Source organism: Bartonella sp. AP7XZML (assembly GCF_042195745.1).
Taxonomy (GTDB): domain Bacteria; phylum Pseudomonadota; class Alphaproteobacteria; order Rhizobiales; family Rhizobiaceae; genus Bartonella.
Genome location: NZ_JBHIOT010000062.1, coordinates 1 through 56,412 on the forward strand (window position 1 = coordinate 1; position 56,412 = coordinate 56,412).

At 37.0% G+C, this 56,412-nt stretch carries 45 protein-coding genes, 3 tRNA genes and 2 pseudogenes; 9 read left to right on the forward strand and 41 right to left on the reverse strand.

Annotation, left to right across the window (positions count from 1 at the left end; genetic code table 11):
* The 3 genes and pseudogenes from ACFILT_RS04435 to ACFILT_RS04445 all read right to left on the reverse strand — a co-directional run.
* Nucleotides 1–80, reverse strand: a pseudogene (locus ACFILT_RS04435) (elongation factor Tu); the annotation flags it as partial.
* Between the two features lie 181 nt (nucleotides 81–261).
* Nucleotides 262–335: transfer RNA gene (locus ACFILT_RS04440), tRNA-Gly, on the reverse strand.
* A gap of 31 nt (nucleotides 336–366) precedes the next feature.
* Nucleotides 367–450 (reverse strand) — tRNA-Tyr (locus ACFILT_RS04445).
* Between the two features lie 205 nt (nucleotides 451–655).
* Here ACFILT_RS04445 and ACFILT_RS04450 point away from each other — a divergent pair.
* Nucleotides 656–1,486, forward strand: coding sequence for a TrmH family RNA methyltransferase (locus ACFILT_RS04450; protein ID WP_375612889.1), 831 nt, complete (start codon nucleotides 656–658; stop codon nucleotides 1,484–1,486).
* Here the strand turns inward: ACFILT_RS04450 and ACFILT_RS04455 are convergent.
* The 6 genes from ACFILT_RS04455 to ACFILT_RS04480 all read right to left on the reverse strand — a co-directional run bounded on the left by ACFILT_RS04455 (nucleotide 1,483) and on the right by ACFILT_RS04480 (nucleotide 7,461).
* Nucleotides 1,483–2,214 (reverse strand): rhomboid family intramembrane serine protease, encoded by a 732-nt coding sequence (locus ACFILT_RS04455; protein ID WP_375612890.1) that lies wholly within the window; start codon nucleotides 2,212–2,214, stop codon nucleotides 1,483–1,485. The genes ACFILT_RS04450 and ACFILT_RS04455 overlap by 4 nt on opposite strands.
* 876 nt (nucleotides 2,215–3,090) lie before the next feature.
* Nucleotides 3,091–3,516, reverse strand: a complete 426-nt coding sequence (locus tag ACFILT_RS04460; RefSeq protein WP_375613043.1) for a DUF2155 domain-containing protein — start codon at nucleotides 3,514–3,516, stop codon at nucleotides 3,091–3,093.
* Nucleotides 3,517–3,605: 89 nt separating this feature from the next.
* Nucleotides 3,606–4,004, reverse strand: a complete 399-nt coding sequence (locus ACFILT_RS04465; RefSeq protein ID WP_375679136.1) for an NADH:ubiquinone oxidoreductase subunit NDUFA12 — start codon at nucleotides 4,002–4,004, stop codon at nucleotides 3,606–3,608.
* Between the two features lie 181 nt (nucleotides 4,005–4,185).
* The gene (gene gatB / locus ACFILT_RS04470; RefSeq protein WP_375628991.1) at nucleotides 4,186–5,685 is read right to left on the reverse strand and encodes an Asp-tRNA(Asn)/Glu-tRNA(Gln) amidotransferase subunit GatB; all 1,500 of its coding nucleotides are present in this window, start codon (nucleotides 5,683–5,685) and stop codon (nucleotides 4,186–4,188) included.
* Nucleotides 5,686–5,815: 130 nt separating this feature from the next.
* Complete coding sequence (gene tig, locus ACFILT_RS04475; protein WP_375679654.1) at nucleotides 5,816–7,243, reverse strand: trigger factor; 1,428 nt, start codon at nucleotides 7,241–7,243, stop codon at nucleotides 5,816–5,818.
* A 135-nt stretch (nucleotides 7,244–7,378) separates the two neighbouring features.
* Nucleotides 7,379–7,461: transfer RNA gene (locus ACFILT_RS04480), tRNA-Leu, on the reverse strand.
* Nucleotides 7,462–7,595: 134 nt separating this feature from the next.
* Here ACFILT_RS04480 and trmFO point away from each other — a divergent pair.
* Nucleotides 7,596–8,987 (forward strand): methylenetetrahydrofolate--tRNA-(uracil(54)-C(5))-methyltransferase (FADH(2)-oxidizing) TrmFO, encoded by a 1,392-nt coding sequence (trmFO, locus tag ACFILT_RS04485; protein ID WP_375679655.1) that lies wholly within the window; start codon nucleotides 7,596–7,598, stop codon nucleotides 8,985–8,987.
* Between the two features lie 1,077 nt (nucleotides 8,988–10,064).
* Here the strand turns inward: trmFO and ACFILT_RS04490 are convergent.
* From ACFILT_RS04490 to ACFILT_RS04525, 8 genes and pseudogenes are all read right to left on the reverse strand, one after another.
* A complete protein-coding gene (locus ACFILT_RS04490) occupies nucleotides 10,065–10,343 on the reverse strand; it encodes an HU family DNA-binding protein (protein ID WP_375611283.1) in 279 nt (92 codons plus the stop codon).
* Nucleotides 10,344–10,572: 229 nt separating this feature from the next.
* Complete coding sequence (gene lon / locus ACFILT_RS04495; protein ID WP_375679134.1) at nucleotides 10,573–12,999, reverse strand: endopeptidase La; 2,427 nt, start codon at nucleotides 12,997–12,999, stop codon at nucleotides 10,573–10,575.
* A gap of 183 nt (nucleotides 13,000–13,182) precedes the next feature.
* Complete coding sequence (clpX, locus tag ACFILT_RS04500) at nucleotides 13,183–14,457, reverse strand: ATP-dependent Clp protease ATP-binding subunit ClpX (protein ID WP_273723371.1); 1,275 nt, start codon at nucleotides 14,455–14,457, stop codon at nucleotides 13,183–13,185.
* Nucleotides 14,458–14,640: 183 nt separating this feature from the next.
* Nucleotides 14,641–15,273, reverse strand: a complete 633-nt coding sequence (gene clpP / locus ACFILT_RS04505; protein ID WP_375611281.1) for an ATP-dependent Clp endopeptidase proteolytic subunit ClpP — start codon at nucleotides 15,271–15,273, stop codon at nucleotides 14,641–14,643.
* Nucleotides 15,274–15,420: 147 nt separating this feature from the next.
* Nucleotides 15,421–16,224, reverse strand: a pseudogene (locus ACFILT_RS04510) (hypothetical protein).
* Between the two features lie 10 nt (nucleotides 16,225–16,234).
* A complete protein-coding gene (gene trkA / locus ACFILT_RS04515) occupies nucleotides 16,235–17,611 on the reverse strand; it encodes a Trk system potassium transporter TrkA (protein WP_375679656.1) in 1,377 nt (458 codons plus the stop codon).
* 4 nt (nucleotides 17,612–17,615) lie between these two features.
* On the reverse strand, nucleotides 17,616–18,974 hold the full coding sequence (locus ACFILT_RS04520) for a sigma-54-dependent transcriptional regulator (RefSeq protein ID WP_375617700.1): 1,359 nt from the start codon (nucleotides 18,972–18,974) through the stop codon (nucleotides 17,616–17,618).
* A 1-nt stretch (nucleotide 18,975) separates the two neighbouring features.
* Nucleotides 18,976–21,243 (reverse strand): ATP-binding protein, encoded by a 2,268-nt coding sequence (locus ACFILT_RS04525; protein WP_375631782.1) that lies wholly within the window; start codon nucleotides 21,241–21,243, stop codon nucleotides 18,976–18,978.
* A gap of 172 nt (nucleotides 21,244–21,415) precedes the next feature.
* On the opposite strand from ACFILT_RS04525, the gene rirA reads away from it, so the two are divergent.
* The 3 genes from rirA to ACFILT_RS04540 are packed head-to-tail and all read left to right on the forward strand — an operon-like array spanning nucleotide 21,416 to nucleotide 23,559.
* Nucleotides 21,416–21,859 (forward strand): iron-responsive transcriptional regulator RirA, encoded by a 444-nt coding sequence (gene rirA / locus ACFILT_RS04530; protein ID WP_375611276.1) that lies wholly within the window; start codon nucleotides 21,416–21,418, stop codon nucleotides 21,857–21,859.
* 24 nt (nucleotides 21,860–21,883) lie between these two features.
* Entirely contained in the window at nucleotides 21,884–23,074 is a 1,191-nt protein-coding gene (locus ACFILT_RS04535) for a bifunctional 2-C-methyl-D-erythritol 4-phosphate cytidylyltransferase/2-C-methyl-D-erythritol 2,4-cyclodiphosphate synthase (RefSeq protein WP_375679137.1), read from the forward strand.
* Nucleotides 23,071–23,559, forward strand: a complete 489-nt coding sequence (locus ACFILT_RS04540) for a CinA family protein (RefSeq protein ID WP_375679133.1) — start codon at nucleotides 23,071–23,073, stop codon at nucleotides 23,557–23,559. The genes ACFILT_RS04535 and ACFILT_RS04540 overlap by 4 nt, the downstream gene beginning before the upstream one ends.
* Nucleotides 23,560–24,158: 599 nt before the next feature.
* On the opposite strand, the gene ACFILT_RS04545 is transcribed toward ACFILT_RS04540, so the two are convergent.
* The 14 genes from ACFILT_RS04545 to tpiA all read right to left on the reverse strand — a co-directional run bounded on the left by ACFILT_RS04545 (nucleotide 24,159) and on the right by tpiA (nucleotide 38,082).
* Complete coding sequence (locus ACFILT_RS04545; RefSeq protein WP_375679657.1) at nucleotides 24,159–24,620, reverse strand: type II toxin-antitoxin system RatA family toxin; 462 nt, start codon at nucleotides 24,618–24,620, stop codon at nucleotides 24,159–24,161.
* A 2-nt stretch (nucleotides 24,621–24,622) separates the two neighbouring features.
* Nucleotides 24,623–25,585: a lipoyl synthase gene (lipA, locus tag ACFILT_RS04550; RefSeq protein ID WP_375611273.1), complete on the reverse strand. Its 963-nt coding sequence runs from the start codon at nucleotides 25,583–25,585 to the stop codon at nucleotides 24,623–24,625.
* A 67-nt stretch (nucleotides 25,586–25,652) separates the two neighbouring features.
* Nucleotides 25,653–27,113 carry a dihydrolipoyl dehydrogenase gene (gene lpdA / locus ACFILT_RS04555; protein ID WP_375679658.1) on the reverse strand — a complete coding sequence of 487 codons (1,461 nt, stop codon included), beginning with the start codon at nucleotides 27,111–27,113 and terminating at the stop codon, nucleotides 25,653–25,655.
* A 223-nt stretch (nucleotides 27,114–27,336) separates the two neighbouring features.
* Nucleotides 27,337–28,680, reverse strand: coding sequence for a pyruvate dehydrogenase complex dihydrolipoamide acetyltransferase (locus ACFILT_RS04560; RefSeq protein WP_375679131.1), 1,344 nt, complete (start codon nucleotides 28,678–28,680; stop codon nucleotides 27,337–27,339).
* Nucleotides 28,681–28,694: 14 nt separating this feature from the next.
* Nucleotides 28,695–30,062 carry a pyruvate dehydrogenase complex E1 component subunit beta gene (locus ACFILT_RS04565; RefSeq protein WP_375679130.1) on the reverse strand — a complete coding sequence of 456 codons (1,368 nt, stop codon included), beginning with the start codon at nucleotides 30,060–30,062 and terminating at the stop codon, nucleotides 28,695–28,697.
* 16 nt (nucleotides 30,063–30,078) lie between these two features.
* Nucleotides 30,079–31,119, reverse strand: coding sequence for a pyruvate dehydrogenase (acetyl-transferring) E1 component subunit alpha (gene pdhA, locus ACFILT_RS04570; RefSeq protein WP_375617693.1), 1,041 nt, complete (start codon nucleotides 31,117–31,119; stop codon nucleotides 30,079–30,081).
* A 135-nt stretch (nucleotides 31,120–31,254) separates the two neighbouring features.
* Complete coding sequence (locus ACFILT_RS04575; RefSeq protein WP_375617692.1) at nucleotides 31,255–31,566, reverse strand: septum formation initiator family protein; 312 nt, start codon at nucleotides 31,564–31,566, stop codon at nucleotides 31,255–31,257.
* A gap of 229 nt (nucleotides 31,567–31,795) precedes the next feature.
* Entirely contained in the window at nucleotides 31,796–31,921 is a 126-nt protein-coding gene (locus tag ACFILT_RS04580; RefSeq protein ID WP_375679664.1) for a hypothetical protein, read from the reverse strand.
* A gap of 371 nt (nucleotides 31,922–32,292) precedes the next feature.
* The gene (locus tag ACFILT_RS04585; protein WP_375679659.1) at nucleotides 32,293–32,700 is read right to left on the reverse strand and encodes an NINE protein; all 408 of its coding nucleotides are present in this window, start codon (nucleotides 32,698–32,700) and stop codon (nucleotides 32,293–32,295) included.
* A 111-nt stretch (nucleotides 32,701–32,811) separates the two neighbouring features.
* Complete coding sequence (gene eno / locus ACFILT_RS04590; protein WP_375679129.1) at nucleotides 32,812–34,083, reverse strand: phosphopyruvate hydratase; 1,272 nt, start codon at nucleotides 34,081–34,083, stop codon at nucleotides 32,812–32,814.
* Nucleotides 34,084–34,152: 69 nt separating this feature from the next.
* Entirely contained in the window at nucleotides 34,153–34,989 is an 837-nt protein-coding gene (gene kdsA, locus ACFILT_RS04595; protein WP_375679128.1) for a 3-deoxy-8-phosphooctulonate synthase, read from the reverse strand.
* Between the two features lie 35 nt (nucleotides 34,990–35,024).
* The gene (locus ACFILT_RS04600; protein ID WP_375679660.1) at nucleotides 35,025–36,653 is read right to left on the reverse strand and encodes a CTP synthase; all 1,629 of its coding nucleotides are present in this window, start codon (nucleotides 36,651–36,653) and stop codon (nucleotides 35,025–35,027) included.
* 129 nt (nucleotides 36,654–36,782) lie between these two features.
* A complete protein-coding gene (gene secG / locus ACFILT_RS04605; protein ID WP_375679127.1) occupies nucleotides 36,783–37,235 on the reverse strand; it encodes a preprotein translocase subunit SecG in 453 nt (150 codons plus the stop codon).
* A gap of 82 nt (nucleotides 37,236–37,317) precedes the next feature.
* Entirely contained in the window at nucleotides 37,318–38,082 is a 765-nt protein-coding gene (gene tpiA / locus ACFILT_RS04610) for a triose-phosphate isomerase (RefSeq protein WP_375612907.1), read from the reverse strand.
* Nucleotides 38,083–38,236: 154 nt separating this feature from the next.
* Between tpiA and ACFILT_RS04615 the strand changes: the two genes are divergently transcribed.
* A complete protein-coding gene (locus ACFILT_RS04615) occupies nucleotides 38,237–40,126 on the forward strand; it encodes a peptidyl-prolyl cis-trans isomerase (RefSeq protein ID WP_375679125.1) in 1,890 nt (629 codons plus the stop codon).
* Between the two features lie 913 nt (nucleotides 40,127–41,039).
* Here the strand turns inward: ACFILT_RS04615 and ACFILT_RS04620 are convergent.
* From ACFILT_RS04620 to tatA, 9 genes are all read right to left on the reverse strand, one after another.
* On the reverse strand, nucleotides 41,040–41,900 hold the full coding sequence (locus ACFILT_RS04620; RefSeq protein ID WP_375643083.1) for a phytoene/squalene synthase family protein: 861 nt from the start codon (nucleotides 41,898–41,900) through the stop codon (nucleotides 41,040–41,042).
* 880 nt (nucleotides 41,901–42,780) lie between these two features.
* Nucleotides 42,781–43,167, reverse strand: a complete 387-nt coding sequence (locus ACFILT_RS04625) for an Mth938-like domain-containing protein (protein WP_375643084.1) — start codon at nucleotides 43,165–43,167, stop codon at nucleotides 42,781–42,783.
* Nucleotides 43,168–43,629: 462 nt separating this feature from the next.
* Nucleotides 43,630–44,082, reverse strand: a complete 453-nt coding sequence (gene yajC / locus ACFILT_RS04630; protein ID WP_375679124.1) for a preprotein translocase subunit YajC — start codon at nucleotides 44,080–44,082, stop codon at nucleotides 43,630–43,632.
* A 685-nt stretch (nucleotides 44,083–44,767) separates the two neighbouring features.
* Nucleotides 44,768–45,949: a peptidoglycan DD-metalloendopeptidase family protein gene (locus ACFILT_RS04635; RefSeq protein WP_375679661.1), complete on the reverse strand. Its 1,182-nt coding sequence runs from the start codon at nucleotides 45,947–45,949 to the stop codon at nucleotides 44,768–44,770.
* A gap of 155 nt (nucleotides 45,950–46,104) precedes the next feature.
* Nucleotides 46,105–46,764 (reverse strand): protein-L-isoaspartate(D-aspartate) O-methyltransferase, encoded by a 660-nt coding sequence (locus ACFILT_RS04640; protein ID WP_273791164.1) that lies wholly within the window; start codon nucleotides 46,762–46,764, stop codon nucleotides 46,105–46,107.
* 133 nt (nucleotides 46,765–46,897) lie between these two features.
* Nucleotides 46,898–48,175 carry a serine--tRNA ligase gene (gene serS / locus ACFILT_RS04645; protein WP_375679121.1) on the reverse strand — a complete coding sequence of 426 codons (1,278 nt, stop codon included), beginning with the start codon at nucleotides 48,173–48,175 and terminating at the stop codon, nucleotides 46,898–46,900.
* Between the two features lie 61 nt (nucleotides 48,176–48,236).
* The gene (gene tatC / locus ACFILT_RS04650; RefSeq protein ID WP_375679120.1) at nucleotides 48,237–49,019 is read right to left on the reverse strand and encodes a twin-arginine translocase subunit TatC; all 783 of its coding nucleotides are present in this window, start codon (nucleotides 49,017–49,019) and stop codon (nucleotides 48,237–48,239) included.
* Complete coding sequence (locus ACFILT_RS04655; RefSeq protein WP_375679662.1) at nucleotides 49,016–49,420, reverse strand: twin-arginine translocase subunit TatB; 405 nt, start codon at nucleotides 49,418–49,420, stop codon at nucleotides 49,016–49,018. Before ACFILT_RS04655 ends, tatC begins: the two co-directional genes overlap by 4 nt.
* Nucleotides 49,421–49,475: 55 nt before the next feature.
* A complete protein-coding gene (gene tatA, locus ACFILT_RS04660; protein ID WP_375612915.1) occupies nucleotides 49,476–49,778 on the reverse strand; it encodes a twin-arginine translocase TatA/TatE family subunit in 303 nt (100 codons plus the stop codon).
* A 1,641-nt stretch (nucleotides 49,779–51,419) separates the two neighbouring features.
* Between tatA and ACFILT_RS04665 the strand changes: the two genes are divergently transcribed.
* The 3 genes from ACFILT_RS04665 (at nucleotide 51,420) to pgsA (ending at nucleotide 55,309) form a co-directional block, all read left to right on the forward strand.
* Entirely contained in the window at nucleotides 51,420–52,283 is an 864-nt protein-coding gene (locus ACFILT_RS04665) for a 23S rRNA (adenine(2030)-N(6))-methyltransferase RlmJ (protein WP_375679118.1), read from the forward strand.
* A 392-nt stretch (nucleotides 52,284–52,675) separates the two neighbouring features.
* Nucleotides 52,676–54,655 carry an excinuclease ABC subunit UvrC gene (uvrC, locus tag ACFILT_RS04670; protein ID WP_375679117.1) on the forward strand — a complete coding sequence of 660 codons (1,980 nt, stop codon included), beginning with the start codon at nucleotides 52,676–52,678 and terminating at the stop codon, nucleotides 54,653–54,655.
* 72 nt (nucleotides 54,656–54,727) lie between these two features.
* On the forward strand, nucleotides 54,728–55,309 hold the full coding sequence (gene pgsA / locus ACFILT_RS04675) for a CDP-diacylglycerol--glycerol-3-phosphate 3-phosphatidyltransferase (RefSeq protein WP_375679663.1): 582 nt from the start codon (nucleotides 54,728–54,730) through the stop codon (nucleotides 55,307–55,309).
* Between the two features lie 334 nt (nucleotides 55,310–55,643).
* On the opposite strand, the gene ndk is transcribed toward pgsA, so the two are convergent.
* Entirely contained in the window at nucleotides 55,644–56,066 is a 423-nt protein-coding gene (ndk, locus tag ACFILT_RS04680) for a nucleoside-diphosphate kinase (RefSeq protein ID WP_375612918.1), read from the reverse strand.
* Nucleotides 56,067–56,412: the final 346 nt, after the last annotated feature.

Consider the following 56,412-nt stretch of genomic DNA (forward strand, 5'->3'; position numbering starts at 1 on the left):
GAGGTCTTCCCATGATCAACGTGACCAATCGTACCAATATTAACATGCGGTTTTGTTCGTTCAAACTTGCTCTTCGCCATTGCTATTAATCTCTTGTTTTATTCCCTATTTTTATTAGCACCTAGGGACAATTCTGCAAAACTTAAGTCTGACCAGACTGTAAACAGCCCAATCACCACAACTCTTAGACGGAAAACCCCACCAAATCTATAAATGGAATATCCTCCACCATACCTATTTGCCCAATCATCAACAACCATTTGGAGCGGGTAGCGGGAATCGAACCCGCATATTCAGCTTGGAAGGCTGCTGCTCTACCATTGAGCTATACCCGCATGACCCACGTACTAACTCTCCTTCGATGAATGGTGGAGGGGGTTGGATTCGAACCAACGTAGCATACGCAACGGATTTACAGTCCGCCCCCTTTAACCACTCGGGCACCCCTCCATTCCACCGATAAAGTCGCGCAATGAGACATCACGACAACCATCTTGAATACCCATTCAATTCAATCTGATTGCGAAGTGGTTATGACGATTACTATTGTATCTGTCAACAGAATAAATACAATTCTGTACAAATTTCCTGCTCATAATTTTAAATCATAGATTTTTTCTCTCTATTTTTCTTATTAACACGTTATAAAGAAGCTATGAAAGAAAAAACATCACAAAATTCTCATTATGCTCGTTTGCGTCGCCGATATCGCGATACAAAAGGCTCTCCTTCTCGATCTTTTACACACCCAAAGAAGAAAGCTGCTTCTTTACAGCAAGAGATCATCCATCTTTATGGCATTCATTCTGTTCAGGCTGCTTTAGAAAACCCAAAAAGAATTTTAAAATGTCTTTACGTTACACAAAATGCCTTAAAACGATTAAATATATCCGAATCAGATTATCCTTGCTCTGTTACATTATGCACCCCCAAATATCTTGATTCGCTTGTTGGAAGTGAGGCTGTTCATCAAGGTATTGTTTTGGAAACTCTCCCCCTCAAACCATGCAAACTGTCGGAACTAACCAATACTGATCTGGTCATTGTCATGGATCAAATTACCGATCCACATAATGTTGGCGCTATTATGCGCTCTGCAGTTGCATTGAAAGCTAAAGCACTTATTACAACTTGCCGTCACTCTCCCCACGAAAGCGGTGTTCTTGCGAAAGCGGCATCTGGAGCTCTGGAAATGATTCATTATATTACCGTACGAAACCTTGCTGAAGCTCTTCAAGAACTTCATCAAACAGGTTTTACAAGCTTTGGTCTCGATTCAGAAGGTGACCAACCTCTAGAAACAGCATTAACAGGGAATAAAATTGCTCTTGTTTTAGGAGCAGAAGGTAAAGGTTTACGTAAAAAAACACGCGAAACCGTTTGCGCTTTAACACGCCTTGACATGCCTGGAAATATTAAATCATTAAATGTTTCAAATGCAGCAACAATAGCTCTTTATGTGGCACATCAATATCTTAGATTCTAGTTTTTAATTTTTTGTGAAACATCAAAAAAACCAACCAACAAAAAACCCGCAAAAAACCCGCCAATATGAGCTTCCCATGCTATTGAGATGCCATTTTCTTCAAACAAAATAGAAGAAATACCTATGATCAAATCAGTCGTCAGCCATACACTCATATAAACAAGAACCCCCTTAGAACACAGAGCTTTTTTGACAGATAATAAAGGTCCTAAAAGTTTTTCGTTCTGCGCATTGACAGCTAGATTACCACTAGGAAAACCGTAACGTGCAATAGCACCCATCATTCCAGATACGGCACCTGACGCCCCAATAAGTGATATGGTACTTTCTTGATGAAATGTAAAATAAGTCAAAACAGAAATAACTGCCGTTAACACCCAAAAAATTAAAAAACGTAAAACACCAAAATGCCTTGCTAAAGGAGAGCCGAAAACCAAAAGCCAAACCATATTAAGAGCAACATGTTTAAAACTACTATGCATAAATGAATAACTCACCATGGTATAACAAAATGCTACAGGATCCCTCTTAAACAATGCTGGTATAAATGAAAAAAGCTCAAGACTTTCAACATAAACCTGATGAGAAAAAAAATACTGAGAAATGCAATAAAGACAAAAACAAAATGCTATCAAAACAACTATAATAAATGGAACATTCAATAAGGGTTCTTTAGGTTGTTTTGGCAATCGGGAAACATCATTATGTTGGTGACTAGAAACTTTCATTGTATAAAATCTCGTATTTTTTAGAAAATGGGTTATACTTTATACAAAATAAATATACCATTCCCAGTGATGCAGAATCTTCTCAACGCCTCTTCGAAACCCCTTTTTAAATTTTCAATAGCTCTACATGAAAACACGTGTATTTTATACAAAAGATTTTAAAAAGCATGGATATCAAGAATATGATTTACAAACTTAGTGGTATCCCGCTTACTTAAATGTGAAGTTACCATGCAATACACAAGAACTTACGAATAGACAAACTCACTTATGAAGTGGTGTATAATAAAAATATATAAACATTATTTTCTTACTAGAAATATATTGATTATTGCATTTTTTAACCAAGCTATACTTCGATTGATAAACTTTAAAGAATCTTAAATCTCAATTTTTCCATTAATATGGCCTGCATTGCTTCTATGCTTTGAACGAAAAACGACATCTCTATGAGAAAAAATACCAATACAGCGTTCTCTAGATATAATAATTAGTGTTTCATGATAAATTACTTACTTGATAATCTGTTTCCCTCATACATGCAAAAGCGTCAGTTCATCTCTTTAACAAATATAAACAAGCCTTTCATTTCAACCTTTAACAGATATAATTCAAGAACTGTCTCTTATGAAACACTTAAAAAATATGTTGATTCTAATGATGCATCTTTGAATTTAAACAGTTCATGACGGAATTTTTTATTCCTTTTTTAGACAGTGTTATTGACACATCCGCCACTTGTAACGCGCAAGAGAATAGTTTGGATTATTCAATATAAAAAAAATTAAATGAGGTAATCATAGGAATTTGCTATTAAGTTGTAAAATGATAAAGGACCATTATAAATCAATGTATTATAAATAGATAACACACTAATTATTGAAGAGGAAGATCTTGAGCATTCTGCTTGCAATCCTTTAACCACACATCATAAATAGGATGCTCAACAGCGTTCAAACCAGGACTATCTGCAAACATCCATCCCGTAAAAATACGCCGTACTTTTTTATCTAATGTTACTTCATTGACTTCAACAAAACCAGTTGTACGCGTGGGTTCATCTTTAGAGCTCGTATAACACGCACGTGGTGTTACCTGTAATGCACCGTACTGATAAATTTTACCAAGAGTAACTTCAAAACGTGTTGTCCGTCCCGTGATTTTGTCAAGACCTGCAAAAACAGCAATTCCATTGCTAATACGCTCAGCCCGCACCCCATTATTTAAGGATAAAAACACTAAAATTCCCATTAAAAAAATATATATAAAATGCCTCACCCCTAACAATAAAAAAAATCTCATCATATCAAAATCAATCGCACCTTAAAAAATAATTCTTTTCATAACATAGAGTCAAATAAGACAAAAATACACACGCACATTAAAACATGTTATTTTTTAGGTGACCACGCATCATAATCTTCATGCACACAAGAACGCTCTCCATTGGAGGTGATAGCTCCCTTTGGTCGATAGCCCTCACTTGTTCCTGTCATATTTGCAACATGAGACTTTTCCCATTCATAAGGATGATAATCCTCTTGTGTTGGTGGACACTCACAGCGATGATGAATCCAGCCATGCCAACCTGGTGGAATAGTAGAGGCCTCAGAATAGTCTTTATAGATAACCCAACGGTGCGGATAACCATCCTTATGAAATCCTCCTTCATAATATATATTTCCAAACTGATCTTCCCCTATCCGCTTACCTTTGCGCCATGTGAAAAAACGCGTACCAATGGTATTACCATTCCACCATGTGAAGATTTGCTTAAAAAAACGAGCCATCTGCTATTCCATTCATTTAGTGCGCTCATGAAATTAATCGTTGGAATAAAATTATTAACGATTGAAATTATCGAAAAAGTTACTAGTAAATTCAACTACAATTCCAATTGATAGGTTAACGTGCTATCCTTTAATTTCAAGAAGATATCATATGTATGGCTTCTTCTCCACCCCATAAAATTTAATCTATGCCAAGTTTCATCTTAACCAATTCATTAACAGCTTGGGGATTTGCCTTACCACCTGTTACTTTCATTACCTGTCCAACAAACCAACCAGCTAAAGCAGGTTTGTGCTTTGCTTGCGCAACTTTATCAGAATTATTGGCAACGATCTCATCAACAGCTCTTTCAATAGCCTTTGTATCCGTTACCTGCTTCATATTTCGTTCTTCTACAATTTGGCGTGCATCTCCCCCCTCATTCCAAATAATCTCAAAAAGATCTTTGGCAATTTTTCCAGAAATAACTCCTTCTTTTATAAGATCAATAATGCTTCCCAATTGATTTGGCGATACTGGTGACTCTTCAATCTCACGATTATCTTTATTTAAAGCCCCTAAAAGGTCGTTAATCACCCAATTGGCAACTATTTTTCCATCACGCCCACGCGCTACCTCTTCAAAATAATCAGCAATAGCCTTTTCTGTCACAAGAATGGAAGCATCATACACTGTCAATCCCATTTCCTTAATAAAACGTGCTTTTATAGCGTCAGGCAATTCTGGTAAGTCTGCTGCCAAAGCATCCACAAATGCTTGATCAAATTCTAATGGTAAAAGATCAGGGTCAGGAAAATAACGATAGTCATGCGCTTCTTCCTTTGAGCGCATAGAACGCGTTTCACCTTTAGCGGCATCAAAAAGCCGAGTCTCTTGATCTATGACGCCTCCATCTTCTAAAATTGCGATCTGACGACGCGCTTCATATTCAATTGCTTGACCAATAAAGCGAATAGAATTAACATTTTTAATTTCACAGCGCGTTCCAAAATCTTCACCAGGACGACGAACAGATACATTGACATCTGCACGCATAGAACCTTCATCCATATTGCCATCGCAAGTGCCCAAATAACGAACAATCGTACGCAATTTTGTCATATAGGCTTTGGCTTCATCTGATGAGCGCATATCAGGCTTGGAAACAATTTCCATAAGAGCAACACCAGAACGATTAAGATCTACAAAAGACATCGTTGGATGTTGATCGTGCATCGATTTTCCAGCATCCTGTTCAAGATGCAACCTCTCAATTCCCACTTCAATATCCTCAAATTGGCCATTCGAATCTGGACCAACAGATATAATAATCTTTCCCTCTCCTACAATGGGATAGCGAAATTGAGAAATCTGATACCCCTGCGGTAAATCTGGATAAAAATAGTTTTTGCGATCAAAAACAGATTTTAAATTAATATGCGCCTTTAATCCTAACCCCGTTCGAACCGCTTGACGAACACATTCTTGATTAAGAACAGGCAACATACCTGGCATGGCTGCATCAATAAGTGATACATGATTGTTCGGCTCTGCACCAAATTTGGTTGATGCTCCTGAAAAAAGTTTCGAATTTGATATGATTTGCGCATGAACTTCCATGCCAATGATGACTTCCCAATCACCTGTAACTCCAGAAATAAAACGCTTAGAATCAGGAGTACGCGTATCAATGATGCTCATTGCCAATCCACTACCAATATTTTAAAATTCACTCATGGCTTATCTAAAACCATTCTCTCAGTGCAATCCTAGGATATAAATCTTACAATACAAGCCCGATTTTATCGGGCTTGTATTGTTTGCATAAATATTAAGCTTTTTTAGGAGCCTTTTTCTTAGCTGGTTTTTTCTCTGTAGACGTTTCTTTCACTTCAGACTTTTTCTTTGCCTGCTTTTCTTCAGGGACATCTGATTCGTCATATTCTTTCATCAACTCTTCAACCGTCACTTCTTTATCTGTGACTTTTATCTGTGCTAATAAATGATCAATGACCTTTTCTTCAAAAATCGGAGCACGTAGATTTTCAACAGCTTCCGGAGTCTTACGGAAAAAATCCATAATCTCTTTCTCTTGTCCTGGATATTGGCGAACCTGATCAAAAACTGCTGCTTTTAGCTCATTCTCACTAACTTTAACACCAACCTTCATTCCAATTTCAGAAAGCACCAAACCAAGACGAACACGACGCTGCGCAAGGACACGATATTCCTCACGTGCCTTTTCTTCTGTAATACCTTCATCTTCAAAACTGCGCCCAGCCTTTTTCAAATCATCATTAACCTGAGCCCATATATTGTTAAACTCAACCTCTAAAAGTTCTTCAGGAATCTCAAAATTATAATCAGCATCTAAAGCATCAAGAATTTGACGCTTAACTTTTTGACGTGTCACTGAACCATATTGGCTTTCAATCTGCCCACGAACGACCTCACGTAAGCGATCTAGAGACTCTAAACCAACTTTTTGCGCTGCTTCATCATCAATTTTTAATTCATCTGGTTTAAAGACAGCTTTGATAGTAATGTCAAACTCTGCTTCCCGTCCCGCCAAATGTGCCGCACTGTAATTATCAGGAAACTTAACAAAAATCGTTTTTACATCCCCAGCTTTCACACCAACCAATTGCTCTTCAAAACCAGGAATAAATTGTTTTGACCCAAGAATCAGTTGTGCATCACTATCTGCCCCACCTTCAAATGGAACGCCTTCAAGCTTACCTTGATAATCTATGGTAATGCGATCACCTTCTTCAGAATTCCCCTCTTTTAGAGAATAATTACGCGTAGAAGAAAGGACGCGATTGACTTGATCATCAATATCCTGTTCAGGAATAATTGCAATTTCACGGATAACCTTAATATGTTCAAAATCTTTAATGTCAATTTTTGGTAAAACTTCATACTTTAAACTAAAAGTAAAATCAGCTTTGCCATCTAGAATTTTTTCATCTTCATCTATATCAATTTTTGGCTGCATCGCTGCACGTTCATTGCGGTCCGCTAAAATAGAACGGGGTGCATCACTGAGTATCTCATTGAGAATCTCCGCCATAAAGGATTTACCATACATTTTTCGCAAATGCCCACTAGGCACTTTACCGGGACGAAAACCATTAAGCTTGATTTTTCCCTTGGTATCATCCAATCGTTCATTCAACTTTTCTTCTAAATCTTTCGCTGGAACCACGATCTTAATTTCGCGCTTCAGTCCTTCATTAAGCGTCTCGGTAACCTGCATTAAACACCTTCATTTTTCTAAGGAGAGGGATCAACCCACTCTAATAATCATTACATTCTAACACTTCGAGTGTTACATTTACCATGAAGCGGAATTTCAGACACGTAGAAATCCGTAGCACTTAAGGGATTGCTTTGGTGCGGATGGAGGGACTCGAACCCCCACGGTCTCCCGCCAGAACCTAAATCTGGTGCGTCTACCAATTTCGCCACATCCGCTCAAACTTACAAGCTAATAACCTTATACAAGCGGCGTTTCTATACCATTAATTACAGAAAAAAAGCAAACAAATATATTAAAAAAAACAAAATCTATGCTTTTCATACATAACTGCTTACGCTAAAAGTCAATTATGTTAAAGACATTTGATATCCCAATTCATATCATCGGTGGCGGTCTTGCGGGGTGTGAAGCAAGCTGGCAAATCGCTCAGTCAGGAATTTCTGTTGTTTTGCATGAAATGCGACCCGAAAAAAAATCAGATGCCCATAAAACCGATAAATTGGCAGAACTGGTTTGTTCAAATTCGTTTCGTTGCGATGATTCATTAACAAATGCCGTAGGGCTTTTACATGCTGAAATGCGATTAGCAAAATCGTTAATTATGAAAGCTGCTGATGCCAACAAAGTTCCCGCAGGTAGTGCTCTTGCTGTTGACCGTGATGGATTTTCAAAAACCGTTACGACAGCACTTGAAAATCACCCTCTTATAACAATCAGACGTGAAGAAGTTCAAGAAATTCCTAAAGCTTGGAAACATGTTGTCATTGCAACAGGCCCCCTTACATCGCCTGCACTTGCTCAAAAATTACAAGCAATAACCGGTATAAAAGCTCTTTCTTTTTTTGATGCAATTGCGCCTATTATCCATACCGACAGTATTGATATCAACATTTGTTGGTATCAGTCTCGCTATGATAAAATTGGTCCTGAGGGAACAGGAAAAGATTATCTTAATTGTCCCCTCAACAAAGAACAATATGAAACATTCGTTGAAGAGTTAAAAAATGCTGAAAAAACAGAGTTTCGTGACTTTGAAAAAACGCCCTATTTTGATGGATGCCTCCCCATTGAAATTATGGCTGAGCGCGGACTTGAAACGTTAAGACATGGTCCTATGAAACCTATGGGCTTAACTAATGCCCATAACCCTACAGTTAAACCCTACGCTGTCGTTCAATTACGCCAAGATAATAAACTTGGAACGCTTTATAATATGGTCGGCTTTCAAACAAAACTGAAATATGGTGAACAAATTCGTATTTTTAGAATGATTCCAGGTCTTGAAAAAGCAGAGTTTGCGCGTCTTGGTGGTCTTCACCGCAATACCTACCTCAACTCGCCAATTATTCTTGATCAAACCCTTCGTTTAAAACAAAAAAAACAACTACGCTTTGCAGGGCAAATTACCGGATGTGAAGGTTATGTAGAATCAGCGGCAATAGGGCTTCTTGCTGGACGTTTTGCTGCTGCCGAATATCATCATATTTCCCCTTGCCTACCCCCACAAACTACAGCATTCGGAGCCCTTTTGAATCATATTACGGGGGGACACATCATAGATGAAAAAGCAGAAACACAGTCTTTTCAGCCAATGAATATCAATTTCGGACTTTTTCCCCCTATTGCTTCTATTAAACATTCAGGGAAACGTTTACCAAGTAAAGAAAAAAAATTAGTAAAAAAACAAGCCATAACAGCGAGAGCTCTCAATGATTGTACTCAGTGGTTAGCAAATAAATAATCAAAGAGCTCCTGTTTATAAAAAACACACGATTCGCCTCTCTCCTACTGAATAGATCTTTATGACTCTCGTGAAAAAATCATTCTAAAGCCTTTTAAAGACTGTCTCCCCCAATCAATAAATACTACCCTACGTTTCATCATTTATTCAATTATGTAGATGCTGTAAAATAACTTTTGGCTATAAAAAACTTTATCGCTATCAATAATTTAATATGATTTAATGACTAAAAACAAAATAATTATATAAACATATTATGAATAATCAAAATAAATAAATGGAAATACACAATTAATACTGTACTATCTTTATTAATAGTTTTTATATTACGTAATGTATATTATTTTATAAGAGTAATTTTTCTGTTTTTTAACTTCCTCCCTCAAAATTTGTGATGTTCTCTCATTTTAACTCTTGTATGATGGAGGAAAAATACTCGCTTGCATATCACAAGTGAAATAAAGATATGGAAAAAATATTTGTAGGATAGAGCTGGAGCTATCTCTCCCCTCTCAAATGCCAAGAAAAATCCCAATATTAAAAACCAAATCTGAATATCAAAAGATTTTTTTATTTCAGGATCTTATAATAAATCAATAAAATTATCCTCTTGGTGCGTCACAAGAAAGGTTGGCGTATAAGAGTAAAAGAATAAAACTATCCCTTATGCACTCGTCTCAGATATCTGGGGCTAGTCGCAACATTATAGGAACTGAGAAAATAGATAGCACGGTGGCACCAACATGCACTTTTATTAAGCGTAAATGGTGATATATAATAACTTTTATGGACTTTACAGAGTTTTCCGCTTCATATTATTTACGGATCTTGTTTTGAAATAAATACCGTAACACTTCAGCGTAATAAAAGTTAATATTACATTTTATAAGCCATACCCGCGCTCAATTAATACAGTACAATATTTCATTGAAAAGACTAAAAACAATATATTTCCAGCAATACATGAAAATAAAAAATATCGCAAGGATCTCAAAGTTTTATGTGAAAAACAAGCATAACACATGTGTTAAAAAAACCCGCTTATAAATAAATCGGGTTTTTTTAATGTAGCTTAAATTATTTTTTATTAACTGCTTCTTTAAGGCTTTTTCCTGCAGAAAATTTGGGTACAGAACGTGCTGGAATATCGATTTCAGCACCAGTTGAAGGATTACGCCCCTTTGTTGCAGCACGATGAGAAACTTCAAAAGTGCCAAAACCTGGAAGACGAACATCTCCCCCTGAAGCCAAAGCTTCTGTTACAGAAGCCATAAAAGCATCAACAACAGCACCAGCTTGCGCTTTCGAAACACCTGCCTTTTCAGCAACGGAGCTAACGAATTCACTTTTATTCATAAAATATTTCCTTTCCCTATATTACCTGAACATGACTTAATCATGTTATTGGTCAGTTTATTGAAAAGTACAGCAAACAGAAGTCTTATTTTTATCCAAAACATTGTTTTTTTAGCAATAATCACAGTTATTCACGGAATTTTTCACTTTTTCCAACAAAAAACAGAATAATAACCTCAACAACATCTTCTACCACCTAAAAAATGCCGTTATAAATGAGATAAGTGAATCAGTGCGCAATCTGTATTCCTTCACTATCACTGCTCTCTGACCGGATTGGCACAGCCCCTGTAGAGGGTTCTTTCCATTCAATAGTGTCTGGAAAACGAACCAACGCGTGTTTCAAAACTTCACTCACATGATTTACCGGAATAATTTCCATATTATTTTTGACATCATCAGGAATATCAACCAAATCTTTTGCATTTTCTTCAGGAATAAGTACTTTTTTTATCCCTCCTCGAAGAGCTGCTAAGAGTTTTTCTTTTAATCCACCAATGGGTAAAACGCGTCCACGTAAAGTAATTTCACCAGTCATTGCAATATCTTTATGCACAGCTACTCCTGTAAGGACCGAAACAATTGCTGTCACCATTGCAATCCCAGCCGATGGGCCATCTTTTGGTGTCGCACCCTCTGGAACATGAACATGGATATCGCGTTTTTCAAAAAGTGGAGGTTCAATACCAAAATCAACAGCACGAGAACGTACATAAGATGCTGCCGCTGAAATGGACTCTTTCATAATATCACGTAAATTTCCAGTTACAGTCATCTTCCCTTTGCCGGGCATCATAACTCCTTCAATGGTCAATAACTCTCCACCGACTTCTGTCCACGCAAGACCTGTTACAACACCAATTTGATTTTCTCCTTCAATTTGATTGTAATGATAACGTTTAACACCCAAGAAATCATGAATATTACTTTCTGTAACTTTTACAGATTTTTGATGCGTTTTGAGAATTTTTGTAACGGATTTGCGGGAAATTTTCATGAGTTCACGTTCAAGGTTACGAACGCCTGCCTCACGTGTATAAAACTGAATAATTGACCTTAGTGCTCCATCAGAAATACTGAGTTCTTTTTTAGACAAACAGTGATCTTTTAGTGCCTTTGGTAAAAGATGCTGTTTAACAATTTCCATTTTCTCACATTCAGTATAACCAGCGATACGAATAATTTCCATACGATCCATTAACGGACCCGGAATATTAAGCGTATTGGCAGTTGTGATAAACATGACATCAGAAAGATCATATTCAACTTCCAAATAGTGATCAATGAATGTACCATTTTGTTCAGGATCAAGAACTTCTAATAAAGCGGATGAAGGATCGCCACGAAAATCTTGGCCCATTTTATCAATTTCATCAAGCAAGAAAAGCGGATTAGATTTTTTTGCTTTTTTCATAGACTGGATAATTTTTCCAGGCATCGATCCAATATATGTTCGGCGATGTCCACGAATTTCTGCTTCATCTCGGACACCTCCCAATGAGATACGAACATACTCACGTCCCGTTGCCTTTGCAATAGAGCGCGCTAATGATGTTTTCCCTACACCTGGAGGACCTAACAAACAAATAATGGGACCTTTTATCTTTGACGCGCGACTTTGTACGGCCAAATATTCAATAATTCGCTCCTTAACTTTTTCAAGACCAAAATGTTCATTATTCATGACCTTTTCAGCAAAATCTAAATTGTTTTTAATCTTAGATTTTTTACCCCAAGGCATTGCTAATAACCAATCAAGATAGTTACGTACAACTGTCGCTTCTGCAGACATAGGAGACATATTCCGTAATTTTCTCAATTCTGCTCCAGCTTTTTCCTGTGCTTCCTTGGATAGTTTTGTATTCTTGATACGTTCTTCTAATTCAGAGAGTTCATCTCGGCTATCATCACCTGCTCCTAACTCTTTTTGAATAGCCTTCATCTGCTCATTGAGATAATATTCTCGTTGGTTTTTTTCCATTTGCCGTTTAACATGCGAACGAATACGTTTTTCAACCTGCAAAACAGAAATTTCTCCTTCCATGAAGGACAAAACACGTTCAAGACGGGCCCGCACAGGTAAGAGCTCTAATATTTCCTGTTTTTCTGCCAGTTTAATCATCAAATGAGAAGCAATCGTATCGGCAAGCTTAGAAGGATTATCAAGCTGGCCAATCGCATTCACAACTTCAGGAGAGATTTTTTTATTAAGCTTTACATAGTTTTCAAAATAAGTAATCACTGACCTTGAAAGAGCTTCAATCTCAACATCACTCTCTCTAGGTTCTTCTGTAACAGTTGCAAAAGCCTGATGATAACCTTCACTTAAAGCAAATTGACTAATTTTTGCACGTGCAGTTCCTTCAACCAAAACCTTTACAGTACCATCAGGAAGCTTTAAAAGTTGAAGAATATTAGCAAATGTACCAATATGATAAATATCCTCTGATTTTGGATCGTCATCAGAAGCATTTTTTTGTGTCACCAATAGTATTTGCTTATCAACCGCCATCGTTTCTTCAAGAGCACGAATTGATTTTTCGCGGCCCACAAAAAGTGGAACAATCATATGGGGGAAGACAACAATATCACGAAGAGGTAAAACAGCATAAACCCCATCTCTTACTTCATCTGTCTTTTCATCAATATATTGCATAACTCTCCTTTCTGGAGCCTATGAGCTATCTACAACAATTAGCCCACCTTTAGAAAATCTCAGCTCTTCACTGTACATGAAGTGGTAATTACTCATACATAAATCAAGCATTATAATGATATTATTAGAAACACCTATCAAATACCGTTCACTACCACCTTTTATATTGTGCATCGCACAATGTCATGCTGATACATTTTCTTTATCTTCTGCACGTTCTGAGTAAATATAAAGAGGACGCGCTTTCCCATCAACGACATCACTCGAAATAACCACTTTTTGAACGCCTTCAAGAGCCGGTAGCTCAAACATCGTCTCAAGAAGGATCTTCTCCATAATAGAACGTAAACCACGAGCACCAGTTTTACGTTCAATTGCTTTCTTTGCAATAACACGTAAAGCATCTTCATGAAATGCTAACTCAACATTCTCCATTTCAAAAAGACGCTGATATTGCTTTACTAACGCATTTTTAGGTTGGGATAAAATTTGCATGAGGGCGTTAACATCTAAATCCTCTAAGGTAGCGACTATAGGAAGCCGCCCAATAAATTCTGGTATTAAACCAAATTTAATAAGATCTTCAGGCTCTAAATCACGAAAAATTTCACCGACACAACGCTCATCCGGAGCCTTAACAGTCGCAGAAAAACCAATAGAAGTTTTTTCACCACGCCCTGAAATGATCCGTTCTAAACCTGCAAAAGCTCCCCCACAAATGAATAAGATGTTTGTGGTGTCAACCTGAAGAAACTCTTGTTGCGGATGCTTACGTCCACCTTGAGGAGGAACAGAAGCAATCGTTCCTTCCATAATTTTTAATAATGCTTGCTGAACTCCTTCCCCCGAAACATCTCTTGTAATAGAAGGATTGTCTGCTTTACGAGAAATCTTATCAACCTCATCAATATAAACAATACCACGCTGCGCACGTTCAACATTATAATCTGCTGCTTGAAGAAGCTTCAAAATAATATTTTCAACATCTTCCCCCACATAACCTGCTTCAGTCAAAGTGGTCGCATCCGCCATCGTAAAAGGCACATCAATAATACGTGCTAATGTTTGTGCAAGATAAGTTTTACCACAACCCGTTGGACCAACAAGAAGAATATTTGATTTAGCCAACTCAATATCATTGCTTTTAGACTGATGCGCCAACCGTTTATAATGATTATGAACAGCAACAGAAAGAACACGCTTTGCATGCTGCTGACCAATAACATAGTCATCAAGAACTGTTATAATTTCCTGTGGCGTAGGAACACCATCACGCACCTTAACCCCAGAAGACTTATTTTCTTCCCGAATAATATCCATGCAAAGCTCTACACATTCATCACAGATAAATACAGTAGGCCCCGCAATGAGCTTACGCACCTCATGCTGACTCTTGCCGCAGAACGAGCAATAGAGAGTATTTTTTGATTCGTTCCCGCTATTGCTAATTTTGCTCATTTTTCTTTCCTTTCACCACAATATATGAACACTTTGCCTTTTCAAAGGAAGCTTTTCATCATGAAAACTAAAAGACATATAGAAAACCATGCATGTCTCAATACTTTTAGGTGTTTCTCTTATTTTGCGATATTTTTTATAAAACTCTTTGATTTAAAGTAGCTGTTTTTTCTATAAAAACTCTTAATCTTTTTCTTCTTTTTCAGTTTCTGCACGGTATTGTATAACATCATCAACTAAGCCAAACGCTTTGGCTTCTTCTGCTGTCATAAAATGATCGCGATCGAGAGTTCTCTCTATAACCTCATAATCTTGACTCGTATGTTGAACATAAATTTCATTTAAACGCCGTTTCATCTTTATAATATCTTGCGCATGTCGCTCAATATCTGAAGCTTGACCTTGAAAACCACCAGATGGTTGATGCACCATAATACGTGCGTTTGGCAATGTAAAACGATGACCTTTTGCTCCAGCCGTTAATAATAAAGACCCCATAGATGCCGCTTGCCCCATGCAAAGCGTAGAAACAGGAGGGCGAATAAACTGCATAGTATCATAAATAGCCATACCAGATGTTACGACACCACCTGGAGAATTAATATAAAGACTAATTTCTTTTTTAGGATTTTCCGCTTCCAAGAAAAGCAATTGTGCACAAACAAGCATTGCCATACCATCTTCAACAGGTCCATTAATAAAAATAATCCGTTCCTTTAAAAGACGGGAAAAAATATCATAGGCCCGTTCACCACGATTTGTTTGTTCAATAACCATAGGAACAAGGCTTAATGCTGTTTTCATTGGATCACTCATATTTTTACTTTCCGTTCATATAACAACCGCTCTTTACACATTCAATGTTTTTGTCCATATGTTAACATTACTCTCTTGTGCAAGCTACAATCAAGAGATTGTATAAGATAGATTAAAATCTCAATAGTTAAAATAGCAATAATAACTCTACCTAAACAAATGATGAACATCCGGAATGCGAGATACCGCCCAATGGTAAAAACTTCCTTCCTGAGGTCTTTTCGTAGTCTTTGTCTTTCTGTGAATATGAAAACCTATCAAGCGTGAATCTGTAAGCGGCTTTACGCCAAAAGCTGGTTCAAAAATACGTTCAGTTTTTCGCCCAGTCCAATAATAAAAAGTTTCCTTTGCTTCATGAAAAAAACCATATCGTTTTGCTAATCGTGAAATACCATCATTGCCAAATATTGTAACGCCAAGATTTCCCGGTAAAATCGGCATTTTTTTCCTCTTTAATCAGAACGGTCTCCAAACACGACGCTTAAACCCAAGCCAATGAGGAATAATTTCTGTGCCAGCCCAATAATCCTCAAATATTTTTATAATAGGGTTATTGGGCGGAAAATAAAGTGCAGAAACGCCTACTCTTGTATTATTTTCTCTTGCCAACCAAACCTTATCCGCATCTGGATGAAATTGTTTAACAAGGTAAACATCTGTATCTAACCAAACACCTTGTTGATATTTCATCAGCATAACACGAAAAAAATCCGAGAACTGAACAATTGTACATCCTAGTTTATCATCAGAAAAATCGGGATCAAGGTGATAAATTGCTGAGCGTGGTAAAATTGATTCGGCTTCATGCAGCTCAACACCAGCAGGGAGATTATCTATTTTTTTATCATAACTAAAAAGCTTAACGCGCTGTCCAGTTTTAACCATTGAGGACAAACAAAGCCTATCCACCAATCTTAATTGTCCACTATACCAAAAAGTACAAATATCCATAGATAATATCTCAAAAATATTCTAAACTTACGCGAAAGAGTTGTTCAACATCACGAACCCTATCAGCAAGAGCAAAAATCACTATTCTATCACCAGACAAAATACGCGTATCTGCCGAAAGCTGTATTATTGTCTTATTGCGATAAATTGCACCAATTCTCAAACCATCTGATAAATTGAGCTCTGATAATGACTTACCAACCAATGAAGATGTTTGCATCACTTCAGCTTCAATAATTTCTGCTCGGCCATTAAAAACTGAATGAACAGAACGAATACGCCCACGGCGCATTTGTTGCAAAATTCTCGATATTGTAACGCTATGGGGATTAAGATATGCATCCACACCAACAGCACGACTAAATTCTTGATAGGCAACATTATTAATCAATACCATATTGGCTTTGCAGCCCAATCTTTTAGCAATAATAGCGCTTAAGAGATTAACCTGATCTTGATTGGTCAATGTAATCATTAAATCGGACTGATCAATTCCCGCATCTTGAAGAATCACTGGATCTAACACGTTACCGTATAAAACTGTTGTTTTTTCAAGCTGATCAGCAATTGTGATGGCTCTTTCTCTATGCGCTTCTATAATCTTCAATTTTAATTTATGGAAACGCTTTTCAATAGCCTGTGCAACATAAAGGCCAATGTGACCACCCCCTGCAATAATCATGCGGTGGGCATCTTGTTCTTTATGACCAAAAAGCCCAACAGCACGACGCATCTGTTCACGAGAAACAACAAGATAGGTTATATCACCAACGCGTAATTGCGTTTCTGAATGTGCAACCAATAATTCCGCGCCACGTTTAATAGCAGTAACCGTCGTATGAAGATCTGGAAAAAGCTCTGTTAATTGACGCAAAGGTGTATTAATAACGGGACAATCTTCCATGCATTCCAAAGCTAGTGCCACAATATCATCATTACAAAAATAAAGAACATCTATTGCACCAGGTAAAGCAATACGGCGCAAAACCATTTCCCCAACTTCAACTTCTGGCGAAATAACCACATCAATGGGAATATTCTCTCTGGAAAAAAGCGTCTTATAACGTGGTTCTAAATAAGATTGTGAGCGAATACGAGCAATTTTTGTGGGCACATTAAATAATGAATGTGCTACTTGGCAAGCTACCATATTAACTTCATCAAACAAAGTGACAGCAATCAACATATCAGCTTTGTCTGCATCTGCAGCCAAAAGAACTTCAGGCCGTGAACCGTGACCAACAAAACCTCTCACATCCAATGTATCGCGAATCTTTTCAATTAATCTCGTTTCAATATCAATAACAGTAACATCGTGATTTTCAGCAGCAAGACGCTCTGCTATCCCATAACCAACCTGTCCTGCTCCACAAATAATAATACGCATCGCTTTAAGAAACTCCAAGCGCTTTAAGTTTACGGTGCAAAGCTGAACGCTCCATGCCTATAAATTCAGCAGTACGTGATATATTTCCACCCAAACGCCCAATCTGCGCCACTAAATATCTCTTTTCAAATAATTCTCGAGCTTCACGTAACGGCAAATCCATTATACTTTCATCTGAATCCATTTGAAGACGTGGCAAAGAATCACTTACTTCACTGGGAAGAAAGTCCGCTGTTATAGGACCATCACCATCCCGCACAAGAATAAGAAGACGCTCAATATTATTACGTAATTGCCGCACATTACCCGGCCAAGCGTGCGTTTGCAAAATAGCAATCACATCATCACTGATTGCACGCGGTTTAATCCCAACCTGCTGTGATATTGTTTTTACAAAATGATGTACAAGTTCTGGAATATCTTCACGACGCGCTGAAAGGGGCGGAACAACAATAGGAACAACGGAAAGACGGTGAAAAAGATCCTCCCTAAAGCGCCCATCAGAAATGAGGTTTTCAAGATTTTGCGCTGTCGAAGAAATGATACGGACATCCACCTTAACACGTTTTGTGCCGCCAATTCTCTCAAATGTTTGCCCCGTTAAAACCCGAAGAATCTTCCCTTGAGTCTCACGCGGCATGTCAGCAATTTCATCAAGATATAAGATACCGCCATGAGCTTCCTCTAAGGCACCAATTTTACGCTCTCTTCCCTCCATTTCGCTGCCAAACAGCTCTATTTCCATTCTTTCCGGAGTAATCGTTGCAGCATTTATTGTAACAAATGGCCCATTCGAACGCGTTGAGAGCGCATGAATAGTTCGTGCAACAGTCTCTTTTCCTGCCCCTGAAGGACCTGTTATCATGATGCGACTATTGGTTGGTGCTACTTTTTCTATGATTTGACGCAAATTTTTTATAACTGTCGATTTTCCGAGCAACTCTAATGTCTCGTTCGAACGCTTTCGCAATTCTAAAAGCTCACGTTTTAAATTTGAATTTTCAAGTGTTCTCTCTGCAACCAATACAAGTCTATCAGCTTTAAAAGGTTTTTCAATGAAATCATATGCCCCTCGCTTTATAGCGGAAACAGCCGTCTCAATATTACCATGACCAGAGATCATAACGACCGGAAGAGCCGGATATTGTGTTTTAATTTCATCAAGCAGTGCTAAACCATCGAGACGACTACCCTGTAGCCAAATATCCAAAAAAATGAGCTTTGGAATACGCTCACTAATTTGAGCCAATGCTTCATCAGAGTTACAAGCAACACGCGTTTCATAACCTTCATCATCTAAAATACCAGCAACAAGCTCACGAATATCTGCTTCATCATCAACAATCAAGATATCTGATACCATACTATTCCCCTATCTTATGATTTATGGCTTGTATAATATTACCCTGCTTACCCCCATCCGCTGGAAATATCAAACGGATCATCGCACCACGACCTTCATAAAAACTCTCCGGTGCATCATGAAGCTCCATGAAACCACCGTGATCTTCAATAACTTTGCGCACAATAGCTAACCCCAGCCCTGTTCCTTTTTCCCGCGTTGTTATATAGGGTTCTAATAACTTTTGTCTTTGCTCTTTAGGAAGTCCTTTCCCGTTATCAACAACATCCACAACCACCCATTCTTCCTGACGATAAGAACGGATAAGAATATGACCGTGAATATTTTCCTCTCGCATAACTGAATCTATGGATTCGCTCGCGTTTTTGATAACATTGCAAAAAGCCTGTACAATGAGACGGTTATCAAATGCACCCATAAGTGGTAGAGTTCCTAAATCTTGCTCAAAATGAATATCATGTCGCGTCACTTCTATCAAGAAACATGCTTCGCGCAACAATTCTCGTATATCTAAAATATGCATTTTGGGTTTGGGCATACGTGCAAAAGAGGAAAACTCATCAACCATACGCCCAATATCTCCAACCTGCCGAATAATTGTGTCAATACACCGCTCAAAGACCTCTCTATCTTGTGTAATAGCTTTGTTATAACGTTTACGAATGCGTTCAGCGGATAACTGAATAGGTGTAAGAGGATTTTTAATTTCGTGTGCAATACGCCGCGCAATATCCGCCCACGCCGCTGTACGTTGCGCTGCAACAAGGTCTGTAATATCATCAATTGTTAGAACCCAAGATTGCCCTTGTCCATCATCCTCCTCCATCGTAACTTGGACATTACAGACACGCTCTTTTCCTGCAACGTTTAAAGTGACCTGCTCACGATGGTTTTTACGATCCAATGAACGCACAAACTGAAAAACCTGCCAAATTTCAGCGCTTAAAGATAAAAGACTTTTTCCAACAACGTGCTCTGAGCGAATATCAAACATCGCTTCAATAGACCGATTGATAATGGTGATATCACCATTATCATCTATCCCTGCTACTCCCGCTGTTACACCCGATAACACAGCTTCAGAAAAACGCCGTCTTTCATCAATTTGATCACGCACTGCAATCAATTCATTACGCCGACTTTTCAATTCACTGACCATGTAATTAAAAGTTTTGGATAATTGCCCAATATCTCCATCTTTTGCTCGTACTGGCACGAAAATTTCCATATTTCCAGAAGCAACATCATCGGCAGCACTAATGAGAAGACGAATAGGACGTACTAAGCGATCAGCAACAGCAATAGCAGCCCAAATGGCTGATAAGAATAAACTAAAAAAAAGACACAAATAAAGCATACCAAATGCAATCTGTGTCAGCAGGCGATTTTCATTTAAATCACGATAACGATCTGTATTAACTTCTGTCAAACGCAAAGCAGATAAAACACCTTTATCAACGTCACGCACCAAATATAAAAATGTGTTTGGAATATTGGTAAATTTTAAAATAATACCAAAATAATCATGAACGCCTGGTTGAAAAGAAAAAGGTCTCGCACTGGTTGCACGTTCAATAAGATGAGAAGGAGGAATTGGCAGTTTATCTTCATCACCAAGAGCACTCGATACAAAAATAGCTCCACTAGAACTTAACAAAAATGCACCACGCAAATTGCGTCCTAGAGCATGACGCGTCAATTGCATCCTATATTCAGCTGGATTACGTTCTAAGAGTTTTTTGTTATCAAGTGCAAATGCCATCGCGTAGGATAAATTTTTTAAATTTTGGAGCATTTCATCTGCATAAGCATTTGCTAAATCAATAGAAGAGCCCACAATTTGCCGCGTTGTTGTATCAAACCATCGATCAAGTCCCAAATTTAGTGCTGGACCCGATACAAGAGCTACAGCAACAGCTGGCATTGTCGCAACAAGTGCAAACAATGAAATAAGGCGCACATGAAGACGCGATCCTGCACGCCTTGAACGCCAAGCACGAATGATCGGTATCATCTCATAAAAAACGATGACAATAAGCCCTAAAACCCAAAAACTATTAATTCCTATAAGAATAAGGGTTACTGTTCTACTGGGAACAACAGGAGTTAATCCAATAAGAATAATAAATGAAACAGAGGCCGTAAGTAAAGCCAATACAATAATTGTAATCCCTAAAAAAATATATACCTTACTTAAACGATACAACTCATCGTTATAAGTATTTTTATCTATGTCTTGAAGATTCGTCACAGATGTTATATTCGTCATGAGCTTACATACCCTTATCCCATTATTCTCATATAACCTTTTGTAGCAAAAATTGACAATACTAATACTACATTTAAAATAGGCAAATATAGTCAACAAGAAAAAACTTCTACATTTTGCAAAATATCTTTAAAATAGACTGTGTTCGTCGATACTTTACGAAGGAAATGAGATGCGATTAACAAAACAAACAAATTATGCTCTTCGAATGCTCATGTATTGTGCAGATAATCAGGGAACTCTCAGTCGTGTTCCAGAAATTGCTAAAGCATATGCCGTTTCAGAGCTTTTTTTATTTAAAATCCTTCAGCTGCTTGTTCAAGCAGGTTTTATACAAACAGTGCGTGGACGCAATGGTGGAGTTAGATTGGCTAAACCCGCAGCAGAAATTTCAGTCGCGGATGTTGTGAAAGTAACAGAAGACAACTTTTCCCTCGCAGAATGTTTCGATACTGCAGAACCAACTTGCCCCTTGTTTGATTTTTGTGGTTTAAATACCGCACTTCAAAAAGCATTAAATGCTTTTTTTGAGGTGTTATCCGTGATATCCCTTGCTGATCTACAACAACCATCCTTTCAAAATCATTTTAAAATTAATGACAAAAAAGCAAACTAAGATTATAATACAAGGAGATTAAGTATTTCTATTGCAGCAATAATATTAGCCGCTGGACGGGGTGAAAGAGCAGGATCTCCCCATAAAATTCCAAAACAATATCGGCTTCTAGGACAAAAGCCAATTATTTATCATACCGTGCATTGTTTTTTGCAGCATCCAGCTATCACAACAATTATTCTTGTTATTCATCCAGAAGATCGTCAAATCTGTGAACAAGCTATTGACGATTTTAAAGAGCGCCTTATTATCGTTGAAGGAGGCAATACACGTCAAATCTCTACCTTATATGGACTTCAGGCACTCAAAAAATTTGCCCCCCAATATGTGCATATTCATGATGGTGCACGCCCTTTTATCGAAAACAAGCTTCTTAATAACATTCACAACACTATCACGCCTCAAGAAGGTGTTCTTCCTGTTCTGCCCATCTCTGATACCCTTAAACGTATAAATAATCAGCATGTTTTAGAAACAATTCCCCGTACCCATCTTTATAGTGCACAAACTCCACAGTGTTTTCCCTTTGAACATATCTTAGCGGCCCATAAACAAGCAAAACAAGCTTGCAAACAAGAATTCACTGACGATTGCGCAATTGCCGAATGGTTTGGAATTCCTATGCGTACCGTTCCTGGAGATCCTAACAACATAAAAATTACATGGCATGAAGATTTTAATACTGCACATTTATATCTCCAAAAGAAAATGCAAATATTTCCTGATATTCGTACCGGCAATGGTTATGATGTTCACTCTTTTGAGGATGGTGATTTTCTTATATTATGTGGTATAAAAATCCCTTTTCATAAAAAATTAAATGGACACTCCGATGCGGATGTTGCTCTTCATGCATTAACAGATGCCCTTCTTGCAACTCAAGGTGCTGGAGATATCGGTACACATTTTCCTCCCTCTGATCCTCAATGGAAAAATGTATCATCAGAAATTTTTCTCCATCATGCTCTTGATATTATAAAACAAGCAGGTGGTCGTATCGCCAATGTTGATATCACAATTATCGCTGAAAATCCTAAAATTGGTCCTTATCATCATGCCATGACAGAAAATCTTATGACAATACTTGCAATTACGCCTGATCGAATCTCTATCAAAGCAACAACAAATGAAAAGCTCGGATTTATTGGTCGTGGTGAAGGGATTGCTGCTCTTGCAACAGCGTGCGTTCTTTATCCAGGAGAAATTCCCCAATGACATATTTTTGTGAAAAACAAGCGCGTAAAGTCCTTAATACCTGTTGCCAAAAAGGTTTGCTGTTAACAACTGTAGAGTCTTGTACAGGAGGGCTCATTGCTGCATGCCTCACAAATATAGCAGGATCGTCAGATGTTCTCGATTGTGGATTTGTTGTTTATTCAAATGAATCCAAAACACGCCTTGTTGGCGTTTGTGCTGAACTTATAAGAATCTATGGCGCCGTTTCAAAAGAAGTTGCTCTTGCAATGGCTGAGGGTGGATTAAAACATTCACAAGCTGACATTGCAGTTTCTGTAACAGGAATTGCTGGTCCAGGAGGTGCAAGTCTTGATAAACCTGTAGGACTTGTGCATTGCGCAGTTGCTTACAAAAACCACTCTCCCCTGCATAAAGAAATGCACTTTGCTCATCTTAATCGCAATGCTATCCGCCACGCAACTGTTGAAAATGCTTTTAAAATGATTCTGGAATTGCTTCACTGAATTCCCCATACTAATTTCAAAATTCTTTATTCCCCATCGTGTCTATAATCGTCAACATCTTGAAAAAATTTTATTATATCACAACTTGAAAATGAACGATCTGACTAGCGTAAAGTTATCTCACTTCAGTCCTGTGTAGGTTGAATTAATCAAATTTATTCACTTACACGCCACAAGAGAAAAAACTGTATAAATAAAATGATTAATGAAAGGGAAACTTGTACCTCTCTCTCAAGTGCTAAGAGCTGGCACAACATCTTGAGAGATGGCAAATAAATGATACAGGAGAACTTCTTCATAAGTGTACAGATGTAGATTTTATATACTTTTACGAGAATCTATACTATTTATTATGAGCACTATTATGAAATGGGTATGACGCAAGCATGTTCTATTTGGGCGTTTTGTTTAACGAGTGTGCATCCATTAAAAAAGAGAGAAACAAAAGCATGAAGCTGTGCATCATCTTCATCATTTAAAATGATATTCCCTCAATATGCTTTTGAAAGCTGAATTAAAAACAAATAGTAAAGATGGAAACCGGTTTTCACCTTCACGCTGTTTAAGCAATACGTATTGTTAAAAAATAACAGAATAGACTATGTTACCGTAGAGCCATAAATCTGATGCGCACGCTTCTCAAAAGCCTCGGTAAATTTACGAAACGCAATATCAAACATTGAGCCCATCACTAATCCAAGCATTTTACTTTTAAATTCATAATCAATAAAAAACTCTACATTACATGCATTGGTATTTTCAATATCATGAAAGGCCCAACGATTTTCAAGATATTTGAATGGACCATCAATATATTTAACTTCTATAAGACTTTTTTCCGGCTGAAGAAATACTTGAGTCGTAAAAGTTTCACGAATAATCTTATAGCCAACGGTCATATCCGCAAGAAGCAATATTTTTTTTCCATATTCTTTTCGAGAACGTATTATTAAAGACTCACACATTGGTAAAAATTCAGGATAACGCTCAATATCTGAAACCAGATCAAACATTTCACTGGCACTATGGGTGATCTGCCGATGTATTGTAAAAATCGGCATAATTATCTCTGTAAGGAAAATTTTTCATCACGCGCTTTTTGCAAAATGGCAAAATCATCTCCAGCATGATGAGATGAACGCGTTAGAGGATTGGAGGCCATATGTAAAAATCCTTTTACTTTACCAATCTTGGCAAAAGACTCAAATTCTTCAGGAGGCACAAAACGAACAACTGGATGATGTTTTCGTGTAGGCTGCAAATATTGTCCAATTGTCATAAAGTCAACATCAGCAGCGCGCAAATCATCCATCAATTGCAAAACTTCATTTCGCTCCTCCCCAAGGCCAACCATAATTCCCGATTTTGTAAAAATTGTTGGATCAAGTTCTTTAACACGTTGTAATAAACGAATTGAATGAAAATAACGTGCCCCTGGACGGACCTTCAAATATTTAGAAGGAACTGTTTCTAAGTTATGATTAAAAACATCAGGCTTAGCAGCAACAACAACTTCTAAAGCGCCATCCTTATGACGAAAATCAGGTGTAAGAACTTCAATTGTTGTTTTAGGAGTTTTTTGACGAATCGCATAAATAACTTTTGCAAAATGCTCAGCACCACCATCAGCAAGATCATCACGATCAACAGATGTAATGACAACATGTTTTAATTCCATCCGTGCAACAGCATCAGCGACACGTTCTGGCTCATTATCATCAACGGCAAGTGGAATACCTGTTGCAACGTTACAAAAAGCACAAGCACGCGTACATATTTCACCTAAAATCATAAAGCTAGCATGCCTCTGGCTCCAACATTCGCCAATATTAGGACAACCAGCTTCTTCACATACAGTCACTAACTTATGCGTACGTACAATACCATGTGTTTCCTTATAAATTGGTGATGTTGGCGCTTTTACACGAATCCAATCTGGCTTTTTTTGAACGCTTGTATCAGGACGATGTGCCTTTTCAGGATGACGCAATCGTCTATTTGCAACTCTATCAACAACCGTAACCATTTAAGCCTTTGCCTTATAAATACGAAGTAACAATCAAAAATATAAAATTTTTCATACAATCCAGTCATCAAGCGTTTAAAACTTGACCATAAGCATCTAATACACTTTCTTTCATCATTTCCGATAAGGTCGGATGTGGAAAGACAGTATGCATTAATTCTTCTTCTGTTGTTTCAAGATTCATAGCAATAACAAAACCCTGTATCAATTCTGTTACCTCAGCCCCTACCATATGGGCCCCGAGAAGCTGTCCTGTTTTTTTATCAAAAATCGTTTTTACTAACCCCTGATCTTCACCCAAAGCAATCGCTTTACCATTCGCAGCAAAAGAATAACGACCAATACGTATATCATAACCTGCTTCTTTTGCAGCCGCTTCTGAAAGCCCTACAGAGGCAACCTGTGGTGTACAATATGTACACCCTGGAATTTTTCTTTTATCAAGCGGATGAGCACTCTTCAAACCTGCAAGATGCTCAATACATATCACACCTTCTTCTTCTGCTTTATGGGCCAACATAGGAGGACCTGCTACATCACCAATAGCATAAATGCCTTCCACCCCCGTCCAACTCCATTCATCAGTTACAATGCACCCGCGATCGGTTTTTATTCCCAAAGCTTCTAAACCAAGATTCTCAATATTACCTTGCACCCCAACAGCGGAAATCAACCGGTTAACAGTCATTGACTCTATTTTACCTTGAACATCAATATGTACACTTACAGAATCGGAAGATTTTTCAACCTTTGTTACTTTTGCTTGACGAAGAATGCGTAAACCTTTTTTCTCTAACTGTTTACGAGCAAACGTTGAAATTTCAATATCTTCAGCAGGCATGATATGGGGCATCATTTCAACAACAGTTACTGTCGCCCCCATATCATGATAAAAAGAAGCAAATTCAATGCCAATAGCCCCAGACCCTATAACCAAAAGCGATTTTGGCATTGCTGGCGGTATCATAGCTTCAAAATAAGTCCAAATGAGTTTTCCATCTGGCTCAATACCAGGAAGGACACGAGGACGTGCGCCCGTTGCAATAATGATATGCTTTGCTTGATAAGTTCCCTCCCCTAACGTCCCTTTAGGGACTGGATTTTGCGGTTGCATAATCGGTTTGGAGGATGAAGAAACCATAATTTCCGCAGGAAGGCTTCCCTTTGCTTCTTTAGTAAGCTTTGCTTCACCCCAGATAATATCAATTTTGTTTTTTTTCATTAAAAAACCAACACCAGCATTTAAACGTGCTGAAACACCGCGTGAACGTGCCACAACATCTTTGATGTTTGCCTCAATTGAACCATTAATTTTTAGTCCATAATTTTTCGCATGTTCAGCAAAATGTTTCATTTCCGCTGAACGTAGAAGGGCCTTTGTGGGAATACATCCCCAATTTAAACAGATCCCTCCCAAATGTTCACGTTCAACAATCGCAGTCTTAAAGCCACATTGTGCTGCACGAATTGCGGTTACATATCCGCCTGGACCTGATCCAATCACAATTACATCATAAAGATTTGCCACAGTAATTCCTCCATGGATATATATAAAATGGATATGCATTTTTTGAACTTAAGACTGAAAATGAACATAACAGAATTATCTTATGTCTCTATACTCTAAGCTTTCTATAAATGCTTTACCCAAACTAGAAACAGCAATACCTCTGCTCTTCAAACTCTTTAAATTTGTTTTTATTCTCTTAAATACACTCTCTCACAATTTACGTGAAGAACTGTTAAACAGTTCAAACTAACATTGCTAATGGATTTTCAATCATCTTCTTAAAAGTCCGCGCGAGCTCTGCTGCTAAAGCACCATCGACAGCACGATGATCCGCAGAAATTGTAACTGACATAACTGTCGCAATAGCTAATGCACCATTTTTAACAACAGCACGTTGCTCCCCTACACCAATCGCAAAAATTGTCGCATGCGGTGGATTAAGAATAGCAGAAAAACTTTTCACACCATACATCCCCATATTTGATACAGCTGTTGTTCCACCCTGATATTCTTCCATTTTTAACTTGCCCTCGCGCGCACGCTTTGCAAAATCCTTCATCTCTTTGGAAATAAGTGATAACGGCTTTTCCTCTGCATGGCGAATAATCGGTGTAATTAATCCATTGGGAATAGAAACAGCAACCCCAACATCACAATGTTTATGATGAAGCATCCCGCCTTCAAGCCAAGAAACATTCGCATCAGGAACCGCTTTCAAAGAAAGTGCGACAGCTTTGATCACCATATCATTAACAGAAAGCTTATAAGTAGGCTGAGTTTCTTCCTGCCCCTTAACCATTGGAGCAGCAGCATTTAGTTGTGTACGCAGTGCTAATAGCGCATCAAGTTCACAATCTACCGTTACATAGAAATGTGGGACTCTCTGTTTTGATTCCACCAAACGTGTCGCGATTGTTTTACGCATATTATTATGGGGAGCGAAGCTATATTCATCCTCTTTGAAGAGTTTCAATATCTGTTTGTCCGAAGCACCTGTAGCTATTAGCTCCCCTATCGGTGAGGAATAAGACACTTTAGACATATCGCTGCTCACAGCTTTTTCTACATCGCGCTTAATAATACGCCCATGCGGACCACTTCCAGAAATAAGGGATAAATCAAGACCTGCCTGAGATGCTAATCGCCGCGCTAAGGGAGAGGCAAAAAGACGAGCTTCCTTTTTATCTTGCTGTATTAATTGCCCAGTTGATGATTCATGAGGCATTTTTATTCCCTTTGAGTCCGTCTGTTTCAGAGAATCTGTCTGTTTGATGCCCTCTGATTCTTGTCTTGTAGAAGAAGAGATTTCTTCTGTAACTTTTGCAGCTTCAGCTAAATCTTCACCTTCTTCTGCTAAAACAACAATTAAAGCATTTACTTTAACGCCTTGTGTTCCAGCAGGAACAACAATTTTAGCAACCCTACCTTCATCAACGGCTTCGACTTCCATTGTCGCTTTATCCGTCTCAATTTCAGCAATAACATCACCAGAGGAAACCTTATCTCCCTCCTTAATATTCCATTTTGTTAAATTTCCCTCTTCCATCGTAGGGGAAAGCGCTGGCATTGTAATTTTAATGGGCATTATGCTTTCCTCCGTTATGCTCTGTATGTCACAGCCTTAACGGCCTCAATAATTTCAGCAGTATTAGGCAAAGCCAACTTCTCAAGATTAGCGGCATAAGGCATCGGAACATCTTTGCCAGAAATCGTAGCAATTGGCGCATCAAGATAGTCAAAAGCCCGCTGCATAACACGCGTTGCTATTTCAGTTCCCACAGATGACTGAGGAAATCCCTCTTCAATTGTAACCAAACGACCTGTTTTTTTAACTGACGAAAGAATTGTTGGAAGATCCATCGGGCGAATGGTTCGTAAATCAATCAATTCAACATCAATACCAAGTTTTTCAATTTCTGGTAACGCTTGAACAGCATAATGCATCCCAATTCCACATGCAACAATCGTCACATCTTGTCCAGACTTATGAATACGTGCCTTACCAATAGGCAAAAGAAAATCATCCAGTTGAGGAACATCAAATTGATGCCCATACAAAATCTCATTTTCAAGGAAAATAACAGGATTATCATCACGAATAGCAGATTTCAGCAAACCTTTCGCATCTGCAGCACTATAAGGCATGACAACTTTCAGACCTGGTACATGACTATACCATGCAGCATAACATTGAGAATGTTGAGCACCAACACGGGCAGCCGCGCCATTGGGACCTCGGAAAACCATAGGAGCGGTCATTTGTCCACCAGACATATAACGTGTTTTGGCTGCTGAGTTAATAATTTGATCCATCGCCTGCATCGCAAAATTAAATGTCATAAACTCGACAATAGGACGTAACCCACCAAAAGCAGCCCCAACAGCCAACCCAGCAAAACCGTGCTCTGTAATTGGGGTATCAATAACTCGGCGTTCTCCGAATTCTTCCAACAAACCTTGACTAACCTTATAGGCACCTTGATATTGCGCGACCTCTTCCCCCATAAGAAAAACTGTTTCATCACGCCGCATTTCCTCAGCCAAAGCCTGATTAAGCGCTTCACGAACTGTCATTGTAACCATTTGTGTTCCCGCTGGAATATCAAAATTAAGAGATGTATCAAAAGTAGGAGCAGCCTGCGGAACTGACAAAGGCAGAGAAAGAGCAGATTCCTTAGGTTTTTGTGCTGTATCAGTAGGTTGCGAAATATCCTCAGCACGCTCACCTTCTTCTAACAAAATTGCAATAACAGTGTTAACCCTTACGCCTTCTGAACCTTCAGGCACAAAAATTTTACCAAGAGTACCTTCATCAACGGCCTCTACTTCCATTGTAGCCTTATCCGTTTCAATTTCAGCAATAACATCGCCAGAGCTAACCTTATCACCTTCTTTCTTGAGCCATTTAGACAGTTTACCTTCTTCCATAGTTGGTGAAAGCGCCGGCATCAAAATATCAATAGACATACTTGCTTCCCTCGCATCAAACTAAAATATCAGTATAGAGCTCAGAAGCATCTGGCTCTTGATCACTTTGTGCAAAATCTACCGCATCAGCAACAATTGCACGGACCTCTTTCTCAATAGATTTTAAATCGTCTTCGCTCGCCCAATTTTTTTTAAGAATCCGACTTTTTACTTGATCAATCGGATCGTGCTCCTCTTTTATTTTTTGGACTTCTTCCTTTGAACGATATTTTGCTGGATCAGACATGGAATGACCACGATAGCGATAGGTCTGCATATCAAGAATGATCGGTCCTTTACCTGAGCGTGCCCAAGAAATTGCTTCATCAGCAGCTCCTTTTACTGATCGAACATCCATACCGTCAACAACAATACCTGGAATTTCAAAAGAAAGACCACGTCGTGAAAAATCAGTTTCTGCAGATGCACGTGAAACTGACGTTCCCATAGCATACTGATTGTTTTCAATAATATAAACAACGGGAAGCTTCCAAAGTGAAGCCATATTAAAACTCTCGTAAACCTGCCCCTGATTTGCAGCACCATCACCAAAATAAACCAATGTCACATTATCTTTACCAAGGTATTGATTCGAAAATGCCAAACCTGAACCAATGGGAACCTGCGCACCAACAATACCATGTCCTCCATAAAAGTTCTTTTCTTTAGAGAACATATGCATCGAGCCACCTTTCCCTTTGGAAAAGCCACCTTGACGTCCCGTTAATTCTGCCATGACACCACGCGGACTCATCCCAACGGCTAACATATGACCATGATCACGGTAAGACGTAATAACCTGATCACCTTCTTTTGCCGCTTTCAATGTTCCTATAACAACGGCTTCCTGACCAATATAAAGGTGACAAAATCCCCCAATAAGCCCCATACCATAAAGTTGTCCTGCTTTTTCTTCAAAACGGCGAATTAAAAGCATTTCACGATAGGCATCAATTTCTTCTTCTTTTGTAAAATCTGCTATTGGTGCTTTCTTTGTGGTGCTTGATAATGCAGTGCGCGCCACCGACGCAGAATTTTTTTTAAGTCGTTCTGCCATATTAAACTCCCTTTTATGATTATTTAGGAATAACCTTTACGAACAAAAGTTACAAGCCTTATCAATCGGCTTAAACAATATCATTGCTGATTATTGTTTAAATTAAGCGATTTTTCATTTACCTTTAGTATCATTTCAAGGTATTAAGATTGTCAGTTCATTTGACTTAGAGAAGTTCAAATTCTTTCGGACATACTCATCCAACATATCTTTTTCTATATGCCCGTTGCGTAAAAGAGAAATACGCTTTTCCATGAATATCCGCTCAGCTTCTATTTTATGAAGCTCCTTTTCTAATTCGCTAATATGCTGATTAACTTCACTGCGTGAATACAATCCATACTCACCATGATAAATGTGATAACTGAAATAGCTTAAGACTCCCACCGTCATAAGAGGTAGTACAAAGCGTACTTTGATTGATCGACGTTTCTGCTTTGTCCACATAAAATAGCACAGTCTTTACAGCACAAATTTCTTAATATTTTGCCCAACTATGCATGATTTTGATTAATACCTCATTACCAAATCTACGCTAAATAATTTGTTATTTCAATTTATCCCCCCCCTTAATACGATCAAAGTAAGCTGAATGCCCCACTTTTTATATTATAAATATTGGATATCCTCTAATTTGTAGCTTTTCCTAAAATTTCCTATTAAAATAAAGATAAAATCAACGGTATCCCCTATGCTTGGTGTTTTTTCCTAACCAATTCCAATCCTCAAATTGATAACGCTTATCATCACCTCCCAAAACGAGATAAACCCCTTGATTTTGAACAATAATTTCACCCTTCATCCTTACCCACGCTCCTTATGTGTTATTCATAAAGAGATTATTTTTAATTTGATAATATGCGGATTAACCTCACGGTGTAAATACAATTTATAGCAGCCGTAATAAACGTGAAATTAGGATAGTTTGGAGCCTCCAATAATCTAATGCTATCCACTGCCATAAGTAGAAAAACAATGCACGCCTTAATTAATTTGCGTCTTTGCTTTACCCGTATAAAATAGCATTGTCTTTTTCAATACTTTTACTTAGCTGTACATGTTTTTTAATATCTCATATTAAATAAATATAGTACAATAATTTTGCATGATGCAACTTAATTATTTATAAAAATAAAAAGCGAACTGAATTACTTTCTCTTTATTATAAAATTTTTAAAAATCTGTAATCTGATTCCCATCTTTATCCGTAAATCTTCCTCCAAGAATGACTATAAAATCAACAACTGCCCAAATTCCGGTAATTATCAATCCAAACAATGATAAAGATAGAACCAGCATTAAAGCACCAGTCCTAACTTTACCAACCATAAAACGATGGACACCAAAGATACCTGCACACCAACAAAGGAGTGCGAACATTATCTTTGAGTTCTCTGTACCTGGTCTCAACAATGGGAAAACAGAACTGACAACACCTCCTTCACAGACAAAATCAACAGCATTACCAATCCTTGGTGGATTCTTTCCCAACCAATCCCAAGTCGCAAACTGATAACGTTTACCATCATCACCCGAAACGAGATAATTTCCTTGATCTTGACTAATAATTATACCTCTCATCTTAATCCCTATAAATTTAAACACTTAAAAATTATTGCGTATATGCCTTTGATAAGAAATATCAATTTCATAATCTAAATGATCTTATACTTTCATATTTTGTGCTCACAACTATACACGATATAAATCACCAGCATAATGCGCTTGGGCTCCTAGCATTTCTTCAATACGGATAAGTTGATTGTATTTTGCTAATCTATCCGAACGTGCAAGAGAACCTGTTTTAATTTGTCCACAATTCGTTGCAACAGCAAGATCTGCAATGAAAGAATCCTCTGTCTCGCCTGAACGATGAGATATAATGGCACGATAACCTGCTTTATGTGCTACTTCTACAGCATCAAGTGTTTCACTCAATGTACCAATTTGATTAACTTTTATGAGAATAGAATTGCCTACCCCCATTTTGATACCATCACGCAAACGTGCTGAATTCGTTACAAACAAATCATCGCCAACAAGCTGACATTTTTCTCCAATTGTGTCAGTAAGTAGCTTCCAACCTTCCCAATCATCCTCTGCCATTCCATCTTCAATTGTAATAATAGGATAATTTTTCACAAGCTGCGCTAAATAATCTACCTGCTCTTGGGTGTCACGGCATTTCCCCTCACCTTTATAAAAATACGAACCATTTTTATAAAATTCGGTTGAAGCACAGTCTAAACCAATGGCAATTTGTTCACCTGGTTTATAACCACATATCATGATAGATTCCATAATAAAATCAATTGCTTGATCAGCACTTTTAAATTGAGGAGCAAAACCACCTTCATCACCAACATTGGTATTATAACCCGCATCTTTTAAACGCTTTTTCAATGCATGGAAAATCTCAGCACCATAACGGATCGCTTCTCTTATAGTAGGAGCTCCTATAGGAATAATCATAAACTCTTGAAAATCAATCAAATTATCAGCATGAACACCACCATTAATAATATTCATCATGGGGGTTGGAAGAATATGCGCTTGTGTACCACCAATATAACGATACAAAGGTAAATTTAATGAATCCGCAGCTGCTTTTGCAACAGCTAATGAAACACCAAGAAGTGCATTGGCACCAAGACGGGCTTTGTTTGGCGTTCCATCCAAAGCAATCATGGCTTGATCAATAGCGATTTGATTTGTTGCATCCCGACCACCAAGTTCTTCAAGAATTTCGCCATTGACTGCAGCAACTGCTTTTTCAACGCCTTTTCCTTGATAGCGCAAACCACCATCACGAAGTTCTACAGCCTCATAGGCTCCCGTTGAGGCTCCCGATGGAACCAAAGCACGACCAAACGCACCATTTTCCAAATGAACATCAACTTCTACCGTTGGATTACCACGGCTATCAAGAACTTCACGTCCAATGATATCGACAATTATAGTCATATGTATTTCCTTATCCGATAAAAGTCGCGATTCATTTCTAACAACCTATTAATGAAATACTTTTTCTTCTCAATTCAGTTTCTTTGACAGATAATCGAATTCCATTAAAGTCTCAAGCAATCTTTGTAAATCATCAATTTTAATCATATTGGGTCCATCAGAAGGCGCATTATCTGGATCTTGATGCGTTTCTAAAAAAATACCTGCGACCCCAACAGAAACAGCCGCACGCGCTAAAACTTCAACAAATTGACGTTGTCCACCAGATGAAGAACCATGCCCCCCCGGCTCTTGAACAGAATGTGTTGCATCAAAAATAACAGGAGCACCCAATGAACGTAAAATAGGCAACGAACGCATATCAGAAACAAGTCGGTTATAACCAAATGACGTGCCTCGCTCACAAAGCATGACATTCGAATTACCACTGTAAACAACCTTTTTTAAAACATTCTCCATGTCCCACGGCGCTAAAAACTGACCTTTTTTAATGTTAATAACACATTCTGTTTTGGCTGCTGCTACCAAAAGATCTGTTTGACGACATAAAAAAGCCGGTATTTGTAAAATATCCACTGTAGAAGAAACAATTGTACATTGCTCTTCTGTATGCACATCAGTTAATATGGGACAATTAAACTCTTTTTTTAAATCAGAAAAAATGGACATTGCTTTTTCAAGACCAATACCACGTGCCGCCCCCAAAGAGGTTCTGTTGGCTTTATCGTAACTTGATTTATAAACAAACCCGATACCAAGCTGATCGGTAATTGTTTTAATACGACCAGCCATTTCAAAAGCATGATCACGACTTTCCATCTGACACGGCCCTGCAATTAATGAAAGAGGCATTTCATTTGAAAAAATCATATTTCCAACTTTCACACGGGCATTTGGTTTAGTCATTTTTCCCTCAAAAGTAAAGTAACCCAATTTATGCATTAAACTAATCGACTTTGTTCTACAGCAGCTTCAATAAAAGAAGAAAAAAGCGGATGTGGATCAAAAGGACGGGATTTTAATTCTGGATGATATTGAACACCAATAAACCATGGATGATCTACATATTCTATCGTTTCTGGTAAAATACCATCAGGAGACATCCCAGAAAAAATCAAACCACACTGTTCTAACTTATCCTTATAATCAATATTGACCTCATAACGATGACGATGTCGCTCGACAATCTTGGTCATCCCATAAATTTGAGCAATATGACTCTCTTCTTTTAATTCAGCAGCAAAAGCACCAAGGCGCATCGAACCGCCGAGATCACCATTTCTTGTACGTTTTTCAAGGACGTCTCCTTTAAGCCATTCTGTCATTAAACCTACAATTGGATTGTCTGTTTCGCAAAACTCACTCGATGAAGCATTCTCAATCTGTGCAATATTGCGCGCAGCTTCTATACAAGCTAATTGCATCCCAAAACAAATCCCTAAAAATGGAACTTTACGCTCTCGTGCAAATTGAATTGCTCGAATCTTCCCTTCTGCCCCACGTGCCCCAAAAGCACCTGGAACCAAAATTCCATGGGCTTTTTGTAAAGCTGAAACAGAATCTTCTTTTTCAAAAAGTTCCGAATCAATCCACTCAATATTAACTTTCACTCTATTCGCTAAACCACCATGCGCAATCGCTTCAATAAGAGATTTATAAGCATCCTTTAAGCCCGTATATTTTCCTACAATAGCAATCGTGACTTCTCCTTCAGGATTGTGAATACGATGCGTAATATCCTCCCAACGATCCATCTTGGGGGAAGGTGCCGAATCAATTCCAAAAGCGCAAAGAACTTCAGAGTCCAAACCCTCCTTATGGTATGCCATAGGAACATCATAAATCGTTGGCATATCTAATGCCTGAATGACTGCATTGGAGCGAACATTGCAAAAAAGTGATAATTTGCACCGTTCTGTTTCTGGAATAGATCGATCTGCACGTACAAGCAAAATATCAGGAGAAATACCAACTGCTTGCAATTCTTTGACAGAATGTTGTGTTGGTTTCGTTTTTAATTCACCTGCTGAAGGAATATAAGGCATTAATGTGAGATGGACATAAACGACATTTTGTCTCGGTAGCTCATTGCGAAGCTGACGAATCGCTTCTAGAAAAGGCATTGCTTCAATATCACCAACCGTTCCACCTATCTCACACAAAACAAAATCAAATTCTTCATTTCCCATCGTAATGAATCTCTTAATTTCATCTGTAACATGAGGAATAACTTGGACTGTTGCCCCCAAATAATCACCACGCCGCTCTCGTTCAATGATATTGCGATAAATACGCCCTGTTGTAATATTATCTTGGCTATTTGCAGAACGCCCAGTAAAACGCTCATAATGACCAAGATCAAGATCCGTTTCTGCACCATCATCGGTCACAAATACTTCACCATGTTGATAAGGCGACATCGTACCTGGATCAACATTTAAATAAGGATCAAGTTTGCGAAGACGTACGCGATAACCACGAGCCTGTAATAACGCTGCTAACGCCGCCGCTGCGATGCCTTTTCCAAGGGAAGAAACCACACCACCAGTAATAAAAACATAACGTGCCATGGGCTTATGGTGATAAGCAATTTATAATGATTTTTCCAGCAAAAAATGCAAAAAGAAACAATTTTTCTTCTAAAATAAAAAAGGCGAAAAAAATCACCTTTTTTAAAAAGTCTATGTTTTCTTAAAAAACTATTTTGTACTGTTATCGGGAACTGTATTTTCAAGAACCTGAGGAACTGGACTTTCTACTTCAGGATTTGTGGACTGTTTCTGTTCCTGCGAAGAATTCGAAGTGCCTCCTAGCTGTTCAAGAATAGAAGGGGAAGACTCACCATCTGTTGATGGGACTGATCCTGAGTCTTTATTGGTAGAATTCTGTTCTGAATTAACCGGTATACGCTTTAAAATATCAGAACTAGAATTTGATATATTACTCACCACGGTAAGTCCAATAGACACAACAAAAAAACAACAGGCTAAAATAGCAGTCAAACGTGTTAAAGGGTTTCGAGATCCACGAGTTTTCATCAACCCTGAGCTATTACTCACACCTAGCCCACCACCTTCTGAAGGTTGAATTAATATAACACCAACCAAAGTAATCACAATCAAAAAATGAATAACTATAAGTACTGTTTGCATAAACCCTGCTCTTCAAATAACTCTTTAATAGCTATTTACACATAAATAACGCACAATCCAAGGGGAAACTCAAATTTCTCTGCTATAGTTTACGACAAACATCGCAAATAGTTAAAAAATCAATCGCTTTTAAGCTTGCTCCACCTATCAAAGCACCATTAACATGAGCAATGCTTAAAAGCTCAAATGCATTGGATGGTTTTACGGATCCACCATAAAGCAAACGTATCTTATTGCCTTCATCACCAAAACGAGAGCGCACCCTATCACGAATGAAATGATGTACTTTTGCAATATCTTCTGGAGTCGCTGTGTTGCCGGTGCCTATCGCCCAAACTGGTTCATAAGCGATAATGGTATTCTCTGCTGTTGCATCATCTGGGAGAGATTCTTCAAGCTGCTGCGTGAGAATATCCAGTACTTTATTATTATTACGCTCCTCCAATGTTTCACCAATACATACAAGAGCCACAAGACCTGCTCGCCACGCAGCTTGCACTTTGGCACAGACAATCGCATCATTTTCCTGGTACACTGTACGACGTTCTGAATGCCCAATAATAACATGACTTGCTCCCGCTTCTTTAAGCATAAAAGCTGAAATATCTCCAGTATAAGGACCATGATCATCAAAGTGACAATTTTGTCCTCCCAAAAGGAGATTTTCACCATTCAGCGTATTAGAAGCACGCGATAAAAGCGTTGCTGGAACACAAATAAGCGCCTCAAAAAGATGACCTAGATCAGAGCTAACGCCTGTAGCAATAGCACGCAACTCTCCAAGCGATTCACTCGTTCCATTCATTTTCCAATTTCCAGCAAGAAAAGGCCGAATATTTTGAGACATATTTTCACCTCAAGAGCTTTTACAATACATTGTTTATCTGTAGTTACCAAATTATAAAATGAAAGCAAGTCTTTAAAGCTTGCATCTTTCATCTCTTTATTGCAAATTCCATTACAGCTTTGATAATAACTCACATTAAAAATGGACTTGAACAATGCTTGACATCATAAGAAATGCTACAAATTCTTGGATTTTTAGAATTTTCCTTGCTATTTTACTCTTATGCTTCATTCTTTTATGGGGGGTACCGCAGTTACACAAAAAAAGTGAAAGAGATCTTATTACTTCTGGAAAGTCCACAGTAACTGTCGATGATTATCGTCTTGCACTCGCCGATCAAAGCGCACGTTTAGCATATGCTGCTCATCTTGGACGAATGTTTACAACAAATGAAATGCAGCAATACCAAATTCCTGCTTTTGTATTTAATCAATTACAACAAAATGTACTGCTTGATGAACAAGCACGTAAAATGAAAATAAGTCTTTCAAAAGATACAATAGCTCATACGATTGGTTCTGATAAGATGTTCCAGGTAAATGGCACTTTTGATAAAAACTTGTTTTATAACTATCTTCAGCATTTACGTATTAGTGAAAGTGCTTTTCTTAATTATTACACCAAACAAGAAAAGCGTAATCAGCTTATTGCTGCTTTACTTTCTGATATGAAGGCACCAAATCTCTTTTATAAAGCACTTACTCTTTATCAAGGAGAAATGCGTATTGCTGATTATCTCGTTATTGATCTAAAAGAAAAGGAAACAATTGCTGATCCTGATTACGAAACATTACAAAAATGGTTTGAAACACATCAAAGTCAATTTCGTGCTCCAGAATACCGTACTGTCTCTTTGCTATCTATGGAACTTAATGATTTTGTAAAACCTAAAGATATCTCAACAGATGAGGCGAAAGCCTATTATACACAAAATGCTTCACGTTTTGTAACGCCTGAAAAGCGTACATTCGAAGAACTGCGATTCCCCTCACGCGAAGAAGCCGATAATGCAGCAAAAAAAATAGCTGATGGATTGAGTTTTGATGAACTGGTAAAAGCTGAAAAAAAGACTCTTAATGACATAAAAAAAGGTCCTCTCGCAGAAAATGAACTTCCTAATCATCTGACATCTGAAATTTTTGAACTTCAACAAGGCCAAGTCAGTCCTGTGATAAATGACTTACAGGGACCTGTTCTCATTCGCGTTACGCATATTGAACCTTCAAGCTCTCTTCCTTTTGAAAGTGTAGAAGAAAATATTCGCCAAACACTTGCCAAAAATCGTGCTACTGATGATATCCGTAACAATTATGCTGCCATTGAAAATGCTCGTTTTGAGGGAGCTTCTCTCAAAGAGTTAGCTGACCAATACAAGTTATCTTTGCGCACAATTACTATTGATAAAACGGGAAAAACGTTTGAAGGTGCAATACTCACGGATTTACCTCAAAAAGATATTTTACTGAATGCCATCTATCAATCAAACGAAGGAGTCGATCTTGATCCTCTCTCTTTTCAAAATGGTGGATATCTCTGGTACAAGGTCGATAAAATTATTCCTGCCCGCGATAAGACACTTGAAGAGGCTAAGCTAGATGTTCTTTCTCAATGGAAAAATGAGGAAATCCAACGTCTTCTTGATGAAAAAGCCCAAAATGCTCTCAAACAGCTCACGGAAGGAAAAAGTCTTGTTGCTCTTGCTCATACCCTTGGTGTTACAAAACAAACAACACCAACCCTCCGGCGTCAAGACTCATCTGAAACCCTTGGCGTTGAAGGCATTAAAGCATTATTTTCCGCTCCCAAAGGTCATTATGGCATCATAAAAGGTCCGGTTGCAACAAACCGTATCATTTATCAAATAAAGACTGTAACCATGCCTAAAGATATCACGTCTCATACTCTTTCAACTGAAGTCCGCACCAATATAGATATGATGATAAGAGAAGATCTCAAGCTAGAAATGCTACAAGTTGCCAATAAAGAACATCCTTTGGAAATTAATAGCACAAATTATAATCAGATCTTTAACGCTCTCCAATAAAAAGATTTTACATAATTTAAAGAACTTATTTGATAAAGTTTCCGTCAGCTCTTCGTCTATAGTTGAAGAGGTAAGATAGATCTCTTGTTTGCATATCTTAGGATCAAACATTTGTATAATGATTCATTCTCTCGCAAATCAGTGCATGTATGGATTTGCGAGAAAATAGTCAATGGAATGTAGAGTCGTTTTTGCAACGCATTAAAAAATATTATTCATCCAAAGGTTGTAAAGGTTGTCGCCCATTAAGCTATAAATATCATCCCTATCGTCACTCATTTATAGCGCATCATATTACTACTCTTAATATCATTCATAAGGAGCATATTGCTTCTTCCTTAAATGATTTCATTTACACACCAAACTTATAATATACAAAAAAACTATTTTTAAAATTCATTATAAAAATGGAGAAATCTTTTTCTATTCAAGACTCTCATTCAATATGAGAAAAAACAAATTATCATTATAAATCAATATATTCATAAATCATAACAGTCATCAATTATGATGTTATAATTTCTCAAAAATAAGAGTTTTTTATAGACTTATAGACTGCTAAGATAACTTCTCTCATAAAATAGAAATTTTATTTCATTTGCAAATGAGCTACAATCAATACATTCAGAGTACTTAAAAGTTCTTCATCAAACAAACCAATGTATTAAGATTTATCTCATGTTTTTCTTTCTCTGCATCTCACCCATCCAATACACTGTATAAAACATATTACTGATGAAGAAATACACTGTATTTTTAAGATCATAAAATTTCTTATTCTTTTGCGTTCATAACAACCAAAACATCAACATTTTTTATAACAAAAAAATGGTTTGGAATCACAATGGCTCCTTTTATCTTCATATGAGAAAATCAGTCTCCATGTTACGCATTCCAACGTAGTAATATTCTTTTACAGTATCTTTGGAAAATTGCCGCTTATTGCTGCCCTTGTTATCAACCAATAACGATATATCAATGGCAAAGTTGCACTCTCTTGAAAAATTGCTGCCCCCAGCTGTATAGCTTTTTGAAGAGAAGCCGGTACAATGACCAATGGAAGAAAAGCTGGCTTAAGAATTCTAGGTAAAGTACAAGAATACTCGTAAAATTGGGTATAATGATCGCGTGATAATGCTACCATAGCTTCAACAATACGACCCTTTTGTTGATCACTGAGACGATGAGATTCCAAATCTTCCCTATTCACTCCTACAGCCTTTAATATATCAGTAGGTAAATAATATTGATATCGTGATTGCATGAATGATAAAAGACGCAATACACCGCTTAATCCTTGAGAAATCCCTCCATGTTCATAGATATCTGTAAACTCTTGTGCAGTTTCAGGATCTAATATCTGACAAGAAAGCTGTAAAATTATGCCTGCTGTCTCACCACAATAATGCTCTAGATCATGAAGTGTTTCTATTGGATTGTGATAAAGATCTAAAATTTGCGCATCACAATAACGTAAAAAAGCTGTCTTAGGTAAATTAAAAAGAGTCATTGCTTTTAATAAATCATTCAAAATCGGATTGTTTCCACTCGTTTGCATTTCACCATGAGCAATAGCATCATACCACCAACGTAACCGTATTTCTCCTATGAGTGGATCATGTACACTTTCGCGAATACGAGAAATTTCAGCATTAAATACATAAAGAGCAGCCAATGCTTGGCGCTTTTTTTTAGGCGCAAATAAAACCGATATATAGCGATCACGATCTATGGTACGTAAAATATCAAGACAATAAGAAAGAGAGCCTATCATTCTATGAACCTATTAACGTCCCTTTTTTAGCAATTAAATTAATATCCTCTTTTTATTCATATTAAAAAATGAAGGATAAGCAAATACAGTTCAGAAAATAAGATTTTTAAATGTGTCTCTTAACTGTATTGTGAATTAAATTTTCTTTTCTAGTCACTTTTCGTTTTAGAAAGAAAAAAATTAAATAAATAATTTTTCTGATAAAACTTATCTTATAGGACTTCAAGTTTTCATTTGCAGTAAAAAAGCTAAAAAACAATCGTAACATGCATAGTAAAACTTGAACAACAAACAACGAAAAACACTTTTTCAGTGGATAGATGACAATGTTATTTTATAAAAAATACACTGATCACAAAAACTTCATCAACTCATTGACCTCCTCCCCATCCTAAAAGACAAAGGTTCTTACCAATACCAATTTGTAAAAAGTCCAATTGCTCTCGGTGAGTTTCTGTTACTATCAATACATTTATTTATAATCATAATTTGTTGTTTTGTATGTTAAATTAGAATCCCAAATATCGTAGATATGCTTTCATTTCAAACCAATTCCATGTTAAATTAATAAAAACCATTCCCTTGCACGTCCCAAGCGTAACTGGCTTGTAGGTAACAACTGTATAAGAAAGAATTAAAAATGCCTCTTATGAACTGTCTCAAGTGCCAAGAGTTGATCACTCATGTGATTCATTAGGAACGACGAGCAAGCTTTGTCCTAAATACTTGCCGCTGTATTTAAAAACACTTTAATATGTTAAGTTATGTATATTCTATACCCTTATATCACCGCCTTAAACGACGGTACTTTACGGCGCAGAAAAATAATCGCACAAGTCTTTCATACTAGACGAGAGCATTTGTTTTATTAAACAATACTCTATTCTACCGCAAATAATAACGCCGCAACAGCGCGATCTTCAGCCAATAAAACATTAAATGTACGCACCGCCGCTCCCGTACTCATTGTATCTGATGAAATACGTTTTTCCCCTAAAAGCACCCGTAACTCTTCAGGTAATCGTAATAATTCAATTCCAGTACCTATTAATAAAACTTCGATTTCAGAAGCTTCTTCTAAAATACGAGATATATCCCCTTGAGTGGGAATAGGCCCTGCCATGTCAATGCCATAAATACCTGATGGTACACAAATAATAGAACCTCTATGAGACATATCAGCAAAACGAAACCCACCATTTCCATAAGCATCAATAGGTGCGCGACTTGGAAAATGTGCTTCACGAATTTGAATTGCATCGAACATGAATAAGCACCTTTTATTTTTGAATAATCCAATTGTCTTTGCTACTTCTCACCATAAAAATTAAAGTAAGGCTGATATAAACATTGATATGTTAACCATAACCTAGTACTGAAGTGAAAATTTTTATATAACACCCTAATCTTCTCATACAACAAATATAGGAAAATTTGGTAATAAATCGCGATAAATTGCTATACCTGCTTCAATAAATCTATCTTTTAAAAAGTTTCCTCAGCTTATTTACTCACAAATTTCTTTTTATAAAAACAATGATCTTATTTAAAAAACAGAAAAAAATTGCGTAATATTCTATAAATAAAGCAACTATTTTAATAATCTAAAGAAAACAAAAACTCCATTTTCTGTAGCCACTATAAAAGCCCCTTTTCCAATGAAATTGTCTTGATCTTGCCAAGCTTTTTACAAAAATGCTTAAAAAATGTAATAAACTGCCATTACACCTTAAGATGCATTTTCCTTTGATATAGCTTTTTTCTCTTCAGAGATACTCATATCTTCTTTCGTTGTCGTTTTAGATTTAGACTTTTGTGGTGTTTTTGCTTTAGCATTAAGTTTTGATTTTTTTTCTGCAACCGGCTCACCTTTAACACGCACATCAGCTAATGTTGAGCGAATAACACGAATATTCATACTCTCACCAATTTCAACCTCTAATTCACCACTCTCGTCGTGAACCTTCGTAACCTTGCCGATAATACCACCACCCGTTATAACTGTATCACCACGACGTACTGCATTAAGCATTTCTTGGCGTTTTTTCATTTGGGCACGCTGTGGACGAATGATAAAAAAATACATAATTGCAAAAATTAAAATGAATGGGACAGCGTTAGCAAATGAAATTCCACCGGAAACATCGCCTGCAACTTGAGCATAAGCGTTCGTAATAAACATTTTTATCTCCTATAGTTAAACCTCAGGTATTTCCCACTCTATTAAAATGAAATTCCGATACAGAAAAAATTCCTAAAGAATTTATCATAAAAAGCAATAACTACATAATCTAATCACAGCTTTACAAAAATACAATAAATCCTTAAGAGGCAGAATACCAAAATACAATGAGAAAAATCTTAAAAAATAGATTCACTTTCCCCTATTGTATATCCTACAATATAAATCTTTTCACTAACTCAATAAATTATACAAGATAATTTTTCTAATGAACAAACTTTAATTTATATAGATAATTTATCGTTTTTGATATCGAACGACAGATCTAAATACAATAAAACGCTCTTATTTCAAACCTTCTGAATTAATCAAAACGATTTTCTTGCACGTCACACATATGAAATGAGCCTGTAGATAAAAACTTTTTAAGAAAGGCGTGAAATATTTTTTTCATGCTTCTCTCAAATGCAAGAGCAATTGGAACACTCAAAGCTGACAAATAGTATGATACTATTGTCTTACACTTTCATAAATACAAAGATGGTAATATCTAACGACCCCAACGAACTACTTTCCTGAAACCAATGATTTTTTGCTGCAATGTTATTGATTTAAGAAAATCAATTGTTTTTCATGAATTTTCTATAAACTGTAAGACTATTCAAATGTAAAAGTCATCAATAAATTAGTTTTCTAAATATTTAAGGGGATCAACAGGTAATGAATTCTTACGCATCTCAAAATAGACACGTGGCGTTTTAACATTTCCTGAAACACCAGATTTAGCAATCTCATCACCGCGCCTTATCCTTTGTCCTTTGTTAACAACAAGCTTACTATTACATCCATAAATAGTGATAATATCATTTTCATGTCGAATCATCACAACATTACCAAGCTCTTTTAGTCCATCTCCCGCATAAATAACCACACCATTTTCTGCCGCCTTTACCGAAGACCCTTCAGGCACTGCAATATCTATTCCTCGATTCATTACTGTTCCCTTTTTTTGACCGAACTGGCTTAATAAACGCCCTCGTACTGGCCAACGCATCTTAGAAATTCCTGTGGCTTGCGGAGTCGTCATATTATCTGTATTCGTAACAGTACTTGACAAACCAGTCTCATGTTTCAATTGCGTCATCTGTTTAGAAAAATTTTTCTCAGAACTTGATTTGTTCATCTTTGCAGAGGGTGGCGTTGTTACAGGAGCTTTATATATAGGAGAGGACTTCTTGTTTTTTATAGAGGACATCACTTGAAATTGGGATGCAGATTCTGTTGTTGACACTGCCCAATCGTTATTATTGTGTGCATTTGAAGCTGCTAATGTACGCCTGCTTGGAACAACAAGGACCTGACCGATATAAATGGAATTGCTGTTTATACCATTTGCTAATTTTAATGCCTCAACACTAACCCCTACTTGTCGTGCAATACTGAGCAGTGTATCTCCACTCTGGACAATATAAGAATTCCGCCGAAAAATAGGAGATTTATCCATTTGTGAACGAGAAAGTGTTCCAAGATTACGTGGAGGGGAGCCCATAACGCGACCATCAGAAGAAGTTATCCTATCTTGATGTGGAAAATTATAGGGGGAATTATCATCTCCCCACGAATCATCACCTGATTCCACAGGTGGCAATTCAGTGCTTTGTATCATACCACTACCGTATGATAGCATTCGCGGGTCTGTATACATAGTGTTTGATATATTTGATTGAGATGATACCGTACGATGAGAGAACGTATTGGAAAAACGCTGTGTACCAGAACTACAACCAGCAACAATAGTTACCACCGCTAACAAAGTTATTCTCTGAAAATTATGCTGGAAAATATTATCCAAAGCTTTTAGACACATCGTTTTGCTCACTCATCAATAATCAACTCACTCCATTAAAGCTTTTTTAAATTACCGAAGAGTTAAAATGAGATGTTTTATTCATAAATATCTTTATATAAGATCAAAATGAATTTAACGTAGACAATTCGCAGAAACTTCTTAGCTTTTAAAAATTAAAGTATCTCCGCAATGCCTTTAATAAAAGGTTGGTAACGCACTTGGAACAGTTCTAAACACTCAAATCGACTACCAATTTTTGTATAGCGCGTCACTGTTTGTACCCCTTCGTCAGGTCCTATCGCCTGAATGAGAATTCCATTTTCAGCTAAAAGTTCTAAAAATTCCTTTGGTTCATCAAACCGTGATGGCCAAATAAGAATGCGATCAAATGATCCTAAGCCTGTCACGCTATGACTTCCATCAATCTGCCGTATAACAATATTTTCAATTCCTAAAGTTTGAAATTTTTGGCGTGCTAAATCAACAAGCGTTTTATAACGATCAATCGTTGTCACACGGTCACTCAGACATGCCATAAGAGCAGTACAAAAACCAGATCCTGTACCAATTTCTAAGACACGATGCCTTTTTTTCAACGATAATGCCGAAAGAATTAAGAGTTGTTCTTCCAAACGTTCCATATATTCACCACACTCAAGGGGAATAACTTTATTATCATAAGCACTATTGAACCAAGGAGCAGCAACAAACTGTTGACGCGGAATTTTCTCTAATGCCGAAAAAAATCGCACGTCATCAATGCCTTTGCTACGCATTTTCAGTACAAGAGCGGCTAACTCCTCACGAAATTGTAAAATACCCTTTTGCCCCATAGTATCATTCAATCTCCAATGGAGGTACATTTTTATCATACTGACAAACTGCTTCTTTTAAAATGGCAAAAACTTGCGTCTGTGTATCATCACCTCTTGGCAATAAACGCATATTGTCTCTCCTTTCGTAAAATTAAGCAGTAATACAGCGCATGCCTCCCATATAAGGTTGTAAAACATCTGGAATAATAATTGATCCATCAGCCTGTTGATAATTTTCAAGTACTGCAATAAGACAACGTCCAACAGCCGTACCAGAACCATTAAGGCTATGAACAAAATGCAATTTTTTATCGCCGTCTTTACGATAGCGCGCATTCATACGACGACCTTGAAAATCTCCACAAACTGAACAGCTAGAAATTTCACGATAACATTCTTGACCAGGAAGCCAAACCTCGATGTCATAGGTTTTACGCGCTGCAAACCCCATATCACCCGTAGAAAGAACCACTGTGCGAAAAGGCAAACCAAGCCGCTTTAATATATCTTCTGCACATTCCGTCATACGTTCCAATTCAATTAAAGACTGCTCTTCACTGGTAATCGAGACCATTTCAACTTTCCAAAATTGATGCTGACGCAACATACCGCGCGTATCACGACCGGCTGCTCCCGCCTCTGAACGAAAACAGGGAGATAAAGAAGAAAATCGCAGTGGTAAATCTGATATTTCAAGAATTTCATCGTTGACCAAATTGGTTAATGGCACTTCTGCTGTGGAAATAAGCCATCGACCATCTGTTGTACGAAAAAGGTCTTCAGCAAATTTCGGTAATTGTGCTGCTCCGTAAACAATCTCATCACGAACAAGAAGAGGTGTTGAGACTTCTGTGTAACCATTCTCATTGACATGCACATCAAGCATAAATTGGCCTAATGCTCGTTCTAGCCGTGCTAATGCCCCTGAAAGTACTGTAAAACGTGTTCCAGACAAACGACTAGCTCGTTCAAAATTCATCTGCTTGAGATCTTGACCAAGATCAAAATGTTCCTTTGGTGTAAAATTAAATGTTGGAGGTGTACCAAAATGTCGAATGACGACATTATCACTTTCATCTTTACCTTCTGGAACATCATCTAATGGAATATTTGGAAGTGCTGAAAGAATTTTCTCAAGACTCTCCGTCAGCTGTTTTTCTTCCACTGTTGCAGAGGAAAGAAAAGCTTTAATCTCTTCAACTTCAGCTTTAAGACGTTCAGCCATTTGCTGATCCGATACCGCTAAAGCCTGTCCTATTTCCTTTGAAATAGCATTGCGACGTTCCTGCGCCAATTGCACCTTAGCAATATGCGACCGACGTGCAAGATCAAGTTGTATTAACCTTTCAGCTTGTGGCTCAAGACCTCTACTTACGAGTGCTTTATCTAATTTCTCAGGATTGTCACGAATCCACTTAATATCAAGCATAAAAATTCCTCATTTATATTGTTTTTATTCATTCCTTATCGCATAAGATTATACACTTTTCTTAAGCGGATTTTCTTCTCTTTTCTATACTGTAAGCAATTAAAATTGAAATCTCGTAAAGTGCTATCGTTGGTAAAGCCACTGCAAACATCGTAAAAAAATCCGACGGCGTTATGATTGCCGCAATAATAAAAGAGAGCAAAATAGCCCATTTTCGTTTAGACACCAAATCATGAGACGTTAAAAATCCAATTTTTGTTAAAAGACTGATGACAAGAGGTAATTGAAAAATCAAACCAAAAATTAGGATAAATGATGTCATAAAGCCCAAATAATCAGAAATACGCACTATAAACTCTATTTTTAAATGAACATCTGGAAGAAATTGTTGAGAAAGGCTAAACCATAGTATTATTGGCGCTAATAGACCATAAACAAACGCTCCCCCAATACAAAATAAAATAGGCCCCCCAATGAGAAATGGTAAAAAAGCCATCCGCTCATTTTTATAAAGCCCTGGTGCAATAAAACTATAAAACTGAAAAGCCGTATAGGGAAAAGATAAAATAATTCCCCCAAAAGCAGAAAGCTTCATCTTCGTTAAAAAAGTTTCCCATACTTGCGTTGATTGCAAACGAATACCCTCAGGGTTACCCCCTGCTATTTTCATTGCCCACTGATATGGCCATAGTAAAAAATTTAAGATATAATCTTTAACAAGAAAACACATCATAAAAGCGATCATAAATGCAACCAAGGCAGAAATAATTCGCTGACGAAGTTCAATTAAATGTTCTAAAAGTGGAGCCATATGGGCATCAACTTCATCTTTCTTAACATTCATGACATATCTTCTTTATCTTTAGAAGCAATAGATACTGTCGTATCTTTATTGGTTACGTTTTGATCGCATTCCAAAATTTCTTTATCTTTTTTTGATTTATGGTGTGTTGCCTTAACATCCAAATTATCGTGGATATCTTCTAATGTATTTTGAATGGGATCAAAAATCTCTGTCAACTTCTTGCTTGAATCGCTAATATCCGAACATACTTTTTGCAAATTATCGCGCTCGATTTGTTTTATTACATCATCAAACTGATGACGAAGTTCATTTGCTGTTGAATACATATACGCTCTTATCTTTGCTACTGTCTTTAATATTTTAGGTAAATCTTTTGGTCCAACGACAATGATGAGAACAAGTAAGATTACGATAAACTCTGGTCCGTCAATCCCAAACATCTCTTAATTCGACTTTCTCATCAAAAAATATTGCACAATGATGATTGCGTTTTTGTTACTGTTTTTTAGCAACAGATGTTTTGCTTTTTTTAGAAGCAGAAGAAACCTTTCTGCGCGCTGTTGCATGTTTTACCGATAACGGCTGAGATTGTTGAGATTCTACATCAATCATTTGGGAAGTAGGAGCCATTTCAACTTTATCCTCAATGCTATCATCTTCTTCTTTCATATTTTTTTTGAAGGCTTTAATTCCTTTAGCAACATCGCCCATTAATTCAGAAATTTTACCGCGACCGAAAAGCACAAAGATAATCAATAAAATTATAATTAAATGCGTTGGTGAAAAAATATTACCCATTACTCTCTCTAACTTATGCTTTTAAATTTGATTTCATTTATTCATGCTTCCTCTGAAGAATGTATCAAAATAATATCTTACTTGTATATTTTCTTCTTAACTTAAAAACAATTACACGCTTTTATTGCAAAAGAACTTTTTATCCTCTCATCCCTTTTTAGCGTACTATAACACAAACCATTCAACAATGATAAACCGCCTCATACAAAATTCAAAACACTTAAAAACTTTTCTAAAATAACTTCATCTGATCTCCTAGGTTACTCATCTTCCTGTAAATACTATAGCTAATGTCTCTCCTTTTACACAATGTTTTACGTATCATTACAAACATTTCCGTCAAATTATCCTTTACTGATAAAGATCATAACATGCTGTAAAACATTTTACGTATTCAATTAAAAAATTCAGAAAGAAAAATCTCTAAAAAACTTTCTTAACACATCATCAGTCTCTTCAAAAACGATCATCTTACGCACAACATTTATTCTTTGCGTTGGGGTAAGAATTTTATCATCCATTATTTCATATACAATACGAAATATGAGCCATCATCGCATTCAATTAATATCTGTCGTGTAAATAAAAACTATTAGCGGAAAGAGTAAAAATGCACTTTATGAACCAACTCAAGTGCCACGAGGTATGGCAATACTGCTAAAAAATAAAAAAGGTACCAGCTTGCGCCTTTATTCAGTAAAGTACCTCCATATAACCAGCTCTCTAAGCCACTGCATGCCCTAACTATTACAAGTCTCCGGATTCTGGGCACGCGTTCTCATAATATCATGTGTTTAACCTATCTCAGTATTGAAACCAGAATGGGCATGAATAGAAAATTACATTCAATCAAAAGCATGGCATCGAAGCATAATCCATGTAAAAAGAATTTCTTATCCTAGCCTTTTTTATAAGATTACCTTATAAAGCCGCTCGATAATACAGTGTTAGAGATAGATAAACCTATTTACTTTAGTTTAAAATTCCTCATTTTATTGAGATAGCTTGCAGAGCACATATCAATTTTCAAAAGTTTTATTTTAGCATCATACACAATAACCTAGCCATTTAGCGTGTATAATGTAAAGCTTTGGCTCTGCTTAAAGCAATGAGATTCATTCACACTTTTACAAAAATCCATCACTATAACACCAGCACTTTATTGCTCTATCCATAATTTTACGCTTTCTAAAAAACTTATAAATGTAACAATGTTTTTATCAAGCATTTGAAATTCTTTAATCTTTAAACAAGCAAATTTATGAATGAATTTGAAAGATACCCTTCAATTTTTCAACAAACTTCACTAATATTCTCGTTAATTGAGTTTTTTTTATAGTTTTCCTGAAAGAGTCCGCGGTCATAAAAAAAATTCTCTTACAACATAAATATCTCTATTGAAATGTTTGATCTCTTCTTGTCTATCTTTCATATAAAAAAATTAAAATTTTAACGATTAATCTCATTATATAAAAATAGCTCTGTGAATAAATGCTCTGATGACATTAATATTTTTTCTGTAGTGTATAATTTGGGAGTGAGGGTATTGTTTGATTTCTACAAGAGTATTTTTATGGATATCAATTCTATTATTCTATGCTAATAATCCGGTACAGTTATACATATGATAGAGTTTACTCCATGAATTATCGGCATATTTATCATGCTGGCAATTTTGCTGATGTTTTTAAACACATTATTGTCACTCGCATTGTAGAATATCTCAAACGCAAAGAAAAAGCTTTTCGCGTTATAGATACGCATGCTGGAATCGGTATTTATGACCTTTCTTCTTTAGAAGCACATAAAACAGGAGAGTGTCGCGAAGGTGTCCAACGACTTTTTTCAACTCCTATCCCAGAAGATTTAAGAACACTCCTTTGTCCATGGTGTGACATCATTGATGCCCTCAATAAAGGGGAAAAAGACATTGTATTTTATCCTGGATCTCCTGTTCTTATTCGTCAATTATTACGGAAACAAGATCGCCTCACCGCAATAGAATTGCACAATGAAGATTATCATATTTTAGCAAAAAACTTTGTAGGAGATTATCAGACAAAAGTTCTGCATTTAGATGGTTGGCTTTCCTTAAATGCTCATGTACCACCAAAAGAAAAACGTGGGTTTATCCTTGTTGACCCTCCCTTTGAAAAAGCTGGAGAGTTTTCCCGCCTTATTGATGGATTAACGAAAGCCTATCGTCGCTTTTCTGGAGGAATCTACGCGTTATGGTATCCTGTTAAATATGACAAAGAAATTGAAAGTTTTCTTCACGCGCTTTATCAAACCGGAATTCCTAAGATTCTACAGCTTGAAATGCGTATCCGAAAAAGTTCAAGTCCACCGACAATGAATGGAAGTGGTATGATTATTATTAACCCTCCCTACCTTTTGGAAGAAGAAATGAAAAAACTCAGCCCCTTTCTTATCAACCGTCTGGGACAAGATGAAAATGCCAAAATAACGCATAAGTGGCTTCAAAAAGAACATCTATTATTTTAGATCTTTCTCTGATATTTTTCCTAAATCAAATATCATGTTGTAAAATACAAAGGCATTAAATGATCAAGTTCTTTGATTCTTTGGATAATATTAACATATTATAATGGTAAGCTAATAATGATCAGCGTGAATTATTTTTTTAGAAAGCCTATCCTCTTAATCATTATGGATTTCCTATTCCAATCATTTTAATGGATAAATTGGCCAAATTCATAAAGCTGCCTTAGAATAACAACACTCATATTTTTTATGAAAAATCGGCTCTCTAAAATCATACTCTTATGTTATAAGATATTATTTATAGAAAAAAATTATAAAGACATAAATAATCATTATTTAATAAAAAAGAATATTTCATATATTAAACAAACAACATATTCGTAACAAACGGAATGGTCCTGAAAAATAATACAAATTGTCCGCAAAATGAACGGGAAAAACTTTCTTTTCTCTCTAATGTTACATGGCATAATGCCAATCAAAGCAATGAGAAAAATCAGTTCCAAGGTATCAAGTTCATACAAGAGTTTGTTAGACACCTTCCGCATAAGCCAGGGGTTTACCGGATGATTGGTGAAAATGGTGATATTCTTTATGTTGGCAAAGCCCGTAATCTCAAAAAACGTGTTTCAAACTATACACGTGAACAAGGACACAATAATCGCATTACCCGCATGATTCGTGCAACATATCATATGGAATTTATCGTCACCCATACAGAAACAGAAGCACTCCTTTTAGAAGCCAATCTCATCAAAAGATTGCATCCACATTTTAATGTACTCCTGCGTGATGATAAAAGTTTCCCTTATATTATGATTACAGATGATCATCGAGTGCCTGCACTTTACAAACATCGTGGTGCTCGAACACGAAAAGCTCACTATTTTGGTCCTTTTGCTTCTGCTGGTGCAGTGACACAAACAGTTCATGTTTTACAACGCGCCTTTTTATTACGAACCTGTACTGATTCAGTTTTTGAAAACCGTACACGCCCCTGTTTGCTTTATCAAATTAAGCGATGTTCTGCACCTTGTACTCATGAAATTAGTGACAGTGATTATAAAGAACTGGTGAAAGGAGCAAAAGCGTTCCTTTCGGGAAAAGATCAATCTATTAAAAACGATATGGTTCAAGCTATGCATAAAGCCGCAGAAAATCTTGATTTTGAACAAGCAGCTTCCTATCGTGACCGCTTATCCGCCCTTTCTCACATACAAAGCCATCAAGGTATTAATCCTCAAACGATAAAAGAAGCGGATGTATTTGCAATTGCGCAAAAAGAAGGAATGACCTGTATTCAAGTGTTCTTTTTTCGCATGGGGCAAAATTGGGGAAACCGTGCCTATTTTCCTAAAGCAGACCCCTCTTTTTCCCGCACTGAAATTTTAGCGAGTTTTCTTGCCCAATTTTACGATGATAAACCACTTCCCAAAAGCATCCTTTTATCTGAAGAAATTGAAGAAAAGGCACTTCTTACAGAAGCGTTTAGTCTCAAAGCAAACCACAAAGTATCCCTCTCTTTACCTAAACAAGGTGAACGAAAAACTCTTGTTAATCATGCCTATCTCAATGCGCATGAAGCACTTGAACATAAGCTTGCTGAAACAGCCACCAACACAAAATTGCTTCAAGGTCTTGCTGAAACATTCCAACTGCCTTTTCCTCCACGCCGGATAGAAGTCTATGACAATTCTCATATCATGGGAACAAATGCTGTAGGGGCTATGATTGTTGCTGGTCAAATGGGATTTATTAAAAATCAATATCGAAAATTCAACATTCGCTCAACAGATATCACGCCTGGCGATGATTTCGGCATGATGAAAGAAGTGATTAAACGAAGATTTTCACGCCTTATCAAAGAGCATGATCTGCCAAATAGAAGTCATAACATAAAAGATGATGATCTTTTTCCCATTTGGCCTGACCTTATCTTAATCGATGGTGGTGAAGGACAAATCAACAGCGTACATGCAATACTTGCTGAATTACAATTAAATGATCTCTTCACAGTTGTTGGAATCGCCAAAGGTGTTGACCGTCATGCAGGACGTGAAAGATTTTTTATAAAAGATATTCCTCCCTTTACACTTCCTCCACGTGATCCTATCCTCTACTTTTTGCAACGTCTGCGTGATGAAGCACACCGTTTTGCGATTGGAACTCATAGGATAAAACGAAAAAAAGCAACATTCAAAAACCCACTTGATGAAATCGAAAATATTGGTCCGACAAGAAAGCGTGCATTGCTTCATCATTTTGGAAGTGCCAAAGCTGTTGCTAGTGCCTCATTTGAAGATTTAAAAAAAGTTACGGGAATTTCTATGACAATTGCACAAAAAATTCATAACCATTTTCATGAAAAATAGGCTTGTTTCATAACCTTCGCCTTGTTACGTTTAGGAAATATATTCTCTTTCACAAGAATTAAAAATGGCTCCATGAAAAATCATACTTTTTCTTTTCCAAATATTTTAACTTATGCACGAATTGTTGCAGTCCCAATGGTTGTTGCATGCTTTTTTTTAGAAGGGCGCCTACAATCAAGTGATATCGCACGTTGGATTGCCGTTTCTATTTTTATTATTGCATCTATTACCGATTTTCTTGACGGTTACCTTGCTCGTATTTGGGAACAAACATCCAATATTGGTCGCATGTTAGATCCAATTGCCGATAAACTTCTCGTCTCTGCTTGTTTGCTCTTGCTTGCCGCAGACAGTACCATCGCTGGGTGGACACTATGGGCAGCTATTATCATTCTTTGCAGAGAAATTCTTGTATCAGGATTACGTGAATATTTGGCGGAGTTAAAAGTTAGTGTTCCTGTCTCTCGTCTTGCAAAATGGAAAACTTTTGTACAGATGATCGCTATTGTATTTCTTTTAGCTGGACCAGCCGGTAATAAAATTTTCCCTTACACAGTAGAGTTTGGCATTACTATGCTGTGGATTTCTGCCCTCCTTACATTGTGGACAGGGTGGGATTATTTTCGTGCAGGTTTAAAACACGTTATCCTATGAATAGTATGGAATTTTATAATGATGATTTATCTTTTTGTACTTAAATAAGAGATGAGAATAGCATAAGATTGATTTATTTTAAATCTATTAATGATAGATCAATAAAATGCTTTTTTGCACATTACAAGTAAGGGTAGCGTGTAGATAAAAACTCTTCAGAAAAGAGTAAATAGCCTTTATATTTTCGTAAAAGCAGCTGCAATATTAAAAGCTAAAAAAACGATTAATGCTCCATATGCTTTCAAAAAAATCTATAATCTCATAAGCAAAAAACCGAAATATAGTGTTTCGGATTTTTGCTTCTTATATACGCTTTATTATTATAAACGCTTTATTAACCAACAATTTCTACCTCAGGAAACCAAAAGGCGATTTCTGTTTTTGCCGTTTCAGCACTATCGGATCCATGGACAGAATTTTCGCCAATCGATAAAGCATGAACCTTACGAATTGTCCCTTCTTCTGCATCACTAGGATTCGTAGCCCCCATTACTTCACGGTTTTTAGCTATTGCATTTTCACCTTCCAAAACTTGTACAACGGTTGGACCAGAAGACATGAATTCAACCAATTCACTAAAAAAAGGACGTTCTTTATGAACAGCATAAAATTTTTCAGCCTCACGTTTGCTCATCCAGACACGTTTAGACGCAATAACACGTAGCTCCGCATCCTCAAGCATTTTAGTAATTGCGCCAGTCAAATTACGACGGGTTGCGTCTGGTTTAATCATCGAAAAAGTACGCTCTAAAGCCATTTAACCACCTTTATTTCATTTATAATATTCTCTAGCCATTTCTATAGCGAGCAAGGAGCCCTTTGCCAAGTGACTCTGCAAAAATCTACACAAATTCTCAAAAACATAGAATAAATTATAAAGAAAACTTTAATAAAAATACCTGCAATTGCTCATCCCATCATAAAGATACGCTACAGAATCTCAATAAATATTGAATCTTCTTTCATAATCTTAAATGCTTCCTATCAAAATTATCATTGAAATCAATCAAAAAATAACCATGTCGTTAGAAACTATAGCGTACACCTAAAATACCCTGAAAGGACTGTTTTGTTTTACGCCCTTTAATATAATGGGCCTCACC

What these genes read in the sequence shown, in the direction of transcription:
- uvrC (WP_375679117.1), top strand. Translation starts at nt 52,676, where the DNA reads ATGGTCCTGAAAAATAATACAAATTGTCCGCAAAATGAACGGGAAAAA.
- gatB (WP_375628991.1), bottom strand. Translation starts at nt 5,685, where the DNA reads ATGAGCATCATTGATACGCGTACTCCTGATTCTAAGCGTTTTATTTCT.
- pgsA (WP_375679663.1), top strand. Translation starts at nt 54,728, where the DNA reads ATGAAAAATCATACTTTTTCTTTTCCAAATATTTTAACTTATGCACGA.
- lipA (WP_375611273.1), bottom strand. Translation starts at nt 25,585, where the DNA reads ATGGTTACGGTTGTTGATAGAGTTGCAAATAGACGATTGCGTCATCCT.
- ACFILT_RS04465 (WP_375679136.1), bottom strand. Translation starts at nt 4,004, where the DNA reads ATGGCTCGTTTTTTTAAGCAAATCTTCACATGGTGGAATGGTAATACC.
- ACFILT_RS04545 (WP_375679657.1), bottom strand. Translation starts at nt 24,620, where the DNA reads ATGCCGATTTTTACAATACATCGGCAGATCACCCATAGTGCCAGTGAA.
- ACFILT_RS04635 (WP_375679661.1), bottom strand. Translation starts at nt 45,949, where the DNA reads ATGTGTCTAAAAGCTTTGGATAATATTTTCCAGCATAATTTTCAGAGA.
- ACFILT_RS04620 (WP_375643083.1), bottom strand. Translation starts at nt 41,900, where the DNA reads ATGATAGGCTCTCTTTCTTATTGTCTTGATATTTTACGTACCATAGAT.
- serS (WP_375679121.1), bottom strand. Translation starts at nt 48,175, where the DNA reads ATGCTTGATATTAAGTGGATTCGTGACAATCCTGAGAAATTAGATAAA.
- tpiA (WP_375612907.1), bottom strand. Translation starts at nt 38,082, where the DNA reads ATGTCTCAAAATATTCGGCCTTTTCTTGCTGGAAATTGGAAAATGAAT.
- ACFILT_RS04575 (WP_375617692.1), bottom strand. Translation starts at nt 31,566, where the DNA reads ATGTGGACAAAGCAGAAACGTCGATCAATCAAAGTACGCTTTGTACTA.
- yajC (WP_375679124.1), bottom strand. Translation starts at nt 44,082, where the DNA reads ATGTTTATTACGAACGCTTATGCTCAAGTTGCAGGCGATGTTTCCGGT.
- tatC (WP_375679120.1), bottom strand. Translation starts at nt 49,019, where the DNA reads ATGAATGTTAAGAAAGATGAAGTTGATGCCCATATGGCTCCACTTTTA.
- clpX (WP_273723371.1), bottom strand. Translation starts at nt 14,457, where the DNA reads ATGAGCAAAATTAGCAATAGCGGGAACGAATCAAAAAATACTCTCTAT.
- ACFILT_RS04625 (WP_375643084.1), bottom strand. Translation starts at nt 43,167, where the DNA reads ATGTTCGATGCAATTCAAATTCGTGAAGCACATTTTCCAAGTCGCGCA.
- eno (WP_375679129.1), bottom strand. Translation starts at nt 34,083, where the DNA reads ATGACTATAATTGTCGATATCATTGGACGTGAAGTTCTTGATAGCCGT.
- ACFILT_RS04525 (WP_375631782.1), bottom strand. Translation starts at nt 21,243, where the DNA reads ATGACGAATATAACATCTGTGACGAATCTTCAAGACATAGATAAAAAT.
- tatA (WP_375612915.1), bottom strand. Translation starts at nt 49,778, where the DNA reads ATGGGTAATATTTTTTCACCAACGCATTTAATTATAATTTTATTGATT.
- kdsA (WP_375679128.1), bottom strand. Translation starts at nt 34,989, where the DNA reads ATGACTAAACCAAATGCCCGTGTGAAAGTTGGAAATATGATTTTTTCA.
- ACFILT_RS04560 (WP_375679131.1), bottom strand. Translation starts at nt 28,680, where the DNA reads ATGCCCATTAAAATTACAATGCCAGCGCTTTCCCCTACGATGGAAGAG.
- ACFILT_RS04580 (WP_375679664.1), bottom strand. Translation starts at nt 31,921, where the DNA reads ATGAAGGGTGAAATTATTGTTCAAAATCAAGGGGTTTATCTCGTTTTG.
- trmFO (WP_375679655.1), top strand. Translation starts at nt 7,596, where the DNA reads ATGTTAAAGACATTTGATATCCCAATTCATATCATCGGTGGCGGTCTT.
- ACFILT_RS04585 (WP_375679659.1), bottom strand. Translation starts at nt 32,700, where the DNA reads ATGAGAGGTATAATTATTAGTCAAGATCAAGGAAATTATCTCGTTTCG.
- ACFILT_RS04460 (WP_375613043.1), bottom strand. Translation starts at nt 3,516, where the DNA reads ATGAGATTTTTTTTATTGTTAGGGGTGAGGCATTTTATATATATTTTT.
- ACFILT_RS04450 (WP_375612889.1), top strand. Translation starts at nt 656, where the DNA reads ATGAAAGAAAAAACATCACAAAATTCTCATTATGCTCGTTTGCGTCGC.
- ACFILT_RS04640 (WP_273791164.1), bottom strand. Translation starts at nt 46,764, where the DNA reads ATGGGGCAAAAGGGTATTTTACAATTTCGTGAGGAGTTAGCCGCTCTT.
- ndk (WP_375612918.1), bottom strand. Translation starts at nt 56,066, where the DNA reads ATGGCTTTAGAGCGTACTTTTTCGATGATTAAACCAGACGCAACCCGT.
- ACFILT_RS04615 (WP_375679125.1), top strand. Translation starts at nt 38,237, where the DNA reads ATGCTTGACATCATAAGAAATGCTACAAATTCTTGGATTTTTAGAATT.
- pdhA (WP_375617693.1), bottom strand. Translation starts at nt 31,119, where the DNA reads ATGGCAGAACGACTTAAAAAAAATTCTGCGTCGGTGGCGCGCACTGCA.
- ACFILT_RS04540 (WP_375679133.1), top strand. Translation starts at nt 23,071, where the DNA reads ATGACATATTTTTGTGAAAAACAAGCGCGTAAAGTCCTTAATACCTGT.
- trkA (WP_375679656.1), bottom strand. Translation starts at nt 17,611, where the DNA reads ATGCGTATTATTATTTGTGGAGCAGGACAGGTTGGTTATGGGATAGCA.
- secG (WP_375679127.1), bottom strand. Translation starts at nt 37,235, where the DNA reads ATGCAAACAGTACTTATAGTTATTCATTTTTTGATTGTGATTACTTTG.
- ACFILT_RS04490 (WP_375611283.1), bottom strand. Translation starts at nt 10,343, where the DNA reads ATGAATAAAAGTGAATTCGTTAGCTCCGTTGCTGAAAAGGCAGGTGTT.
- lon (WP_375679134.1), bottom strand. Translation starts at nt 12,999, where the DNA reads ATGCAATATATTGATGAAAAGACAGATGAAGTAAGAGATGGGGTTTAT.
- ACFILT_RS04655 (WP_375679662.1), bottom strand. Translation starts at nt 49,420, where the DNA reads ATGTTTGGGATTGACGGACCAGAGTTTATCGTAATCTTACTTGTTCTC.
- ACFILT_RS04600 (WP_375679660.1), bottom strand. Translation starts at nt 36,653, where the DNA reads ATGGCACGTTATGTTTTTATTACTGGTGGTGTGGTTTCTTCCCTTGGA.
- ACFILT_RS04520 (WP_375617700.1), bottom strand. Translation starts at nt 18,974, where the DNA reads ATGGTATCAGATATCTTGATTGTTGATGATGAAGCAGATATTCGTGAG.
- ACFILT_RS04455 (WP_375612890.1), bottom strand. Translation starts at nt 2,214, where the DNA reads ATGAAAGTTTCTAGTCACCAACATAATGATGTTTCCCGATTGCCAAAA.
- tig (WP_375679654.1), bottom strand. Translation starts at nt 7,243, where the DNA reads ATGCAGGTTACCGAGACGCTTAATGAAGGACTGAAGCGCGAAATTAAG.
- ACFILT_RS04565 (WP_375679130.1), bottom strand. Translation starts at nt 30,062, where the DNA reads ATGTCTATTGATATTTTGATGCCGGCGCTTTCACCAACTATGGAAGAA.
- clpP (WP_375611281.1), bottom strand. Translation starts at nt 15,273, where the DNA reads ATGAGTGATCCAATGAAAACAGCATTAAGCCTTGTTCCTATGGTTATT.
- ACFILT_RS04665 (WP_375679118.1), top strand. Translation starts at nt 51,420, where the DNA reads ATGAATTATCGGCATATTTATCATGCTGGCAATTTTGCTGATGTTTTT.
- rirA (WP_375611276.1), top strand. Translation starts at nt 21,416, where the DNA reads ATGCGATTAACAAAACAAACAAATTATGCTCTTCGAATGCTCATGTAT.